At 70.0% G+C, this 55,783-nt stretch carries 50 protein-coding genes and 1 riboswitch (1 of these 51 running past the window's edge); of the genes, 26 read left to right on the plus strand and 24 right to left on the minus strand.

Translation table 11 applies throughout. The features are described 5' to 3' along the window. The 6 genes in view from ACN20X_RS27340 to ACN20X_RS27365 are tightly spaced (at most 33 nt apart) and all read right to left on the minus strand, a layout consistent with a single transcriptional unit that may run on beyond the window. A protein-coding gene (locus tag ACN20X_RS27340) for an acetyl/propionyl/methylcrotonyl-CoA carboxylase subunit alpha (protein WP_013800623.1) crosses the window boundary here: on the minus strand, window positions 1-994 show its 5' portion. The gene continues 734 nt to the left of window position 1, outside the view; only the first 994 of its 1,728 coding nucleotides appear in the window; its start codon is at window positions 992-994; its stop codon lies off the left edge, out of view. Window positions 995-1,004: 10 nt separating this feature from the next. Next, window positions 1,005-2,612, minus strand: coding sequence for a 5-oxoprolinase subunit B/C family protein (locus ACN20X_RS27345; protein WP_392450159.1), 1,608 nt, complete (start codon window positions 2,610-2,612; stop codon window positions 1,005-1,007). 9 nt (window positions 2,613-2,621) lie between these two features. Then, window positions 2,622-3,380 carry a LamB/YcsF family protein gene (locus tag ACN20X_RS27350; protein ID WP_016454390.1) on the minus strand — a complete coding sequence of 253 codons (759 nt, stop codon included), beginning with the start codon at window positions 3,378-3,380 and terminating at the stop codon, window positions 2,622-2,624. A 33-nt stretch (window positions 3,381-3,413) separates the two neighbouring features. After that, the gene (gene pcp, locus ACN20X_RS27355; RefSeq protein ID WP_016454391.1) at window positions 3,414-4,082 is read right to left on the minus strand and encodes a pyroglutamyl-peptidase I; all 669 of its coding nucleotides are present in this window, start codon (window positions 4,080-4,082) and stop codon (window positions 3,414-3,416) included. 16 nt (window positions 4,083-4,098) lie between these two features. Further along, entirely contained in the window at window positions 4,099-5,052 is a 954-nt protein-coding gene (locus tag ACN20X_RS27360) for a DUF979 domain-containing protein (protein ID WP_016454392.1), read from the minus strand. Between the two features lies 1 nt (window position 5,053). After that, entirely contained in the window at window positions 5,054-5,803 is a 750-nt protein-coding gene (locus tag ACN20X_RS27365) for a DUF969 domain-containing protein (RefSeq protein WP_016448769.1), read from the minus strand. Window positions 5,804-6,209: 406 nt separating this feature from the next. Here ACN20X_RS27365 and ACN20X_RS27370 point away from each other — a divergent pair, with 406 nt between their 5' ends. The 4 genes from ACN20X_RS27370 (at window position 6,210) to ACN20X_RS27385 (ending at window position 10,246) form a co-directional block, all read left to right on the plus strand. Beyond that, complete coding sequence (locus ACN20X_RS27370) at window positions 6,210-7,376, plus strand: ABC transporter substrate-binding protein (RefSeq protein ID WP_473210078.1); 1,167 nt, start codon at window positions 6,210-6,212, stop codon at window positions 7,374-7,376. A gap of 68 nt (window positions 7,377-7,444) precedes the next feature. After that, window positions 7,445-8,446: a tripartite tricarboxylate transporter substrate binding protein gene (locus ACN20X_RS27375; RefSeq protein ID WP_473210079.1), complete on the plus strand. Its 1,002-nt coding sequence runs from the start codon at window positions 7,445-7,447 to the stop codon at window positions 8,444-8,446. Then, a complete protein-coding gene (locus tag ACN20X_RS27380; protein ID WP_016448772.1) occupies window positions 8,446-9,501 on the plus strand; it encodes a threonine aldolase family protein in 1,056 nt (351 codons plus the stop codon). The genes ACN20X_RS27375 and ACN20X_RS27380 overlap by 1 nt, the downstream gene beginning before the upstream one ends. Before the next feature lie 70 nt (window positions 9,502-9,571). After that, window positions 9,572-10,246 (plus strand): GntR family transcriptional regulator, encoded by a 675-nt coding sequence (locus ACN20X_RS27385; protein ID WP_016448773.1) that lies wholly within the window; start codon window positions 9,572-9,574, stop codon window positions 10,244-10,246. Window positions 10,247-10,436: 190 nt separating this feature from the next. Here the strand turns inward: ACN20X_RS27385 and ACN20X_RS27390 are convergent, their stop codons facing one another. From ACN20X_RS27390 to ACN20X_RS27400, 3 genes are all read right to left on the minus strand, one after another. Next, window positions 10,437-10,871: a DoxX family protein gene (locus ACN20X_RS27390; RefSeq protein WP_061289501.1), complete on the minus strand. Its 435-nt coding sequence runs from the start codon at window positions 10,869-10,871 to the stop codon at window positions 10,437-10,439. Window positions 10,872-10,878: 7 nt separating this feature from the next. Continuing rightward, window positions 10,879-11,250 (minus strand): DUF4148 domain-containing protein, encoded by a 372-nt coding sequence (locus ACN20X_RS27395; protein WP_279494241.1) that lies wholly within the window; start codon window positions 11,248-11,250, stop codon window positions 10,879-10,881. Between the two features lie 137 nt (window positions 11,251-11,387). After that, complete coding sequence (locus tag ACN20X_RS27400; protein ID WP_473210080.1) at window positions 11,388-13,040, minus strand: adenylate/guanylate cyclase domain-containing protein; 1,653 nt, start codon at window positions 13,038-13,040, stop codon at window positions 11,388-11,390. 116 nt (window positions 13,041-13,156) lie between these two features. On the opposite strand from ACN20X_RS27400, the gene ACN20X_RS27405 reads away from it, so the two are divergent. Continuing rightward, window positions 13,157-13,864, plus strand: a complete 708-nt coding sequence (locus tag ACN20X_RS27405) for a Crp/Fnr family transcriptional regulator (protein WP_016454398.1) — start codon at window positions 13,157-13,159, stop codon at window positions 13,862-13,864. Here ACN20X_RS27405 and ACN20X_RS27410 read toward each other — a convergent pair. After that, the gene (locus ACN20X_RS27410; RefSeq protein WP_016454399.1) at window positions 13,861-15,480 is read right to left on the minus strand and encodes an ABC-F family ATP-binding cassette domain-containing protein; all 1,620 of its coding nucleotides are present in this window, start codon (window positions 15,478-15,480) and stop codon (window positions 13,861-13,863) included. The two genes, ACN20X_RS27405 and ACN20X_RS27410, sit on opposite strands and share 4 nt — an antisense overlap. Before the next feature lie 375 nt (window positions 15,481-15,855). Then, the gene (locus tag ACN20X_RS27415) at window positions 15,856-18,996 is read right to left on the minus strand and encodes a multidrug efflux RND transporter permease subunit (RefSeq protein WP_473210081.1); all 3,141 of its coding nucleotides are present in this window, start codon (window positions 18,994-18,996) and stop codon (window positions 15,856-15,858) included. Between the two features lie 380 nt (window positions 18,997-19,376). Here ACN20X_RS27415 and ACN20X_RS27420 point away from each other — a divergent pair, with 380 nt between their 5' ends. Beyond that, entirely contained in the window at window positions 19,377-20,111 is a 735-nt protein-coding gene (locus ACN20X_RS27420) for a response regulator (protein WP_016448779.1), read from the plus strand. After that, window positions 20,108-21,181, plus strand: coding sequence for an ATP-binding protein (locus tag ACN20X_RS27425; protein ID WP_016448780.1), 1,074 nt, complete (start codon window positions 20,108-20,110; stop codon window positions 21,179-21,181). The genes ACN20X_RS27420 and ACN20X_RS27425 overlap by 4 nt, the downstream gene beginning before the upstream one ends. A gap of 18 nt (window positions 21,182-21,199) precedes the next feature. Here ACN20X_RS27425 and ACN20X_RS27430 read toward each other — a convergent pair whose 3' ends face one another. The 11 genes from ACN20X_RS27430 to ACN20X_RS27480 form a co-directional block, all read right to left on the minus strand. Next, the gene (locus tag ACN20X_RS27430) at window positions 21,200-21,661 is read right to left on the minus strand and encodes a vWA domain-containing protein (RefSeq protein WP_084027467.1); all 462 of its coding nucleotides are present in this window, start codon (window positions 21,659-21,661) and stop codon (window positions 21,200-21,202) included. A 209-nt stretch (window positions 21,662-21,870) separates the two neighbouring features. After that, a complete protein-coding gene (locus tag ACN20X_RS27435) occupies window positions 21,871-23,022 on the minus strand; it encodes a magnesium chelatase ATPase subunit I (RefSeq protein WP_473210082.1) in 1,152 nt (383 codons plus the stop codon). Beyond that, window positions 23,019-26,861 carry a cobaltochelatase subunit CobN gene (gene cobN / locus ACN20X_RS27440; protein WP_473210083.1) on the minus strand — a complete coding sequence of 1,281 codons (3,843 nt, stop codon included), beginning with the start codon at window positions 26,859-26,861 and terminating at the stop codon, window positions 23,019-23,021. The genes ACN20X_RS27435 and cobN overlap by 4 nt, the downstream gene beginning before the upstream one ends. A 29-nt stretch (window positions 26,862-26,890) precedes the next feature. Then, window positions 26,891-27,940 carry a cobalamin biosynthesis protein CobW gene (cobW, locus tag ACN20X_RS27445; protein WP_043791804.1) on the minus strand — a complete coding sequence of 350 codons (1,050 nt, stop codon included), beginning with the start codon at window positions 27,938-27,940 and terminating at the stop codon, window positions 26,891-26,893. Window positions 27,941-27,967: 27 nt separating this feature from the next. Beyond that, on the minus strand, window positions 27,968-28,990 hold the full coding sequence (locus tag ACN20X_RS27450) for an LLM class flavin-dependent oxidoreductase (RefSeq protein WP_473210084.1): 1,023 nt from the start codon (window positions 28,988-28,990) through the stop codon (window positions 27,968-27,970). Between the two features lie 4 nt (window positions 28,991-28,994). After that, window positions 28,995-29,759 (minus strand): ABC transporter ATP-binding protein, encoded by a 765-nt coding sequence (locus ACN20X_RS27455; RefSeq protein ID WP_473210085.1) that lies wholly within the window; start codon window positions 29,757-29,759, stop codon window positions 28,995-28,997. Then, on the minus strand, window positions 29,756-30,778 hold the full coding sequence (locus ACN20X_RS27460) for a FecCD family ABC transporter permease (protein WP_473210086.1): 1,023 nt from the start codon (window positions 30,776-30,778) through the stop codon (window positions 29,756-29,758). Before ACN20X_RS27460 ends, ACN20X_RS27455 begins: the two co-directional genes overlap by 4 nt. Beyond that, window positions 30,775-31,716: an ABC transporter substrate-binding protein gene (locus ACN20X_RS27465; protein ID WP_016454407.1), complete on the minus strand. Its 942-nt coding sequence runs from the start codon at window positions 31,714-31,716 to the stop codon at window positions 30,775-30,777. Before ACN20X_RS27465 ends, ACN20X_RS27460 begins: the two co-directional genes overlap by 4 nt. Window positions 31,717-31,726: 10 nt before the next feature. Next, on the minus strand, window positions 31,727-33,958 hold the full coding sequence (locus tag ACN20X_RS27470; RefSeq protein WP_016454408.1) for a TonB-dependent receptor: 2,232 nt from the start codon (window positions 33,956-33,958) through the stop codon (window positions 31,727-31,729). 129 nt (window positions 33,959-34,087) lie between these two features. Continuing rightward, a riboswitch (cobalamin riboswitch) is annotated at window positions 34,088-34,372 on the minus strand. Between the two features lie 54 nt (window positions 34,373-34,426). Then, the gene (locus tag ACN20X_RS27475; RefSeq protein WP_016454409.1) at window positions 34,427-35,317 is read right to left on the minus strand and encodes a CHAD domain-containing protein; all 891 of its coding nucleotides are present in this window, start codon (window positions 35,315-35,317) and stop codon (window positions 34,427-34,429) included. 57 nt (window positions 35,318-35,374) lie between these two features. Further along, entirely contained in the window at window positions 35,375-35,866 is a 492-nt protein-coding gene (locus tag ACN20X_RS27480; protein WP_016454410.1) for a YbaK/prolyl-tRNA synthetase associated domain-containing protein, read from the minus strand. A gap of 81 nt (window positions 35,867-35,947) precedes the next feature. Here ACN20X_RS27480 and ACN20X_RS27485 point away from each other — a divergent pair, with 81 nt between their 5' ends. Further along, window positions 35,948-36,589 (plus strand): helix-turn-helix transcriptional regulator, encoded by a 642-nt coding sequence (locus ACN20X_RS27485; RefSeq protein ID WP_016454411.1) that lies wholly within the window; start codon window positions 35,948-35,950, stop codon window positions 36,587-36,589. A 44-nt stretch (window positions 36,590-36,633) separates the two neighbouring features. Continuing rightward, window positions 36,634-37,596 carry a threo-3-hydroxy-L-aspartate ammonia-lyase gene (locus tag ACN20X_RS27490; protein ID WP_016454412.1) on the plus strand — a complete coding sequence of 321 codons (963 nt, stop codon included), beginning with the start codon at window positions 36,634-36,636 and terminating at the stop codon, window positions 37,594-37,596. A gap of 25 nt (window positions 37,597-37,621) precedes the next feature. Here ACN20X_RS27490 and ACN20X_RS27495 read toward each other — a convergent pair whose 3' ends face one another. Continuing rightward, window positions 37,622-38,356, minus strand: coding sequence for an NUDIX hydrolase (locus ACN20X_RS27495; protein WP_016454413.1), 735 nt, complete (start codon window positions 38,354-38,356; stop codon window positions 37,622-37,624). An 87-nt stretch (window positions 38,357-38,443) separates the two neighbouring features. Between ACN20X_RS27495 and ACN20X_RS27500 the strand changes: the two genes are divergently transcribed. From ACN20X_RS27500 to ACN20X_RS27530, 7 genes are all read left to right on the plus strand, one after another. Then, window positions 38,444-39,517, plus strand: coding sequence for an SPFH domain-containing protein (locus ACN20X_RS27500; protein ID WP_012207555.1), 1,074 nt, complete (start codon window positions 38,444-38,446; stop codon window positions 39,515-39,517). Then, complete coding sequence (locus tag ACN20X_RS27505; protein ID WP_473210087.1) at window positions 39,504-40,436, plus strand: diacylglycerol kinase catalytic domain-containing protein; 933 nt, start codon at window positions 39,504-39,506, stop codon at window positions 40,434-40,436. Before ACN20X_RS27500 ends, ACN20X_RS27505 begins: the two co-directional genes overlap by 14 nt. Window positions 40,437-40,492: 56 nt before the next feature. Beyond that, the gene (locus tag ACN20X_RS27510; protein ID WP_017406966.1) at window positions 40,493-41,077 is read left to right on the plus strand and encodes an RNA 2'-phosphotransferase; all 585 of its coding nucleotides are present in this window, start codon (window positions 40,493-40,495) and stop codon (window positions 41,075-41,077) included. Then, window positions 41,055-41,666 (plus strand): HAD family hydrolase, encoded by a 612-nt coding sequence (locus tag ACN20X_RS27515; RefSeq protein ID WP_473210088.1) that lies wholly within the window; start codon window positions 41,055-41,057, stop codon window positions 41,664-41,666. Before ACN20X_RS27510 ends, ACN20X_RS27515 begins: the two co-directional genes overlap by 23 nt. A gap of 28 nt (window positions 41,667-41,694) precedes the next feature. Beyond that, window positions 41,695-42,267, plus strand: a complete 573-nt coding sequence (locus tag ACN20X_RS27520) for an NADAR domain-containing protein (protein WP_017406968.1) — start codon at window positions 41,695-41,697, stop codon at window positions 42,265-42,267. Window positions 42,268-42,273: 6 nt separating this feature from the next. Next, entirely contained in the window at window positions 42,274-43,242 is a 969-nt protein-coding gene (locus tag ACN20X_RS27525; protein WP_017406969.1) for an ADP-ribosylglycohydrolase family protein, read from the plus strand. A gap of 338 nt (window positions 43,243-43,580) precedes the next feature. Further along, complete coding sequence (locus ACN20X_RS27530) at window positions 43,581-44,669, plus strand: fimbrial protein (RefSeq protein WP_269751853.1); 1,089 nt, start codon at window positions 43,581-43,583, stop codon at window positions 44,667-44,669. 15 nt (window positions 44,670-44,684) lie between these two features. Here the strand turns inward: ACN20X_RS27530 and ACN20X_RS27535 are convergent, their stop codons facing one another. Further along, window positions 44,685-45,098 (minus strand): lysozyme inhibitor LprI family protein, encoded by a 414-nt coding sequence (locus tag ACN20X_RS27535; protein WP_016454419.1) that lies wholly within the window; start codon window positions 45,096-45,098, stop codon window positions 44,685-44,687. 224 nt (window positions 45,099-45,322) lie between these two features. Here ACN20X_RS27535 and ACN20X_RS27540 point away from each other — a divergent pair, with 224 nt between their 5' ends. From ACN20X_RS27540 to metC, 10 genes are all read left to right on the plus strand, one after another. Continuing rightward, window positions 45,323-46,183 (plus strand): transporter substrate-binding domain-containing protein, encoded by an 861-nt coding sequence (locus tag ACN20X_RS27540; RefSeq protein ID WP_016454420.1) that lies wholly within the window; start codon window positions 45,323-45,325, stop codon window positions 46,181-46,183. A 101-nt stretch (window positions 46,184-46,284) separates the two neighbouring features. After that, the gene (locus tag ACN20X_RS27545; protein ID WP_016448803.1) at window positions 46,285-47,208 is read left to right on the plus strand and encodes a transporter substrate-binding domain-containing protein; all 924 of its coding nucleotides are present in this window, start codon (window positions 46,285-46,287) and stop codon (window positions 47,206-47,208) included. After that, window positions 47,205-48,023, plus strand: coding sequence for a transporter substrate-binding domain-containing protein (locus ACN20X_RS27550; protein WP_016448804.1), 819 nt, complete (start codon window positions 47,205-47,207; stop codon window positions 48,021-48,023). Before ACN20X_RS27545 ends, ACN20X_RS27550 begins: the two co-directional genes overlap by 4 nt. Then, complete coding sequence (locus ACN20X_RS27555) at window positions 48,020-49,567, plus strand: FAD-binding oxidoreductase (protein WP_473210089.1); 1,548 nt, start codon at window positions 48,020-48,022, stop codon at window positions 49,565-49,567. Before ACN20X_RS27550 ends, ACN20X_RS27555 begins: the two co-directional genes overlap by 4 nt. Before the next feature lie 27 nt (window positions 49,568-49,594). Then, window positions 49,595-50,836: an aminotransferase class I/II-fold pyridoxal phosphate-dependent enzyme gene (locus ACN20X_RS27560; protein WP_473210090.1), complete on the plus strand. Its 1,242-nt coding sequence runs from the start codon at window positions 49,595-49,597 to the stop codon at window positions 50,834-50,836. Further along, window positions 50,833-51,582, plus strand: a complete 750-nt coding sequence (locus ACN20X_RS27565) for an amino acid ABC transporter permease (RefSeq protein WP_013800583.1) — start codon at window positions 50,833-50,835, stop codon at window positions 51,580-51,582. Before ACN20X_RS27560 ends, ACN20X_RS27565 begins: the two co-directional genes overlap by 4 nt. Next, complete coding sequence (locus tag ACN20X_RS27570) at window positions 51,572-52,393, plus strand: amino acid ABC transporter permease (RefSeq protein WP_016454423.1); 822 nt, start codon at window positions 51,572-51,574, stop codon at window positions 52,391-52,393. Before ACN20X_RS27565 ends, ACN20X_RS27570 begins: the two co-directional genes overlap by 11 nt. Continuing rightward, complete coding sequence (locus tag ACN20X_RS27575) at window positions 52,380-53,258, plus strand: amino acid ABC transporter ATP-binding protein (RefSeq protein ID WP_353179213.1); 879 nt, start codon at window positions 52,380-52,382, stop codon at window positions 53,256-53,258. The genes ACN20X_RS27570 and ACN20X_RS27575 overlap by 14 nt, the downstream gene beginning before the upstream one ends. A 25-nt stretch (window positions 53,259-53,283) precedes the next feature. Next, the gene (locus tag ACN20X_RS27580; RefSeq protein WP_473210091.1) at window positions 53,284-53,955 is read left to right on the plus strand and encodes a cysteine dioxygenase family protein; all 672 of its coding nucleotides are present in this window, start codon (window positions 53,284-53,286) and stop codon (window positions 53,953-53,955) included. Next, the gene (gene metC, locus ACN20X_RS27585; protein WP_473210092.1) at window positions 53,952-55,175 is read left to right on the plus strand and encodes a cystathionine beta-lyase; all 1,224 of its coding nucleotides are present in this window, start codon (window positions 53,952-53,954) and stop codon (window positions 55,173-55,175) included. The genes ACN20X_RS27580 and metC overlap by 4 nt, the downstream gene beginning before the upstream one ends. The last annotated feature ends 608 nt before the right edge of the window (window positions 55,176-55,783 follow it).

Here is a 55,783-nt window from a genome sequence, read left to right on the forward strand (position 1 = left end):
AGTGACCCAGCGGCGCCGGGGTTTCGGTGATGGACAGGGGCAGGCCGTCGGCCACGCGCAGCTGCTCGATCACCAGGTCCACGCCCGTGGTCTGCTCGGTCACGGGGTGCTCGACCTGCAGGCGCGTGTTGACTTCGAGGAAGGAGATGGCGCCCGTCTGGCTCAACAGGAATTCCACCGTGCCCGCGCTGACGTAGCCGGCCGCCGCGCAGATGTCGCGTGCGGAGCTGTGGATGCGGGCGCGCTGCTCGTCGCTGAGGAAGGGCGCCGGGGCCTCTTCCACCAGCTTCTGGTTGCGCCGCTGCAGCGAGCAGTCGCGCGTGCCCAGCACGACCACGTTGCCGTGGGTGTCGGCCAGCACCTGGGCCTCGATGTGGCGGGGGCGGTCCAGGAATTGCTCGACAAAGCATTCGCCGCGGCCGAAGGCGGTGACGGCCTCGCGCACGGCCGAGTGAAAGAGCTCCTCGACCTCGTCCATGCGCCACGCGATCTTCATGCCGCGCCCGCCGCCGCCGAAGGCGGCCTTGATGATGATGGGCAGGCCGTGCTGCTGGGCAAAGGCCAGCACTTCGCCGGCATCCTTGACGGGGTCGGGCGTGCCGGCCACCAGGGGAGCGCCGACCTGCAGGGCGATCTTGCGCGCCTCGACCTTGTCGCCCAGCTTGGCGATGGTCTCGGGCGTGGGGCCGATCCAGCGCAGGCCCGCATCCAGCACGGCGCGCGCGAAGGCTTCGCTTTCGGACAGGAAGCCGTAGCCGGGGTGCACGGCGTCGGCGCCGCTCTTGTGCGCGATGGCGATGAGCTTGGCGATGTTCAGGTAGGTGTCGGCCGGGCGCTCGCCGTCCAGGCCATAGGCCTCGTCGGCCATGCGCACGTGCAGGGCGTCGATGTCGGCATCGGCGTAGACGGCCACGGATTTCACGCCGTAGTCGGCGCAGGCGCGGGCGATGCGGACGGCGATCTCGCCACGGTTGGCAATCAGGACTTTTTTCATCGCAATACCTTCAATTGTTCTGCAGGCGCTGGGCGCCTTGCGCGCCGGGGGAATATTCCTCGAAGGCGCGGATGGGGTTGAAGCGGATCCAGGCGCCCACGGGAATCTGGCCGGCCAGATCGAGGTGGTGCGGCGCCACGCAGCCGATGACAGGGTAGCCGCCCGTCAGCGGATGGTCGGCCAGGAACAGCACGGGCTGGCCGCTGGGAGGCACCTGGATGGCGCCCAGCGGCGTGCCTTCGCTGGGCAGCTCGCCGGCCACGGCGCGCGCCAGGGGCCGCTCGCCCGCCACGCGCAGGCCCACGCGGTTCGATTGCGGCGTGACCTGCCAGCGCTGCGCGGCCAGCAGGGCCACGGCCTCGGGCGTGAACCAGTCGGTGCGCGGGCCCAGCTCCACGTCCAGCACCACGTCCTGCCCGGCGATGGGCAGGGACTCGGGCGGCAGCTCGGGTGCGGACACGGCCGTGCGGTCCGCAGCCCGCACGGGCAGGATCTGGCCCACGGCCAGGGCGGTTGGGCCGACATTCGCCAGGGTGTCGGTGCAGGCGCTGCCCAGCACGGGCGTGACGGCAAAGCCGCCGCGCACGGCCACATAGCAGCGCGCGCCGGCCACGGGCTGGGCAATGGTCAGCAGGTCGCCATCGGCCAGGGCCACGGCCTGGTAGCGCGGCACGCTCCAGCGCTGGCCGGACCCGGTGGTCACGGTCAGGGGCGCATCGGCGCCCGTGATGGCGACCACGGTCTCGCCCTGGCTTTGCAGCGACAGGCCACCGCCCACGGTCTCCAGCACGGCCAGGTCGCTGGCATTGCCGACCAGGCGGTTGGCGGCCTTGAAGGCTGCCTGGTCCATGGCGCCCGAGGCCGAGACGCCCTGCCCGGCCTGGCCCAGGCGGCCCCGGTCCTGGAACAGCGTCATCAGCCCGGTGGCCTTGACGCGCAGCGCGTTGCCCTCTGGCAGTTCGGCCTGCACGACAGCGGGTGCAGGTTCGGCATCCGCCTGCTCCATGCCTGCGGCATCGACAAAGCGCACGCGGTAGCCGGGCTGCAGCAGCGCAGGCAGCTCGCGCGCAAGGTCCCACATGCGCGCCGAGGTGCGGCCTATCAGTTGCCAGCCGCCCGGGCTGGCCTGGGGATAGACGGCGCTGAACGTGCCGCCCAGCGCCACGGAGCCGGCCGGCACGCGCGTGCGCGGCGTGGTGCGGCGCGGCACGTTGAAGATCGGATCGCCCCCGCTGAGGTAGGCAAAGCCGGGCGCGAAGCCCGTGAAGGCCACGGCGTACTCGCTGCCCGTGTGGCGGCGCACGACTTCCTCGGGCGTGATGCCCAGCAGCTGCGCCACATCGGCCAGGTCCTCGCCGTCGTAGTGCACGGGGATTTCGACCAGCACATCGCTGCGCTCGGCGCGCTGACTCAGGTCACGCGCGGCGATGCGGTTCACCAGCTCGGCCACGCCCACCTGGGCGGGGGTGAACTGCACAAGCACGGTGCGCGCGGCCGGCACCAGCTCCTGCACGCCGGCGATGGGCTCGCGCTGCAGCGAGCCCAGCAGGGCCAGGGTTTCATCCAGGTCGACCAGCTCCACCAGCAGGGCCTGGCGGTTGACAGGTAGAAAGCGCATGGCCACTCCTCAACCTGCGAAGGAGGAAATGCGCACGCCCTCCTGCTCGAAACGCTCGCGCAGATGGCGTGCGATGGCCACGGCTCCCGGGCTGTCGCCATGCACGCAGATGGAGTCGGCGGCAATGCGCACGGGGCTGCCGTCCACGGCCTCGACCACCCCTTCGCGCACCAGCATGAGCATGCGCGCGGCGATCTGGTCCACGTCGTGCAGCACGGCGCCCGGATCGCGGCGCGAGACCAGGGTGCCCTCGGGCGTGTAGCCCCGGTCGGCAAAGGCCTCGGCCACCACGGTCAGGCCTGCGTCGCGCGCCCAGTCGATCAGGGGCGAGCCGGCCAGCGCCACCAGCACCAGGCTGGGGTCGATGGCGCGCATGGCCGTGATCACGTCGGTGGCCTGGCGCCTGTCGTGGGCGATGGTGTTGTAGAGCGCGCCGTGCGGCTTGACGTAGCGCACCTCGGTGCCAGCCACGCGGGCCAGGCCCTGCAGCGCGCCGATCTGGTAGATGACGCCGGCCACCAGGTCGGCGCTGGCCACGTCCATGTTGCGCCGGCCGAAGCCGACCAGGTCGGGATAGGACACATGGGCGCCGACGATGGCGCCGCGCGCGCGGGCGGCCTTGAGCGTCTCCAGGATGCCTGCCGGGTCGCCGGCATGGAATCCGCAGGCCACGTTGGCGCTGCTGACGATATCGAGCATGGCGGCATCGTCGCCCATGCGCCATCCACCCAGGCTCTCGCCAAGATCACTGTTCAGGTCAATTTTCATCGTTCTCTCCTCACCGGACTCGGTGCACGGGGTTCAGTGCAGCTGGCCGGCGTTTTCCTTCAGATCCTGGGACACGGTCAGGGCCGTGCGGATGGTCTCGCGCACGGCAGCCACCTGGTCGGCCAGCGACATGCTGGGCATGCCCGGCTTGCGCGCTGCCTGCTCAGGCAGGGCCGGCACATGGATGAAGCCGCCCCGCGCACCCGGCGCAGCCTTGCCCTGGGCCAGCCAGTGCATGAGCGCGAAAAACACGTGGTTGCAGACAAAGGTGCCCGCCGTGTTGGACACGGAAGACGGAATGCCCCGCGCACGCAGGTTGTGCACCACGGCCTTGATGGGCAGCGTGGAAAAGTACGCGGCGGGCGCGCCCGGGATCACCACCTGGTCCACGGGCTGGCGCGCCGCATGGTCGGGAATGCGGGCGTCGTCGATATTGATGGCCACGCGCTCGGGCGTGAACTCGCTGCGGCCGCCGGCCAGGCCCAGGCTGATGACCAGCACCGGCTGCAGCTGCGCAAGCGCCTCCTGCAGCTGGCGCAGCGATTCGCCGAACACGCAGCGCAGCTGCAGGCCGTGGACGGTGGCGCCCTCCACGATCTCTCCATGCAGGGCACGCGCCACTTCCCACGAGGGATTGACAGGGTCCTGCTCGAACGGCTCGAAGCCGGTCACCAGGATGCGCGGGGAAGTGGAATCGGTCATGGCAACAGTCCGTCCTTTAACGGAACATCAGGAAATACATGAGGAAGACGTTGGCCGTCAGCAGGGCCAGGGCCGTGGGCACCTGGGCGCGGATCACGGCATTCTTGTCGATCTCCAGCAGCGCGGCGGGCACCAGGTTGAAGTTGGCCGCCATGGGCGTCAGCAGGGTGCCGCAGTAGCCCGAGAGCATGCCGATGGCCGCCATCACGGCCGGGTCGCCATGGTAGACGCCCACCAGAATGGGCACGCCCACGCCGCCCGTCATCACCGGGAAGGCCGCGAAGCCATTGCCCATCACCACCGTGAACAGCGCCATGCCGAGCACGTAGACGGCCACGGCCACGAAGCGGATGTCCATGTTGATATAGGTGGTGGTCACATAGGCCACGGCCTTGCCCACGCCGGCGTCCGAGAACACCAGGCCCAGCATGCCCAGCATCTGGGGCAGCACCAGGGCCCAGCCCAGCGCATCGGTCAGGCGGCGCGATTCGCGCATGCCCTGGGCCGGCGTCTCGCGGGTCAGCCAGCAGGCCAGGCCCAGCGCCAGCACGCAGCCCACGCCCAGGCTCACCAGCGTGGTGGCCTTGGGGTCCAGCAGGGGCGTTCCGCCGAAGACCAGGTGCGAGGCGCTCAGCGTGCCCACCATGGTGATCAGCGGAATCGCCAGGGCCGGCACGAACAGCTTGTTGCCCAGGCGCTTGGCGCTGGCCAGGTATTCGGCATCGCTGCGCGGCGCGTGGCGGCCGCTGCCCACGCCACCGAAGCCGGCGATCAGCGCCATGGCCACGGCGATCACGCCCACCACCATGGGGGGCAGCTCATGGCCCACCAGGAACACGGCCGCATACAGCGCCCAGAACAGGCCGCTGGACCAGCGCTTGGGATTGCTGGCATCGCGCAGCGTCATCACGGCCGTGACGGCCAGGACGAAGCCGACCAGGTAGTACAGGTGTTGGATGGTCAGCGTCATTTCAGGCTCCCTTGGCTTGGGTGGCGTTGGCATTGGCCGCGTCGGCTGCGACGCCCGCCTTGTACTGGGCCAGCTCGCGCTCGAGCATGCGGTCCAGGCGACCCAGGCGCCAGGCGTGGATCACGAAGGCGCAGATGGCCGTGGGAATGCCCCACAGCGCGACGTGGATGGGCTCGACCTCGATGCCGGCTTCCTTCAGGAAGGTGGTCATCAGCACGATGGCGCCGAAGGCCACGAAGATGTCCTCGCCGAAGAACAGGCCCACGTTGTCCGTGGCGGCTGAGTAGGCGCGCAGCTTGTCACGCACCTTGGCGGGCAGGATGCCGAAGCGCGACTGGGTCGCGCCTTCGGCCATGGGCGCCAGCAGCGGACGCACCATCTGCGGATGCCCGCCCAGGCTGGTCAGGCCCACGGCGGCCGTCAGCTGGCGCGCCGCCAGGTAGACGATGAGCAGGCGGCCAGCGGTGGCCGACTTGATGGAGCTGATCCAGTTCTGCGCATGCTGGCGCAGGCCATGGCGCTCCAGCAGGCCGATCACGGCCAGCGGCAGCAGGATGATCAGCGGCAGGTTGCGCGTCTTGATGAAGCCCGTGCCGATGGTGGCCAGCACCTTGTCGACGGGAAAGCCCGCCGCCAGTGCCGTGCCGATGGCCGTGACGATCACGACCAGCATGGGATTGAAGCGCAGCACGAAGCCCGCAACGATGATGGCCACCCCGATAAGCGGCCAGAGATTGACGTCAGTCAGCATGTTGATTCCCCCTTCACACCCCCGGTGCGCGACGGCCGTCGAGCCACCCCGCATGCCCAACCCGGTGGCAAGGAGTGCGCTGCCGACCTGGTTTTGTTCAACAAAACTAGTAATTTGTCTTACAGAAACGAATTGTGATTAAGACAATCAACGCATACTGATAGTACAAACCCGCATACACCTGCCTACGCAATGTGCACTGACAGGGTTCTTGCCAAAGTCAGTAAAACTATCGATGATTGAATACCGATAGAAGACATGAATGCAACAATGCCCCTGCGCCGGTATCGCCTGCGGCAAGGCCGCCTCCTACAATGGGCCGCGCTCCCAGCGCGGGGCGCATGCGCGGCAGGCGTCGTGAATGGCCCTTCCTGCTCCCAACCCACCTTGCCCGAGCCCTGAATCCATGCGACGCCGTCAGATTGTTTCCCTGGGTCCCAGCGCTGCGGCCATCGCAGCGGTCCCGGCCCTGGCGCCGGCCTTCGTGCGCAATGCCTTTGCCGACGAGGCCGGCCTGTCCGCCAAAGCCATCACCATCGGCTCCACGGTGTCACTGAGCGGCCCGCTGGCCGCATACGGCACCGACATCAAGCTGGGCACGGAAGCGGCCATGGCGCAGATCAATGCCCGCGGCGGAATTCACGGCCGCACGCTGCAGCTGCAGATCGTGGACGATGGCTATGTGCCCCAGCGCTCGGCCGACAACGTGCGGCAGATGCTGTCCAAGGGCACGGCCTTCGCCCTGCTGTCGTGCAACGGCACGCCCAACAATGCGGCCATCATTCCGCTGATCGAAGAGGCTGGCGTTCCCTACGTGGCGCCGATCACGGGCGCCTCGTCGCTGCGCAAGGGCGCGCGCAACGTCTTCCATGTCCGGGCCAGCTACACCAATGAGGTCCACCGACTGATACAGCGGCTTGCAGGCATGGGCCTCAAGGGCATCGGCATCGTCTACCTGGACAACGCCTACGGCCGGGAAATACTGGAAGACGCCACACGCGCACTGGAAGCCGGGAAGATGGCCCCCTCCGTACAGGCGGCCATTGCCACCGATGGCAAGAACCTGGCCGAAGTGTTGAACAAAGTGCATGCGGCCCGTCCGTCCGCCGTGTTGCTGGCCACGGCCGGCACGGTGTCGGTCGCGCTGGTGCGCGGCCTGCGCAAAAGCGTGCCCGGCGTGCTGCTCACGGGCCTGAGCGTGACCTTGCCCAACGACAGCCTCAAGCCGCTGGGCGACGATGCCCGGGGCCTTGCCATGACCATGGTCGTCCCCGCGCCCCATCAGGCCCGGCTGCAACTGGTGCGCGACTACCAATCGGCCCTGCGCGCCCACGGCCAGCAGGAGTTCTCCATGGGCTCGCTGGAAGCCTATGTGAATGCACGCGTGCTGGCCGAGGGCCTGGAACGCGCCGGCCGCGACCCCACCCAGGCCAGGCTGCGCTCGGCGCTGGCCGGCATGCGCAACTGGGACATGGGCGGCTTTGTGATCGACTACAGCGGCCAGCCGCCGCATGTGGGCTCCAGCTTCATCGACCTGGGCGTGCTGGGCAACGCGGGGCGCTTCATCGGTTGATGCCGGTGGCGGCTTGCGGGCCGGGCCGCGATGGTTTCTTTCTCTCGCCGCACCAAGGAGTTCTCGCCATGCCTGCCGAACGCCACCGCCTTGTGCCCTGCGCTTCCCAACGCGGCGTGCCACGCCGTCTGCTCATCCTGGCCGCCGCTGCCCTGCCCGGCCTTGCGCCGGCGCAGAAATGGCCGGCGCAGCCCGTGCGCATCATCGTTCCCTACACGGCCGGTGGCGGCTCGGACAACATCGCCCGCGCGCTGGGCACGGAACTGTCGCGTGAACTGGGCCAGCCCGTGGTCGTGGACAACAGGCCCGGGGCCTCGGCCATGCTGGGCGCAGAAATGGTGGCGCGGGCCGCGCCTGACGGCTACACGCTGCTGATGGCCGACATGCCGCACACCATCACGCCCAGCCTGTACAAGACGCCCTACGACGCGCTCAAGGACTTCACGCCCGTGGCCCTGATCGGATCATCGCCGCTGGTGCTGGCCGTCAACCCGAATTTCAAGGCGCAGAGCGTGAAGCAATTCGTGGCCCTGGCCAAGGCGCAGCCGGGCCGGCTCAACCTTGCATCGGGCGGCACGGGCACGGCCACGCATCTGGCGGGTGAGCTGTTCAAGCAGCAGACCGGCACCTTCATCACCCACATCCCCTACAAGGGCTCTGGGCAGGCCATTGCCGATGTGGTTGCCGGGCATACCGAGAGCATGTTCGCCTCGGCACCCACCGTGATCCCGCATATCCGAAGCGGTGCGCTGCGCGCCCTGGCCACCACCAGCGCCCAACGCTCGCCGGCCCTCCCCCAGGTTCCCACGCTGGGCGAAAGCGGCGTGCGCGGCCTGACCGTGCTGCACTGGTTCGGCCTGCTGGGGCCTGCCGGTTTGCCCTCCGGCATCCAGACCACGCTGCACGATGCCGTGGCCCGCGCCATGGCCACGCCCGCGCTGCAGGCCAAGCTGCAGTCCCTGGGGCTGGAGCTGACGCCCCGCACTGCGGCAGAGTTCGGCGCCCAGATAGAGACCGACGCGGCGCGTTGGGCGCGCGTCGTCAAGGAACGCAACATCAAGGCCGACTGATGTCCAGCCTGCACCCTCTTCCCGACGCCATCGACCTGCGCAGCGATACCGTCACGCGCCCCACGCCGCAGATGCTCGAAGCCATGGCCCGCGCCCCGCTGGGCGATGACGGCCTGGACGGCGACCCGACCGTGCGCGCGCTCGAGGAGACCGCAGCCCAGCGCTTCGGCAAGGCTGCGGGCCTGTTCGTGGTCAGCGGCACCATGGGCAATCTGGTGGCCGTGCTCGCCCATGGCCGCATGCCCGGCGAGGTGCTGGCCGAGGCCGGCAGCCATCTGCTGAACGCCGAGCGCGCCGCCGCGGGCCTGACCGGCATGCACTACCACAGCCTGGCCGGCGACGGCGGCCTGATCGCCCTGCCCGCGCTGGAGGCGGCGCTGGACACCGCCATCTCCGCACGCTGCCCCAGCGCGGTGGTGGCCGTGGAGAACACGCACAATGCGCGGGGCGGCACCGTCGCCGGGCCCCAGGCGCTGGCCGCCGTGCATGCGCTGGCCTGCCGCCATGGCGTGCCCGTGCACACCGATGGCGCGCGCCTGTTCAATGCCGCCGTGGCCCTGGGCCTGTCCTGCCGCGAGATGGCTGCGCACACGGACTCGGTCACCGTCTGCCTGTCCAAGGGGCTGTCCGCGCCCGTGGGCTCGGTGCTCATGGGGCCGGCCGACTTCATCGCGCGGGCGCGCACCATACGGCGCATGCTCGGCGGCACCCTGCGCCAGGCCGGCGTGATTGCGGCGGCAGGGCTGGTGGCACTGGAGCACATGGTCGAGCGCCTGGCCGACGACCATGCGCGCGCCTGCCGCCTGCACCAGGGCCTGCGCGCCATCGACCCGGCTTGGTGCGCGGCCGAACTGCCGCAGACCAACATCGTCCAGGTTCGCGTTGACACCAGCGCGGCCGAAGCGCGCCTGTGGCAAGCACGCCTGGCCCAGGCCGGCGTGCTGGTGCGCACGGGCAGCGCCGGCCTGCTGCGCCTGGTCACGCACCGCCATATCGACGATGCCGCCGTGGACAGCACGCTGCAGGCCTTCGCCCGGCTGCAACACCCCACCTGAGCACTGCACGAAACCGGCGACCGGCCCGGCGCTGGCTACACTGCGCTCTGGCCCTTGCATCCCGACCACCATGACCCGCAGCACCGACATCCTCAACCTGACCGACCGCGTGACCGAGCAGCTGCGCAGCAAGCTCATCGATGGTGCCTGGGAGCCCGGGCAGAAGCTGTCGGAAGCCTCGCTCAGCGAAAGCCTGCAGATCTCGCGCAACACGCTGCGCGAGGCCTTCCGGCTGCTGACCAAGGAGGGGCTGCTGGTGCACGAGCCCAACAAGGGCGTGTCGGTGGCGGCGCCCAGCATCGCCTCCATCATCGACATCTACCGCGTGCGCCGCATGGTGGAGTGCCAGGCCCTGGCCCAGGCCTATCCCATGCACCCGGCGCGCAGCCTGATGCGCGAAGCCGTGGAAGCGGCACAGCGCCACCGCGAGGCCCAGGACTGGTCCGGCGTGGGCACGGCCAACATGAGTTTCCACAAGGCCGTGGTGCAGCTGGCCGACAGCGAGCGCCTGGACACCATGTTCGAGCATCTGCTGGCCGAGCTGCGCCTGGCCTTCGGCCTGCTGCGCGACCCGCACTTCCTGCATGCGCCCTATGTGGACATGAATGCGCGCATCCTGCAGCAGTTCGAGGACGGCAAGCCGGCCGAGGCCGCTGCCGCGCTCAATGAATACCTGGTGCATTCGGAGCGGCTGATCCTGGCCGCCTATGCCCGACGCCTGGCTGAGAAGGGCATCAAGGTGTGAAACAAAGACACCCCCTGAGCGGCTGACGCCGCTTCCCCCTCTCTACTCGCTTCGCGAGGGAGGGGGACGACACCCTCGGGGCGGGGCGGCGCGGCCGGCGTAGGCCCTTCCTCGGTGTCCCTGGCTTTTCGGGCGCGCCGGTTTCATGGGCTATGGGTAACGCACAGCGCCAGGAATCACTGGCTCGTGCTCAACGCGAGGCCTTGCGCCGCGCGTCCAGGCTCCAGCGCGCCACGGGCGCCAGCATCAGTTGCACGAATCCCCCGGCGATCGCCAGGTTCTTCAGGAACTGCACCAGCTGGCCCTTGTCGCCGAACTGGTTGTGGAACATCAGCGCCGACATGACGCTGAACACGGCCATCACGGCCGCGGCCTCGCGGGTGCGCCAGCCCAGCAGCAGGGCCGTGGCCACGCCCAGCTCCACCACCAGCGCCATGGCATACGACAGCATGGGCAGCGGCAGGCCCGCCTTGGCGATATAGGCCATGGTGCCCTCCGGCCCCATCAGCTTGCCGATGCCGCTGTAGATGAACAGCAGGCTCAGCAGCACCCGGGCCAGCAGCGGCGCGAAGTCGGCCCAGGGCGATGCGGCGGCATGGGCAGTGGAATGCGTGGCGGCGCGCATCGTCGGCTCAACCCGGGACACGACCGGAACCCTGGCCTTCGGCCGCTTTCACCGAGCCGCCCAGGCGCTGCACTTCGGCCAGGTACTCGGGGCCGCTGCGCAGGCGCTGGTACTGGGCCAGGCGCTGCTGGTAGTCGGCATCCCAGTGGTTCACGTCGGACTCGCGGTAGACGTTGAGGCCGGCGCGGTTCCACAGGGCCAGGTCGGCCTGCACTTCGGCGCGCGACAGCGCGGGGCCGGAGCTGACGGGCTCGGCGCCGAACCAGGTTTCTGCAGATACCGTGGCAGCCGGTGCGGCCGAGGCCATGCCCGGCCACAACGCGGAGGAAAGTGCGGCAGAAAGGGCGGTGATGGCGAAGAGGGTCTTTGCGTGCTTCATGGCGAATCCTTTGTCAAATCCTGCAGCGCGTGATTGCGTTCTGCATGGCTGCAGTCTCGTCTTCGCCCGCCTGCGCGTCAGTGCCTAAACGCACAGCTTTGCGCAAACTCTCCAGCTCCCACGCTCACCATCCACGCTCAGGGCCACTGCAGGCCGGGCCGCGCCACATGCAGGGCCTGCAAGGGCTCGGAGCGCCCGCGCACCTGCACCTGCCGGGCTTCGCCCAGGCCATCGGCCACGCCCGCGCGGCGCGCCACCTCCAGCGACAGCACCAGCCGCGCCTGGGCGCTCTTGGTGTACTCCTGCAGGCGGCTGGCCGTGTTGACCACCTCGCCCACGGCCGTGAAGGTGGTGGTGTGCTCGAAGCCCACGCGCCCCACGGCGGCGCGCCCCGCGTGCAGCCCCATGCCGAAATCCACCGGCTGGCCGAACTGCGCCTCGAAGCTCGCGCTCCACTCCTGCATGCGCCGGTCGATGAGGGCACTGGCCTGCACGGCCTGGCGGCAGGCCGTATCCAGGTCGGTGTCCAGGCCGAAGATGGCCATCACGCTGTCGCCGATGAACTGGTTGGCCATGCCGCCGCTGTCGTGCACGGCCTGGCCCACGCGCTCGAAATACTGGTCCAGCACCCAGGACAGGTCCACGGGCCATTGCCGCTCGGCCAGGCCGGACCAACGGCGAAGGTCCACGAACAGGATGGCCACCTCGCGCACTTCGCGGACCTCGCGCTCCTGGCCCGCGCGCCCGGCCTGGGCGGCTGCCGGCGAGCGGAACAGCGGCGCCACCTGCACATCGCCCGTGGGCCGCAGCTGGCAGGCCAGCCGCACGTCCTGCGGCGCGCCCACGCGCTCCAGCGTGAGGCGCTCGTCCCGCCCCGGCGCAGGCAGGTGGGCCGCCGGGCCGGACACGCGCACGCGGCAGGTGGAGCAGCGCGCCCTGCCGCCGCACAGCGACAAATGGGCAATGCCATGCTCGCGGCTGGCTTCGAGCACGCTCATGCCCTGGGGCACCTGCACCGTGCGGCCCGGATAGTGCAGCAGCACCTGGCGGGCGCCGCGCAGGCGCATGCGCCGCCACAGCCAGGGGCCGGCCAGCAAGGCAGCCAGGCCGGCCAGCCAGCCCTGGCGCAGCCCCGATGTCAGATCGCGCAGCAGCTGCACCGCCTGCGGCGAAGGCCCGGCCGGCGCGGGCACACCGGCCGCCGCGATCTCGCGCGCCATGGAGACGATGCCCAGCGCCGCCAGCACGGGCAGCAGCACGGCGGCCGTGAGCAGCAGCGGCTGCCAGCGCCGCCACCAGCCGCGTGCACGCAGGGCCATGTGCATGCCCATGCAGCCATGGGTCCAGGCGGCCGCCATCAGCAGCAGCTGGATGGCCATGCTGGACGGATTCCAGGAAGAACGCACGATGCGCGCATACGAGGGGTCCACGCCCCAGGCCTCCTGCGCCAGCCGCGTGGCCGGCACGTGCAGGGCCAGCAGCAGCGGCAGGCCCAGGCCCAGCAGCAGCCGCACGGCCTCCAGCGCCGGCATGCGCAGGCTGCGCCGCCGCGCCAGCGCCTGCAGCGCCAGCGCCATGTGCGCGGCCAGCGCGCCGTAGAGCAGCAGGCTGCCGGGCAGGGATCGCCACACGCCGTGGACCACCTCGCGCACGGCCTCGGCCGTGGCCAGCGAGACCAGGCCCAGGGCATGGTTGGACAGGTGCAGCGCCGCATAGGTCCACAGCACCAGGCCGGTGGACCAGTGGAGACTGCGCAGGGACGGCAGGGACGGAGGAAGGACACGGGCCATGGAAACGGATGATGCGCCCGACGGCAGGACAAGACAGGAACAATGGCGGCTTGAAGGAACTTGGGACAGCGCAGCCCGATCCAGAATCTTTGTACATTCCGCCCGCTATTGGTTCCATGGCCCACCCTACCCCGCCTTCCAGCTTCGCCCTGCGCGGCATCACCCTGTTCGAGGGCCTGGGCACCGCCAGCCTGGACCGCATCGCGGCCGACTGCGAATGGCGCCCGCTGCAGGCCCGCCAGCCCGTGTTCAGCCGCTGCTCCACGGGCAGCGACGTGTTCTTCCTGGTCAGCGGGCGCGTGCGCATCATCACCTATTCGCCGGGCGGGCGCGAGGTCAGCTTCCGCGACTACGGGCCCGGCGAGCACTTCGGCGACCTGGCGGCCATTGACGGCCAGGCCCGCTCCACCGATGTGGTCACCCTGGAATCCTCGCTGCTGGCCAGCCTCTCGCGCCAGGACTTCCTGGCCCTGCTGGCGCGCGAGCCCGCTGTTGCCCTGCGCATGATGGAAGGCCTGGCCGGCCTGGTGCGGCGGCTGACCGACCGCGTCATGGAGCTGAGCACCCTGGGCGTGCCCACGCGCCTGCACAGGGAGCTGCTGCGCCTGGCCCGGGAGGCGGGCGTCTCGCCCGAGCACACGGCCCTCATCAGCCCCGTGCCTTCGCACTCGGTGCTGGCCAGCAAGATCAGCACCAACCGCGAGCAGGTCACGCGCGAGCTGGGCGCCCTCACCCGGCGCGGCCTGCTGCGCAAGGAGGGGCGCCAGGCGCTGCTGGTGACCGACGTGAACGCACTGCAGGCGCTGATAGCGCAGGAAAGCTAGGCGGGCTCCATTCGCCAGCCCTGCGGCGACCACACCAGGCGGTCGGTCAGCCCGATGGCCTGCAGAAAATCCTCGTCATGCGAGACCACGACCAGCGTGCCGGCATAGCCGCGCAGCATGCCCTCCAGCGCCTGCAGGGAAGGCAGGTCCAGGTGGTTGCAGGGCTCGTCCAGCAGGAGCAGGGGCGCGGGCGGCTCGGCATGCAGCGCGCAGGCCAGGGCAGCCTTGAGCTGCTCGCCGCCGCTGAGCCGGCCCGCGGGCTGCTCCACCTGCCGGGCCGCCAGCCCGAGCCAGGCCAGGCGCGTGCGCAGCACATCCACGGGAGTGCCGGGGCAGGCGTCCTGCAACTGCTCCATCACCGTGCGCCCGGGCTGCAACAGGGACAGGCGCTGGTCCAGGTAGGCACAGGCCTGCATGCGGCGCACCTCGCCCGCCTGGGGCGCAAGGCGGCCTGACAGCACATCGAGCAGGCGCGTCTTGCCGCAGCCGTTGGGACCGGCCACGGCCAGGCGCTGGCCGCCGTACAGAGACAGGTTCAGGCGCGGCCCCGGGGAAAACGGCAGCAGCACATCGTCCAGCAGCGCCACCACGTCGCAGGCAGCGCCTACCGGTGGCGGCGCCTGCATGCGGATGCCGGCCTGCAGGTCGATCTGGCGCGCCGCCTCGCGCACGCGCTGGTCCAGCGCCTCGCGCGTGTCTGCATGCTGGCGGCGCAGGCGGCCGGCCGACGCCTGGCTGCGCTCCTTTTGCCGGTCCAGCAGAATGCGCGCCTGGTTGGCCTCCTGGCCCTGGCGGCGGCCGCGCGCCTCGCGGCGCTGCTGGCGCTCCTGCTGCTCGCGCAGCTGCTGCGTTTCGCGGCGCCGCTCCAGCTTGCGCTGCTCCAGCAGTTGCACCGCCGAGGCCATCTCGCGTGCCTTGGCTTCGGCATAGAAGGCGTAGCCGCCGCCGTAGCTGCGAAGCCCCTGCGGCGACAGCTCCACGATGCGTTCCATGCCCTGCAGCAGACTGCGGTCATGGCTGACCACGACCAGGCCACCGGGCCAGCGCTGCAGCTGCGCGGCCAGGGCCTGGCGGCTTTCGCGGTCCAGGTGGTTGCTGGGCTCGTCCAGCACCAGGTGGTCGGCGCCCGACAGCAGCGCGCCCGCCAGGGCCGTGCGCATGGCCTCGCCGCCGCTGAGGGCGTGGCCCGGCGTATCGGCACGCAGATGGCCCAGGCCCGCCAGCTCCAGCTGGGCCTGCAGGCGCTGGCGCAGGTCCCAGCGGTCGGCCAGCAGCTCGAAGTCGCGGGGCTCGCAACTGCCGCCCTCGATGCGCGCCAGCGCCTCCAGCGCGGGCTGCAGCCCGGCCAGCGCCGCCACCGAAGGCTGGTCGTGCCAGTCCGTGCGCTGGGCCAGGTACAGCACCTGCCCCAAGCGCAGGCAGCGGCCCTGCGAGGGCGCATCCAGCCCGGCCAGGATGCGCGCCAGCCGCGACTTGCCCACGCCGTTGCGCCCCACCAGGCCGGTGCGGCGGTGGTCCAGGGTTTCGGAAAGATCGGAGAAAAGGGGGCTGCCATCGGGCAGCACGCAGGAAACGCCGTCGAGCGTGATCGTGGTATTCGTCATATCGCGGTTCATGGATGCCAACGCAGTTCCTTGCCGCTTTGCATGCATTGCGCGTGCGGTGGGCAGGGTCGGGAAAAGCGGGCCGCTGGGACAGCGGCAGCATCAATGGCGCATGAGACGAATACCTCCTGCAATGGCGAACGAAGCCGCCATTATAGAAATCATGGGACGGACGTGCTGGCCGTGCCGGAGGGGGCGCCATCGGCGCCGTCGGGGCCAAGGGGGCCGGCATGCGCACCTGCGTTTGCACGCGGCGGCTCGGGTCCGGTGGGCCCGGCCTGCCGCGCGGGGGCTGCAGGCGCCGATGGCGCGCAAGGGTTCAAAGACTGTGCCGGCGGGCGGCCCTGAAAGCACAGGGCGTTGAGCGCGATCCAGAGGGGCATGTGTTTATGTTCCGGGGTCCGCAGCGGGCGGCGGCCGGCGCGCGCTGCCGCGCGGCCCGGCGATGCGCCGCTGCCATTCAAGGACGAAGACGAAGAAGACGGGCACGAAGAACACGGCCAGCACCGTGCCGCTGACCATGCCGCCGAACACGCCCGTGCCGATGGCGTGCTGGGTCTCGGCGCTGGCGCCCGAGGCCAGCATCAGCGGCACCACGCCCAGCGCAAAGGCCAGCGAGGTCATGAGGATGGGCCGCAGCCGAAGGCGCGCGGCCTTGATGGCGGCCTCGCGCAGGTCCTGGCCTTCCTCGCGCAGTTGCTTGGCGAACTCCACGATCAGGATGGCGTTCTTGGCCGACAGGCCGATGATGGTGATCAGGCCCACCTTGAAGAACACATCGTTGGGCATGCCGCGCAGCAGCACGGCCGCCACCGCGCCCAGCAGGCCCAGGGGCACGACCAGCATCACCGACAGCGGGATGGACCAGCTCTCGTACAGCGCGGCCAGCACCAGGAAGACCACCAGCATGGACAGGGCCATGAGCAGGGGCGCCTGCGCGGCCGACTGGCGCTCCTGCAGCGACTGGCCGGTCCAGGCCACGGCAAAGCCGGGCGGCAGCTGGGCCGCCAGCCGCTCCATCTCGGCCATGGCCGCGCCGCTGGACGTGCCGGGCGCAGGCGTGCCCGAGATGCGCGACGCCAGGAAGCCCTGGTAGCGCACCAGCTGCAGCGGCGTCTCGGACCACACGGGCGTGGCGAACTCGGCCAGCGGCACCATGCCGCCCGCAGTGTTGCGCACGTTCAGCCGGAGCACATCATCGATCTGCATGCGCGCGGGCGCGTCGGCCTGCACGATGACCTGCTGCATGCGCCCGGCGTTGGGGAAGTCGTTGACGTACAGCGAGCCCATGGCCGTGGACAGCGTCTCGCTGATGGCGGCAAAGCCCACGCCCAGGGCCTGGGCCTTCTGGCGGTCGATCTCCAGCCGCACGCTGGTGCCCGAAGGCAGGCTGTCCTGGTAGGCCGAGCCCAGCACGCTGCTGCTGCCGGCCAGCGCCAGCAACTGGTCGGTGGCCGACTTGAGCGCGGCATGGCCCTGGCCCGTGCGGTCCTGCAGGTACATGGTGAAGCCCGAGGAAGTGCCCAGCTCATCGATGGCCGGGGGCTGCAGCACCATGATGGCGCCCTCGGGCGCGTGTTCCATGGCCTTTTGCGCGAGCGAGACTTCCTCGCCGGCCGTGGCGCCGTTGCGCTGGTCCCAGTCCTTGAGCGTGGTGAAGGCCATGGCCGCGTTCGGGCCCGAGCCCGCGAAGCTGAAGCCCAGCACCGAGATGCTGGAGGCGATGCCGGGGCGCTGCGCCACATGCTCCTCATAGCGCTTGACCACGTCCAGCGTGCGCTCGGCCGTGGCATCGGCCGGCAGCTGGATGGAGGTCATGAAGTAGCCCTGGTCTTCCTCGGGCAGGAAGGCCGAGGGCAGCTGGCGCAGCGCAAACACCAGGATGGCCACGATGGCCGCGAACAGCAGCATCATGCGGCCCGTGCGCCGGACCAGGCCCGTGACATGGGCCTCGTAGCGGTTCGTCAGCCGCTCGAAGCCGCGGTTGAACCAGCCGAAGAAGCCTTTCTTCTCATGGTGGCCTGCCGCCACCGGCTTGAGCAAGGTGGCGCACAGCGCCGGCGTCAGGCTCAGGGCCAGGAAGGCCGAGAACAGGATGGACACGGCCATGGACAGCGTGAACTGCTGGTAGATCACGCCCACCGAGCCGCTGGCGAACGCCATGGGAATGAACACCGCCGTCAGCACCAGGGTGATGCCGATGATGGCGCCCGTGATCTCCTTCATGGCCTTGAGCGTGGCATCGCGCGGCGACAGGCCCTCCTCGGCCATCAGGCGCTCCACGTTCTCGACCACGACGATGGCGTCGTCCACGATGATGCCGATGGCCAGCACCATGCCGAACATGGTCAGCACGTTGATGGAAAAGCCCGCCACCAGCATCACGGCGAAGGTGCCCAGCAGCGCCACGGGCGCCACGATGGCCGGGATCAGCGTGTAGCGCAGGTTCTGCAGGAACAGGTACATCACCAGGAAGACCAGCACCATGGCCTCGACCAGGGTCTGCACCACCTTCTCGATGGAGATCTTGACGAAGGGCGCGGTGTTGAACGAGATGGTGTGCTGCATGCCCTGCGGCAGGATGGAGGCCAGCTCGGCCATGCGCTTTTGCACGGCAGCGGCCGTGCGCACGGCATTGGCACCGGGCGACAGCTGCACGGCGGCACTGGTGGCGGGCTTGCCGTCCTCGCGGTTGGAGAAAGCATAGGACTGCGCGCCCAGCTCCACGCGCGCCACGTCGCCCAGCACCAGGCGGGAGCCGTCGGCATGGGCGCGCAGCACGATAGCCGCGAACTGCGCGGGCGAGGTCAGCTGGCCCTGCACCGTCAGCGGCGTGGTCACGCGCTGGCCCGGCGCGGTCGGCGCATCGCCCACGCGGCCCGGGGCGATCTGCATGTTCTGCTGCTGTATGGCCTGGGTGAGGTCGCCCATGGACAGCCCGTAGGAAATCAGCTTGGCCGGATCGACCCAGACGCGCATGGCCTGCTCGGTACCGAACAGCTGCACGCGGCCCACGCCCTCGATGCGGCGCAGCTCCTCCACGATGTTGCGCGCCATGTAGTCATTGAGTGCCAGCTCGTCGAACTCGCCGCCCGGCGAGATCAGGCCCACCAGCAGCAGAAAGCTCGACGTGGCCGACTCCACCTGCAGCCCGTTCTGGCGCACGGCCTGCGGCAGGCGCGGCTCCACGGCCTTGATGCGGTTTTGCACATCCACCTGGGCCAGCTCCGGGTTGGTGCCGGGCTTGAAGGTGGCCTTGATCTCGGCCGAGCCCGAGGTGTCCACCGAGGACTCGAAGTACAGCAGGTGGCGGACGCTGGACAGCTCGCGCTCGATCAGCGAGACCACGGAGTCATTGAGCGTCTTGGGCGTGGCGCCCGGATAGGTGGCATACAGGCTCACCGTGGGCGGCGCCACCGTGGGATAGCGCGATATCGGCAATTGCGGGATGGCGAGCACGCCCAGCAGCACGATGAACAGCGCGATGACCCAGGCAAAGACGGGCCGGTGAATGAAGAACTGTGGCATGGACGCGAGGTCTGGTTTTCAATGCGCGCCAGGGCGCGCTGCGGAAAAAATACGGCGCCTGGCGCCGAATCATCTGAGGGGCCATCCGGATGCAAATCCAGATTGCCAGGAGGCATGGGGATGAAGGAAACTCCTGCCGGTGCGGCTTCGGCCTGCGGCGTGTTGCCGCAAGGGCCATTCACTCAGGGAGCCGCTGCAAAAGCTGACCGCTCCACCCGCTCATACGGCACTGCCGCTGTGACTTCATATTCATCGCTTTGTTTCGCATGCCGGCCAATGGCGGCGGCACAGGGAAACAGCTTGCGTTCTTTCGATGGCATTTCGGCCCGGGAAATGTGGAAGAACGATGGAGATGAACACAGCCGCCGCCGCGACCCAAAATGGCTTCTATCATTGCCCAGCCCTTGCCTTTCCAGCCATCGACATCGCTCATCCTCGTTGCCGAGGACGAGCCCGAGATCGCAGACATCCTGTGCGCCTACCTGGCCCGCAGCGACCTGCGCACCGTCCATGCCGCCGATGGCCAGCAGGCCCTTGAACTGCACCACCACTTGAAACCCGATCTCGTTCTTCTCGACGTGCAGATGCCACGCCTCGACGGCTGGCAGGTGCTGTCCGAAATCCGCCGGCGCGGCGACACGCCCGTCATCATGCTCACCGCCCTCAACCAGGACGTGGACAAGCTCATCGGCCTGCGCATTGGCGCGGACGACTACGTGGGCAAGCCCTTCAATGCGGCCGAGGTCGTGGCGCGCGTGCAGGCCGTGCTGCGCCGCTGCGGCCAGGGCCGGCTCCGCGATACCAAGCTGCTGCAGGCCGGCCCCTTTCGCGTGGACCTGGACAGCCGCGAGGTCAGCGTGCAGGTGCAGGGCGCCACGCATGTGCCCGAACTCACCGTGACCGAATTCAACCTGCTGGCCAGCCTGGTGCGTTCGCCCCGGCGCGTGTTCAGCCGCGCCGAGCTGCTGCTCAGTTGCCTGCCCGAAGGCCACACGCTGGAACGCACCGTGGACAGCCACATCAGCAAGCTGCGCAAGAAGCTCGAAGGCCTGGGCTTGCAGGGCATGCCCGACAGCGTGCGCAGCGTGGGCTACCGGCTGGGGATGGATCCATGAGCGCAGTGCCGGGCCTGCGCCGGCAGGTGGTGCTGACCATGTCGGCCGTCACGCTGGCCGTGGTCGTGCTGTGCGTGCTGGGTTCGTACGCCTTCTATGCACTGCTGCTGACCTTTCACCCGGCCAGCGTCTCCGACGGCTGGATGCCCTCCAGCGTGGAGCTGGCCTGGGTGCTGCTGACCCTGGTCATCGCCCTGCTGATCGCCATCTTCGTGGCCACGCGGCTGTCGCGGCGCATCCTGCCCTCGCTGGACTCGGTGGCCATCAGCCTGCGCCAGCTGGCCCAGGGCGACCTCTCGGCGCGCGCGCACACCGACGACAGCGCGCTGCACGAGGCCGCCCAGCTGGTGCACGACTTCAACAGCCTGGCCCAGCGCCTGGAAGGCATGGCGCAGGAGCGCGCCTTCTGGAGCGCGGCCATCGCCCATGAACTGCGCACGCCCGTGACCATCCTCAGCGGACGGCTGCAAGGCCTGTCCGATGGCGTCTTCCTGCCCAGCAAGGACATGCTGGCCAGCCTGATGACCCAGGTCGAGGGGCTGACCCGCCTGATCGACGACCTGCGCCTGCTGGGCCTGCAGGACAACGGCCACCTGCATCTGGAGCTGCGCCAGACCTGCCTGGCCGGCGAGGTGCGATCGGTGACCCTGGCCGTGGGGCCGGCGCTGGAGCAGGCGGGCCTGCAACTGGCGCTGGAGCTGGACGAGCAGCCCGTGGTCTGCGACCCCGTGCGCATACGCCAGGCCCTGCTGGCCCTGCTGGAGAACGCCATGCTGTATGCGCAGCCCGGCCCCCTGCTGGTGGCCGCGCGCGTGCGCCAGGGCCTGTGCACCGTGCGCGTGGAAGACAGCGGCCCCGGCGTGGCGGCGGACCTTGCGCCGCGCATCTTCGACGCCTTCCAGCGCGGCGAAGGCGCCCGCAGCCGCAAAAACGCCGGCGTGGGGGCCAGCAAGGGCAGCGGACTGGGCCTGGCCGTGGTCCAGGCCATTGCCCAGGCCCATGGCGGGCGGGCGCAATGCCTGCCGGGCGAGCGCGGCGGCGCGCTGTTCGAGCTGAGCTGGCCGGCCTGACCTCGTCAGAGCCGCAGATCAGCCTGCGAAATCATCGGCCCGCACATGGCGTGCGTCCCAGGCGGCGGCCAGCGCAGCCGCCCGGCCCAGGCGCACGCGGCCTGATTCGAAGTCCACGATGCCTGCCTCCTGCGCCGCCGCAGGCCGCGCGGGCCGCTCGCGCGTGCGGCCGTCGGTGAGCAGCCACAGCCAGCCCTGGCAGGAGGCCTCTGCGCCGCAATGGCGCTGCAGCAACTGGCCCGCCTGCTCCACGGCCGCCTGCAGCGGCGTGCCGCCGCCCCCGCCGATGGGCGCGATCCAGTCGTCATTCCAGGCCGCAGCCTTGCGCGGCGGCAGGCGCAATTCCACGCGCGTGCCCGCAAAGCAGATCAGCGCCACCTGCTCGCGGCGGCGGTAGGCCTCTTCCATCAGCGACAGCAGCACGCCCTTGGCCCGCGCCAGTGCGCCGCTGGCGGCCATGGAGGCCGAGCAATCGAGCACAAAGCAATGCAGCCGCGTGGCCTGCGGCGGCTCGCGGCGGCGCTGCAGATGTTCGGGCGCCAGCGCCTGGGCGCCGCGCGCGGCCAGCGTGCGCGGCCAGTCCCAGCTGCCGGTAGGCGGCCCGCCTTGCGCCTGGGCCAGCCGGGGCTGGCCGGCCGCCTGCTGGCCCGCCCTCGCATCCCTTGCCTGTGGCGCGGGGCCGCGAGGGCTCAGGCTTTTTTTGCGGCGGGCGCTCCGGGCTTTGCGGCCTCGCGGGCCAGCAACGAAGGCACGGCGACACGCAGCAGGCCCACGGGCTCGGGCGGCATGGCGCCCCAGTCGGACTCGGAGGGTTGGCTGCCGCTTTCGCCGTTGGCCGTGGCCTGGGCAGGCGGCCGGCTTTGTGCCGGCGACTGCGAAGGCGGATTCGATGGCGCCTGCTGTGGGGATGGCTGCTGCGGCTGTGGCTGCTGCGGCTGCGGCGAGCCCGGCTTGCGGCGGTGCACCAGCACCAGCTCGGCCACGGCCTGCACATGGTCGGGCGTGACCTCGGCATCGCCCAGCCAGGCGGCCCAGGCGCGTGCGGCACGCAGCAGCACCAGGTCGGCGCGCAGGCCGTCCACCTGGGCGGCAATGCACAGCGCGCCTGCGGCCTGCAGCACCGCGTCGGACCAGGGCAGCGCGCCGGCCGGCTGCAGGCGCTCGCGTGCCGTGCGCAGCTGCGCGGCCAGCGCGGCCTGGGCGTCTGCATGGCGGGCGCGGAAGGCGGCCGGGTCGGCATCGAACAGCAGCCGCGCGCGCACGATGGCCTGGCGCTGGGCCGCATCCTGCACATTGGCCAGGCGCACGCACAGGCCCAGGCGGTCCAGCAGCTGCGGGCGCAGCTGGCCTTCCTCGGGGTTCATGGTGCCCACCAGCACGAAGCGCGCCGCATGGCGGTGGGAGATGCCGTCGCGCTCGACCACGTTGACGCCGCTGGCGGCGGCATCCAGCAGCACATCGACCAGGGCATCGGGCAGCAGGTTGATCTCGTCCACATAGAGCACGCCGCCATGGGCGCGCGCCAGCAGGCCGGGCGCGAATTTGAGCGCATGGCCGGCCATGGCCTGGCCCAGGTCCAGCGAGCCGGCCAGATGCTCCAACGAGGCGCCCAGCGGCAGCGTGACGAAGGGCGCGGCATCGATGAGCTCGGCCAGCGCGCGCGCGGCCGTGGACTTGGCCGTGCCGCGCGGCCCCTCGATCAGCACGCCGCCCAGTTGCGGGTCGATGGCGGCCAGCAGCAGCGCCTGGCACAGCAGGGGCTGGCCGGCAATGGCGGCAAAGGGAAACAGCGGCGGCAGCGCGGGCGGGGCGCCGCTGCCCAGGTCAGGGGATGCGGTCATGCGCGCAATCCTTCGAGATGGTTTTCATGTTCCAGCAGCAGGTCTTCCAACTGCTGGCGATAGTCGCCGGGCTGCTCCCACAGGCCGCGCTGCATGGCTTCGAGCAGGCGCTCCAGCATGTCGCGCAGGGCCTGCGGATTGTGCTGCACGAGAAAGTCGCGCGTGGCCGCATCCAGCACATAGGCGTCGGCCACCAGGGCGTACTGGTGATCGCCCACCTGCTGCGTGGTGGCGTCGAAGCCGAAGAGATAGTCCACCGTGGCCGCCATCTCGAAGGCGCCCTTGTAGCCATGGCGCTTGGCGCCGTCCATCCACTTGGGATTGGTGACGCGCGAGCGCACCACGCGCGCAATCTCCTCCTTGAGCGAGCGCACGCGCGGCTGGGCCGGGTTGGCGTGGTCGCCGTGGTAGAGCGCGGGCTGGCGGCCCGAGAGGTGGCGCACGGCCGAGGCCATGCCGCCCTGGAACTGGAAGTAGTCGCCCGAGTCGAGGATGTCGTGCTCGCGACTGTCCTGGTTGTGGGCCACCACGTCGAGCTCGCCCAGGCGGCGGCGCAGCGCATCGCCTGCGGGCACGCCCTCGGCGTCCTGGCCGTAGGCATGCTGGCTCCAGCCCAGGTAGGCCTGGGCCAGGTCGGCATCGCCCTGCCAGTCGCCGCTCTGGAACAGTCCGCCCAGGCCCGAGCCGTAGTGGCCGGGCGGCGCGCCGAACACGCGCCAGCCGGCCTGCTGGCGGGCCTGCGCGGCGTCCATGCCCTGCGCCTGCAGTTGCTCGGCCTCGGCCAGGATGCGCGCGCGTATGGGGTTGTCCTCGGCGTCCTCGTCCAGCGCGGCCACGGCCTGCACGGCCGCGTCGAACATCTGCACGGCGCCCGGGAAGGCATCGCGGAAGAAGCCCGAGATGCGCAGCGTCACATCCACGCGCGGCCGGCCCATGCCCACGCGCGGCACCACCTCGAAGTCCACCACGCGCTGGCTGCCGGGCGCCCATTTGGGGCGCACCCCGATCAGCGCAAAGGCCTGGGCGATGTCATCGCCGCCCGTGCGCATGGTGGCCGTGCCCCAGACCGACAGGCCCAGGGTGCGCGGGTACTCGCCATGCTCCTGCAGATAGCGCTCCAGCAGCCTGAGCGTGGCCTGCTGGCCCAGCTCCCAGGCCGCCTGGGTGGGAATGGCGCGCGTGTCCAGCGTGTAGAAATTGCGCCCCGTGGGCAGCACGTCGGGCCGCCCGCGCGAGGGCGATCCGCTGGGCCCGGGCGGCACGAAGCGGCCCTGCAGGCCGCGCAGCAGCTGGCGCAGTTCCTCGCCGCCACAGGCGTCCAGCGCGGGCGCCAGCACGGCATGCACCTGTTGCAGCGCGGCGCGTGTCTGCGGCCAGTCACCACCCGGGGCCTCGCCTTCCAGCAGTTGCTGCGCCAGCAGTTCCAGGCGCTCGCGCGTGTCGCCTTCATGGCGCCATGGCTCGTCGCTCACGGCCTGCAGGGCGGCGGGGCGCGCGCCGGCCCAGGGGCGTGCGGGCTCCATGCGCAGCGGGTCGAACCCGGGGCTGTCCAGCAGGTCGGCGGCCAGCGCCTGTATCAGGCCCTGGCCTTCGTCCGACGGGAAGCGCGCCAGCGCCAGCAGCGTGTCGCGGCGCTGGCGCCCTTGAGGCGATGCGCCGAAGACATGCAGGCCGTCGCGGATCTGGGTTTCCTTGAGCTCGCACAGGTAGGCGTCTATGCGTTCGAGCACGGCATCGTCGTCCTGCGCGGCACCGGGCGCCAGGTCCAGCTCCTGGTCCAGGTGCTGGCGGCGCACGATGTCCAGGATCTGGCGGCGCAGCAGCGCGCCGCGCCGCGCATCGACCAGCAGCGCGTCGTAGTACTCGTCCACCAGGCGCTCCAGGTCCTGCAGCGGGCCGTGGTTTTCGGCGCGCGTCAGCGGCGGCATCAGGTGGTCGATGATCACGGCCTGGCTGCGGCGCTTGGCCTGGGCGCCTTCGCCGGGATCGTTGACGATGAAGGGGTACAGGTGCGGCAGCGGGCCCAGGATGGCATCGGGCCAGCACGCGCCCGACAGCGCCAGGCTCTTGCCCGGCAGCCATTCGAGGTTGCCATGCTTGCCCACGTGGACCATCGCGTCCACGGCAAAGCGGTCGCGCAGCCAGAAGTAGAAGGCCAGGTAGCTATGGGGCGGCACCAGCTCGGCATCGTGGTAGCTCGCATAGTCCTGCGCGCCCAGCCTCAAGCCGCCCAATGCACGCGCCGGCTGTATGCCGACAAAGACATGGCCCAGGCGCAGGCCCGCGATCATGAAGCGGCCCTGGCGCAGCAGCGGGTCGGCCTCGGGCGCGCCCCAGCGCGCCGTGATGGCATCGGCCATGCCGTCCGGCAGCGCGGCCAGGCGCGCCAGGTACTCGTCCAGCGCATAGCTTTGCCAGGCCGGGCGCAGCGGCCACTGGGCCGGGTCGTTGGCAATGCCCTGCTGCAGGGTGTGCATCAGCGCCTCGCCATCGGCGGGCAGCTGCGCGGGGTCGCCCAGCTCATGGCCTTCGGCCGCCAGGTGCTGCAGGATGGCGATCACCGAGGCCGGCGTATCCAGCCCCACGCCGCTGCCGATGCGGCCTTCGCTGCCCGGATAGTTGGCCAGCACCAGGGCCAGGCGCTTGTCGCGCGCGGGCAGGCTGCGCAGGCGGCACCAGCGCCAGGCCAGGTCGGCCACGAAGTCCACGCGGTCGGGCTCGGGCTGGTAGGCCACCACGTCGGCCTGGGTGAAGGCGCAGCGGTGGGACAGGCCCTTGAAGCTGATGGCGCGCGTGATGATGCGGCCATCCATCTCGGGCAGCACCACCTGCATGGCGATGTCGCGCGGGCGCAGGCCCTGGCTGTCGGCCCACCAGTCCTCGCGGTTGCCGCCACTGGCGATCACCTGCAGCACGGGCGCATCGCCGGCCAGGGCCGTGCCCGATTCCAGCGCCGAGAACGCCGTGGTGTTGAGCACCAGCTGCACAGCATGGTCTTCGCAGAGCTGGCGCAGCGTGGCCAGGCACAGCGGGTCCTTGAGCGAGTCCAGCGCCACGGGCAGCGGGTTCATGCCGCGCTGCTGCAGCGACAGGGCCATGGCGTCGAAGGCCGCCGTATTGCCCGCCAGCAGGTGGGAGCGGTAGAACACCAGGGCCACCGTGGGCGCGCCCGGCGTCCAGGCGCGCTGCAGGTCGTCGATGCCGGCCACGTCATGGGCCTGGACCTGGGCCTGGGCCTGGGCCTGGACCTGGGCATGGCTCCTGGCAGCGAACAGCGCCGGGGGAACGTGGACAGCCGCCTGCGGCAGGGTGCGCGGCGGCAGCGGCGCATCGCCCCGGTCCAGCCCGTGGTAGACGGTGGCCTTGAGGAACTCGCGCGCATTGGCCGCGCCGCCCGAGCGCAGGTATTGCCACAGCTGGCGGCAGGCGGCGGCCGGCAGCGTGCTGCGCGCCAGCAGGTGCGGGTCTTCCTGCAGGTCACCCGAGAACATGGCCAGGCGCTGCCCCTTGCGGCGCGCCAGCGAGCCGATCTGCTCGATGCCGTAGGGCCAGGCCGATTCCGAGCCCAGGTGGTCCACGATGACCACGCGCGCATGGCGCAGCACCTCGTCCACATACAGGTCCAGCGAGGCCGGCTGGCGCAGGTACAGCAGATTGGCCAGCCGCACCGAGGGAAAGTCCGCCGACGCCCCGGCCAGCGCGGCCACGGCCGAGGACAGCAGGGCCAGCGTGGTGTCGGCCGAGCTCAGGATGACGATGTCGGCCGGCGTCTGGTCGAGGCGGGTGACGATGCTCTCATCCTCGACAAAGCCGCCGGGGCGCGTGGACAGCAGGTGCATGGAACAGGTTTCAGTACGGAATCGGAAGGTCAGGCGGCCACATTCTCCAGGCCCTTGCGCAGCGCTGCTTCGTCAAGGTCTTGCCCGATGAACACCAGGCGCGTGCCGCGCTGCTCGCCCTCGCGCCAGGCGCGGTCGAAATGGTGGTCGAAGCGGCGGCCCACGCCCTGCAGCAGCCAGCGCATGGGCTTGCCCGGGATCTCGGCAAAGCCCTTGACGCGCAGGATGCTGTGCTGCTCCACCAGCGTCTCCAGCGCGGCCAGCAGGCGGTCGCGGTCCACGGCGGGCAGGTCGATCACGTAGGAGTCGAAGTCGTCGTGGTCATGGTCCTCGTCGTGGTCGTGGTGGCTCACGCGCTGGTCGATGGTGGTCTCGGCAGCCTTGGCCAGGCCCAGCACCACGTCCAGCGGCAGGCGGCCCTGGGACGATTGCACGATCTTGACCTCGGGCGGCAGCTCCTCGCGCACCAGGGCGGTCACGCGCGCCAGGGCATCGGCATCGGCCAGGTCGGTCTTGTTGAGCACCACCAGGTCGGCCGCGCCCAGCTGGTCCTCGAACAGTTCGTGCAGCGGCGACTCGTGGTCCAGGTTGGGGTCGGCGCGGCGCAGCTCGTCCACGGCCTGGGGATTGGCGGCGAACTGGCCGCTGGCGGCCGCTGGCGTGTCCACCACGGTGACCACCGCGTCCACGGTGAACACGTTGGCGATCTCGGGCCACTGGAAGGCCTGGACCAGGGGCTTGGGCAGGGCCAGGCCCGAGGTCTCGATGATCACGGCGTCGATCTGGTCGCGGCGCTCGGCCAGCGCGCGCATCACGGGGAAGAACTCTTCCTGCACCGTGCAGCACATGCAGCCGTTGGCCAGCTCGTACAGCGCGCCTTCGCGCTCGTTGCCGTCGTCGTCGCAGCCGATGCCGCAGCCCTTGAGGATCTCGCCGTCGATGCCCAGCTCGCCGAACTCGTTGACGATCACAGCGATTCGCCGGCCGCCCGCGTTGTCCAGGATGTGGCGCAGCAGCGTGGTCTTGCCGCTGCCCAGGAAGCCGGTGACGATGGTGGCGGGAATCTTGGCGGTTTGCATGGAAGGTTCTCCAGAAAAAAGAGGAAGTCAGACGGTGGCGAAAGGCACGGCGCTGCGCAATGAAGGAAGAACCTCCTGCGCAAACAGCTCCATGCCGGCGAGGGCCTGGGCATCGCTCCACAGGCCGTTGGCGTTGAAGACGCAGCGCAGCTGGCCCATGCCCGTGCGCTCGCGCAAGGCGGTGATCTGCGCATGGCACTGTTCTGGCGTGCCATGGATGAATTGTTCGGCCAGCACGCGCGGCACATCGATGGGCAGCACCTGATCGGCCGGCACGCCGCGCTTGCCCGCAAAGTACACGCGCCGCTGGTACAGCTGCGGCCACAGCGTGGCCAGCTGGGCCTGCACGGCGGCCTCATCGGCACCGATGCAGACATAGCGCGCCAGCGATGAGCGCGCGCGCAGCGCGGCGGCATCGCGCCCGCGCTCCCGGGCAGCGGCCTCCAGGCGTTCCAGCTGCATGCCTTCGGGCGGCTCCAGGCTCAGCAGCAGGGGCAGATTCTGATCGACGGCAAAGCCCAGGGTCTCAGCCGTGGAGCCGGCCACATACAAGGGAGGGTGCGGGCGCTGCACGGTCGAAGGCAGGGCGGGCCGGTCCTCGAAGCGCCACGGCCCCTGCCCCGCCACGATGGGCCTGCCCGACAGCGCCTCCACCAGGATGCAGCAGGACTGCTCGAAGCGCTCGCGCGTGCTGTCCGCATCGATCTGCAGGGCGCGCAGCGCGGCCGGCTCCGTGCCCCGGCCCACGCCCACGTCGATGCGGCCGGCGCTTTGCAGGTCCAGCTGGGCAATCTCCTCGGCCAGCATCAGCGGATGGTGCAGCGGCAGCACCAGCACCGAGGTGCCCACGCGCAGCCACTCGGTGCGCGCCAGCACGGCGGCGGCCAGCAGCAGGGGCGAGGGATAGGGCCAGGCGGTATCGGGCACGCGGAATTCGTTGAACCACACGCCCTGGAAACCCAGGCGCTCGGCGCGCTCGAACAGCGCCAGGAATTCACGGTGGTCGCCGCGCGTGGCGTCGCGCGCCCAGCCGGCCAGATCGATGCGCATGGGGTCAGTTCTCCTGTTTCAGCCGCGCGCGCAGCAAGGTTTGCGGGGGTGCGTCGATGCGCTCGAAATCCACGCCGAACACGGCATCCAGCCCCGGCACATGCAGCAGCTCGGCAGGGGCCCCATCGAGCGCAATGCGCCCCTGGTCCAGCACGATGACGCGCCCGAAGTGCGCCAGCGCCAGGTCCAGGTCATGCATGACCACCAGCACCAGCCGCTCGCGCCCGCGCTGCGCCAGCGCCTGCACCAGGGCCAGGCGGTGGCGCACGTCCAGCGCGGCGCCGGGCTCGTCGGCCAGCAGCACGGGCGGGTCGGTGGCCAGCACGGTGGCCAGCAGGGCACGCGCCTGCTCGCCGCCCGACAGCGTGGACCAGCGCCTGCGCGCGAAATCCTGCAGCCCGGCGCCGGCAATGGCCGCCTCGACATCACCCCGGCCCGCCAGCCGCATGTGCATGAGCTCGGCCAGCGTCAGGTCCCAGTGCGGCGCAAAGCGCTGGGGCATGTAGCCCACGCGGCGTGCGCGCTCGGCCACGGGCAGGGTTGCAATGTCTTGCCCGTCCAGCAGCACGCTGCCGGATGCAGGCGCCTGCAGCCCCGCCAGCAGGGACAGCAGGCTGGACTTGCCCGCGCCATTGGGTCCGACCAGGGCCACGGCGCCGCAGGCGGGCAAATGCAGCGAGACGGCGTCCAGCACGCTGCGGCCACGGTGGCGCAGCGTGAGGGACCGGGCCTGCAGGCGCGGTGTGACGGAAGGGATGGCACCGTTCATTCGGACCTCAGCCTGCGCGCCAGCAGCACGATGAAGAAGGGCCCGCCGGCCACGGCCGTGACCAGGCCCAGCGGGATTTCGGCCGGCGGCAGCACGCTGCGCGCAATCGCATCGGCCAGCGTGACGATGATGGCGCCCGTGAGCGCCGACGCCGGCAGGGCCGCGCGGTGCAGCGGTCCCGCCATCCAGCGCGCGATGTGCGGCGCAGCCAGGCCCACGAAGGCCACCAGCCCGCCATAGGCCACGGCCACGGCCACCACCAGCGAGCCGGCCAGCACGGCCAGCGGCGTGAAGCGCGCCACGTCCAGGCCGAAGCCCTGGGCCGCATCGGCACCCAGGCCCAGCAGGTCCAGCCCGCGCGCCAGCGCCATGGCCCCGGCCAGGCAGGCCAGGGAGGCACCGGCCAGCAGGCCCAGGCCGCTCCAGGACGGCGTCTGTATGCCGCCCAGCACCCAGCTGAGCACCACCTGCAGGCTCACGGTCTCATCGGACAGCGCCAGCATCAGGAACGAGCGCAGCGCGCCCAGCACGGCCGCCAGCGCCACGCCGGCCAGCAGCATGCCGGCCGCATCGGTGGCACCAGCCACGCGCGAGACGGCCAGCACCAGCACGGTCGAACCCCAGGCGCCCGCAAAGGCCAGCACGGGCAGCGTCCAGGCCTGGGACAGGCCGAACAATAGATGCATGGGAACCAGCAGGGCGACAGTCGCCCCCAGCGCCGCGCCGCCCGAGGCGCCCAGCAGATAGGGCTCGGCCAGCGGATTGCGGAACACGCCCTGGAAGATGGCGCCCGACAGGCCCAGCAGCGCGCCCACCAGGGCGGCTGCCAGCACGCGCGGCACGCGCCACTGCAGCAGCAGCCGGCTGCGCAGGCTGTCTTCGCCGCCCAGCGCGGCCAGCAGGTCGGCCGGGCTGGCCCACTGGTGGCCCGCGCAGGCGGCGATCAGCAGGCTGGCCAGCAGCAGCAGGACCGCACCGGACCAGGGGCGCCATGCGGGTGTCCGTGAAAGGGAATTCATGCGGCCTCCCCGGTCCAGGCCGCAGGGTGCAGCCAGCGCGAGAGCTTTTCCACGCCGCCGAAGGTGCGCGGCCCGGGAATCAGGAACTCGGCACGCGCCACCGTGGTGGCCCGGCCGCCGCGTACGGCACGCAGGTCGCGCCAGCCGCGCTGGCCGATCAGGTCCTGCATGGCCTCCTGGGTGCCAGCGAACAGCAGCACGTCGGGGTCGGCGGCCAGCACGGCCTCGGGCGAGACCTGGGGCACGGTGCCCAGGCCGTCCAGCGCGAACGAAGCGCCCGCGCGCACCATGGCCTCGCCGGTATAGGTGCCAGGGCGTGCCGCCAGCAGCATGCCGTTGCCCAGCCGGCCCGTGACCATGAGCGCGCGCGGCCGGGGCTGGCCGGCCACCTGCCGGTCCACGCGCAGCAGCCGCGCCTCCTGCGCCAGGGCCAGCGCCTGGCCGCGCGCCTGCACGCCCGTGGCGCGGGCCACCAGGCGCAGGTTGTCCATCACCTCGGCCAGCGAGCGGCTGAGCAGCACCATCACCGGCACGCCGATGCGCTCCATGGGATCGACCAGCTGGTGCGCCGCCTGGCGCGCGGGCGTGACGATGACCAGGTCCGGCTGGCGCGCCACCACGGCGTCCACGGAGAATCCTAGCCGCCCGCCCACCTTGGGAATGCGCTCCACGCCCGGTGGAAAGCGCGTGAAATCCTCCACGCCCACCACGCGGTCCAGCAGGCCCAGCGCGGCCACCAGCTCGGTGTTGGAGGCAAAGATGGAGACGATGCGCTGCGGCGGCGCGGCAATCTCCACGCGCCGGCCCAGCGCATCCTGCAGCACCACCGGACCGCCTGCAGCGACGGTGTCGGCCCAGGCCGCGGGCAGGCCGCAGCCCAGGGCCGCTGCCGCGCCCTGGCGCAGCAACTGGCGGCGCGTGGTGCTGGATTGCCTCATGCCATGGTCCTCAAAACTCTGCCTGCAGGCCGACCATGAGTTCGCGGCCCGCCATCGACGTTCCGCAGCCGCCGTTCTGGTACGCCGGGTTGGCGATGCAGGGCGCACGGTCCAGCGCGATGAAGATGGGGTGGCGGTTCAGGTCGAACAGGTTGTTGACGGCTGCGAACAGCTTGACGCCCGGCGACACGCGGTAGTCGGCACGCAGGTTCCAGATGGTGAAGGCGCCCTTGCGGTGGATGAAGGTGCTGCGGGGCTCGCCCTGGGGGATGAGCAGCGCCTCTTCCGTGTCGTACCACATGGGACCGCGCAGCAGCGTGGACAGCTGCAGGCTCCAGTCGCCCTGCAGGCGCCCGCTGCCGCGCCCGTAGCGCACGCCGGCCGAGGCCTCGTAGCGGTACATGCGCTGCACCTTGTCGGTATTGGCCGACGCTGGCGATCCCTTGTCCCGCATGCTGAAGTGGTAGTAGCCGCCAGCCCAGGCCTTGAGCTGGTGGCCCGTCAGGTTCAGCGCCCGCGCCAGGTCCATGTCGGCCTGCATTTCCAGGCCGCGCGCCACGATGTCGGCCGCGTTGTTGGCGTAGTCCGAGGTATTGGTCGTCGCCCCGCGCGAGACGGTGATGATGCGGTCGCTGATGGTGTTCTGGAACAGGGCCGCATCCACGCGCCAGCCGGGCTGCTGCAGCGCAGCGCCGACCTCGATCTGGCGGCTGGTCTCGGGCTTGAGGTTGGGGTTGCCGAAGGTACGGCCACCGCCGACGGCCGTGAAGTCCGAGGCCAGCTCCGTGGCCGTGGGCGCGCGGAAACCCGTGGAGGCCGCAGCGCGCAGCGTGAGCCGGTCCGTGGCCTTCCAGGTGGCGCCGGCCGACCAGGTGTGGTTGTCGTAGTCGCGCGTGCTGGCCTGGGCCAGGGCCAGGTTGGGCGTATCGTCGAAGCGTGTCGTGCCCCAGGTCTTGCGCAGGCCGGCGCGCAGGGTCAGGCGATCATCGAACAGGGTCTGCGCGTCCTCGAAGTACAGCGCATGCACCTGCTCGGTCTGGTTGTTGTCGTAGGGCGCAACCTGGCCCGCCGGGCCGCCCGGCATGGCCACGCGCAGGCGGTCGGAGCGCAGCTTGCTGCGCTCCCAGTCGAAGCCCATCAGCAGGTCATTGGTCTGGCTGACACGCAGGCGCGGCTGAAAGCGCAGGCCCGTGGCGTCCAGCTGGCGGTGGTTGTAGTCGCGCGCCGTGCCGGGCACGGCGCTGTTGCCCGAGCGGATCACGGGCGAGGCCCAGTTGAATTCATCGGTATCGACCAGGCTGTAGAGGTGGGTCGTCCAGCTCAGGCGCTGGCCGGGCAGTGCGCCTTCGTAGGTCAGGTCCAGCGAGCGGTTGCTGCGGTTGTCGCGGCTGTAGATGTTGGCGCCCGATCCGCGAAAGCCCGCGTTGTAGATGCCGTCCGTGCGCAGCTGCAGCTCCACGCGGTGCAGCTCGTGCAGCTGCCAGCCCAGGGCGCCGCTGGCGCCGCGCCGCTTCCAGCCCGTGTTCTCCATGCGCGTGCCGCCGTCGCCCGACTCGTAGTCGCCGCGCCCGCCTGCGCTCACGCCGAAGTACCAGTCGAAGCGGTCATTGGCGCCGGCCGTCTGCGCATCGGTGCGCCACAGGTCCCACGAGCCGGCCTGGACCTGGGCGCGCGTGCCGGGCGCCGTAGCCCCCGTCTTCATGATGATGTTGACCACCCCGCCCATGGCCTGGCTGCCGTAGATCACCGAGGACGGGCCGCGCACGATCTCGATGCGCTCCACATCCGAGGGGCTGAGCTTGGACAGGTTGGCCGTGCCCGCGCGCCGGCCGTTGACCAGCACCAGCACCTGGCTGCGGAAGTCGCGCCCCTGGCCGTCGGTGGAGGCGCCGCGCAGGTTCATCGAGGTCTGGGCCGCCGTCCATTCGCTGAGAAAGCCCACGGCGTTCTCGGCCAGCAGGTCGGTGACCGAGCGCGCGCTGGAGCGCTCTATGGCCTCGCGGTCGATGGTCTGCGTGGTGCCCGCGATGCGGCTGCGCGCCTCGGGCCGCGCCGTGGCGGTCACGAAGACGGCGTCCAGCGCATCGTCGGCGGATGCACCGGCTTTGCCGGCCGCCGGTTCCTGTGCGGCGCCGGCCGCCGCGGCGCAGCAGGCCAGCACGGCCGCAGCGGTGGCCGGGCGCAGGAAGGGAGGAAGGGGAAAGGGGCCGAAACAATCGGCGGCCAAAGAAGCGAAGCGCATGCGTTGAATCCAACTGCCCCAGTCACCCGTGGGGCCTATCGTCTGAACCACGCCGCACGGCGCGCACGCCGGAGCCGGCCACGCCAGCGCAGGCTGGGGCCGGACCGGACAGGCGCACTCCCGCGGCGTCCGAAAGCAATGCAGAAGGCCGGTATCCGGGCTTGCGGAACGCTGCGGCGCGCATCGTGGGCGCGCTGCAGCAGGCATCCCCGCCTTCCCATGTCCGAGAAGGACACAGTGGCTTGCGGCGCGCAACCGGTGGGTGGCGCGCCAGCGTGGGGAGTTGTATTCCGCTGACCGTTGCGGGGGCAGCGCAGGCATTGCGAGCGGCCACCTCGATGGCATCGCGCACCTGCTTCCCGTTGAACCCCTGGCCGGCAAGCGGCATGGGGCACCTTCAGCAACAGCGCACCGCCACGGCCCAGGGGCTGCGGCGGTGCGCCAGCGGCGGATTATCGCTGATGCGGTCTAGGCCCAGAAGCCCGGCACGCGGGCCAGCGCACGCAGCGCGCGGCGGCTGCTGCGCGCGCTGGTGGCCAGGCGGGCCTGCAGGTAGCCGGCGGCAAACCAGGCGCGCGGATCCGTGCCGGCCTCGTCACGAAAAAGCGCGGCCGCCACGGCCATGTCGTTGTGCAGGCCCAGCGCGTCCTGGGCGGGCACCAGCGCCTCGGCAAAGCGCCGGCCCTTTTTGCCGGGCCACATTCCGGGCGCGAATTCCCGCGCAAAGTCCGCCAGGTAGCGCAGGCGCTTGAGCCGCTTGCGCACGCGGTGCTGCTGCGCCAGCGGCAGGCGGTCGAAGTGCCGGCCGTCGCGCAGCACCTGGCGGTGCAGGCGCGCCAGCCGCCGTGCCAGGTACTTGCGCGTGCCTGCGGCGGACAGGCTGACCAGGCCGGGCTGCCGCTTGCCTGCAGGCGCCTGCGTCAGCGCATGGATCTCGGCCAGCGTTTGCAGGAACTGCGGCTCGCGCACCGCAGCGGCCGCGTCCGCGTCGGCCTGCCCGGCATCCGGCACGGCCCAATCGCACAAGGGCGCATCGGCGTCCTGCAGCAGCGGCCGCACCACGTCGGCCAGGGTGCCGGCATCGCGCAGCGTGCCCAGGCGCGCAAAGGCCAGGGCCAGCGGGGCATCCCATTCGGCGCGCATGCCGGGCGCCAGCCCTGCGCATTCGCGCAGCAGGGTGCGCAGGCGCCGCAGGGCCACGCGCAGCTGGTGGATGCGTTCGGCCTCGCCGCTGCCGGCGTCCACGGCATCCACGGCATCCATATGCGACTGCACCTGGGCCAGTGCGGCAGCCAGCGCCGCACGCACAAAGCCGGCCGCATCGGGCCGGTCGGGGAACTGCCTGGCAGGGGTGGTCATGGTCAGGAGAGGATGTGCGGGCGTTGCTGCGATTGTGGGCACCGCCCGGCCCCCGGGTCAATCGGCGCCATCCCCGCTCAGGCTGTGCAGCGCGGGCCGGGCAATGCGCACATAGTCGGCCGAGTCCAGCACGATGGAGCGGTCCAGCCGGCCCGCATTGAAGGCGATCTCGGCAAAGCGCTCCACCAGTGCCGGGTCCACCACCAGGCGCACCTGCGGGTTGAAGGAGAACGGCGGCACCGATCCCATCACGCAGCCGGTGGCGGCCTGGGCCTCCTCTGGCGAGGCCAGCGTGGCCTTGCGCACACCCACGGCCTGGGCCAGGCGCTTGAAGTCCAGCTTGCGGTCGCCGGGCAGCACGGCCAGGAACAGCTGGGGATCGCCCGCACCGGACGCATCGCGGCTCTTGCAGAGCATGGCCTTGGCACCCTGGCCGGGTGCCGTGCCCCGGATTTCGGCGACGAGGTCGGAGCGGCCCTCGGCAGGGTGCTCGATCACGCGAAAGCGCGCGTCCTGGGATTGCAGCAGGTGAACAAGGGTGTCGAACATGGCAGGGAGCACAAGAAACGGACAAGAAGGCAGGTCGCCTGGGTTTTGACATTTTGTCCAATTCAAAACAAAATGTCCAATATGACACAACGCACTCCCGAGCAGCGCCAACTGCTGGAACAGGTGGCCAAGATCGCCGAAGGCCTGGGCCAGACCCTTGCCCCGTTCTGCGAGGTGGTGGTGCATGACCTGCTCGACCCGTCCCATGCGGTGCTGGCCATCCACAACAATCTCTCGGGCCGCGAGGTCGGCCAGGGCGCGACCGAGCTGGGCCTGGCCCGCATCCAGGACCCCGGCTACGAGCAGGTCATCGCCAACTACCCCAACCAGTTCGCCGATGGCCGCCAGGCCAAGAGCACGTCCATCGGCATCCGCGACTCCGAGGGCCGCTACATCGCCGCCCTGTGCATGAATGTGGACCTGACGATGTTCCAGGGCTTCCAGGGCATGCTCAACCGCTTTGCCGCCGTCAGCGGCGACACCCCCGCGCGCGAAATGCTGGACCCCACGGGCGCCGGCGCAGGCGCCGACACGGTGCGTGCCCGCATCGACCAGTTCGCGGCCCGCCTGGCGACCACGCCGCGCGCCCTCAAGCCCGAGGAGCGGCGCGCCCTGGTCCGTGAACTCAAGGGCGACGGCCTGCTGGACCTTCGCCGCTCCATGGAGACCATTGCCGCCCACCTGGGCGTGTCGCGCGCCACGGTCTACAGCTACGCCAAGTAGGTCCCGGCACCCCGCCGATCTGCAACTCCTTCTCTCCCGTACCGATGACAAGCCTTCCCACCTATGACGACGTGGCCGCAGCGGCCCAACGCATCCAGGGCCATGCCCACCGCACGCCCGTGCTCACCTCGCGCACGCTGGACGAGGCGCTGGGCGCCCGCGTCTTCCTGAAGTGCGAGAACCTGCAGCGCATGGGCGCCTTCAAGTTCCGCGGCGCGTTCAACGCCCTGTCTCGCTTCAGCGCCGCGCAGCGCAAGGCCGGCGTGGTGGCGTTTTCCTCGGGCAACCACGCCCAGGCCATTGCACTGGCTGCCAGGCTGCTGGAGATTCCCGCCACCATCGTCATGCCGCATGACGCGCCCGCCGCCAAGGTGGCGGCCACCAAGGGCTATGGCGGCCAGGTGGTGGTCTACGACCGCTATACCGAAGACCGCGAGCAGATCGGCCGCGACCTGGCCGAGCGCCACGGCCTGACCCTGATCCCGCCCTACGACCATGCAGACGTGCTGGCCGGCCAGGGCACGGCCGCCAAGGAACTGTTGGAGGAAACCGGCCCGCTGGACGCCCTCTTCGTGCCGCTGGGCGGCGGTGGCCTGCTGTCGGGCACCGCCCTGTCCACGCGTGCGCTCAGCCCCGAGTGCGCGCTCTACGGCGTGGAGCCCGAGGCCGGCAACGACGGCCAGCAGTCGCTGCGCGCAGGCCGCATCGTCCACATAGACACCCCCAAGACCATTGCCGACGGCGCCCAGACCCAGCACCTGGGCGGCATCACCTTCCCCATCATCCAGCGCGACGTGACCGACATCCTCACCGCCAGCGATGCCGAGCTGGTCGACGCCATGGGCTTCCTGGCCACGCGCATGAAGCTCGTGGTCGAGCCCACCGGCTGCCTGGGCCTGGCCGCCGCGCGCCAGAAAGGCGAGGAGCTGCGCGGCCGGCGCGTGGGCATCATCCTCAGCGGCGGCAATGTGGACATGCAGCGCTTTTGCAGCCTGCTGGGCGCCTGATCCTGGTCCTGATCGAAGGCCGCCCTCACCCGCGCGGGCTGAAGGTGCGCGGAAACACCACGGGCGCGCTGCGGTCGGCCAGGCGGTAGCCCATGGCCGGGCGGCGTGACGTGCCCTCCACCTGGCCGGCCTCCACCAGAAAGCCGGCTGCCATCATGCGCGTGCGAAAACCGCTCTTGTCCACAGGGCGGCCCAGCACCACTTCGTAGGCCTGCTGCAGCTGCGGCAGCGTGAAAGGCTCGGGCAGCAGAAAGGCCGGCAGCGAGGTGTACTCCACCTTGCCCCGCAGCCGCTCCACCGCTGCGCGCAGGATCTCGCCGTGGTCGAAGGCCAGCGCAGGCGCGCGCAGCAGTTCATCGACGGCAAACCACGACACATCGGCCGCATTCGCGCCCTTGGCCAGGATCAGGTCGTGCCCCGGGATCAGCGCGAAATACACATGCGTGGCCGACCAGCCACGCGGGTCGCGCGCCGCGCCGCCCCAGCTTCCCAGCTGCTCCAGGTAGGGGCTGTCCACACCCGTCTTGTCCAGCAGCTTGCGCCGCGCGCAGGCCAGCAGGTCCGCGTCCTGGCGCACATCCACAAAGCCGCCGGGCAGCGCCCACAGCCCCGGAAACGGCTCGCTGCCCACCGTGGGGCGCTGCACCAGCAGCACCTGCAGGGCATCGTCGGCCACCGTGAAGATGACCACGTCCACCGTGGTGAACGGGCGCGGGAAGTCCAGCGCGCCCTGCGGGGATGGGGAATTTTTTTCAGCCATGGGATGGATTGTGCTTGACGCGCCGGATTTTAAGTTGCACTATGCAACCCATACAAGTTGCACAGAGCAACTTAAAGGAGAAGCACCATGTTCGGCATCCGTTTCATCAAGTCCCAACCCACGGTCCACCTCATGCAGTTCCGCGCCGGCAAGGTGGTGCGCGAGGGTGCGGGCCAGTCCTTCTTCTACTACGCGCCCACCACCACCCTGGTCGCGGTGCCCGTGGGCAGCCAGGACTGCCACTTCATGCTGGAGCTGGTGACGGCCGACTTCCAGAGCGTCACCGTGCAGGGCCAGGTCACCTACCGCATCAGCACACCGCGCCAGACCGCCACGCTGATGGACTTCTCCCTGGCGCGCGACGGCCAGAAATACCTGTCCGAAGACCCGCAGCGCCTGGGCGACCGCGTGACCATGCAGGCCGAGGTCATCATCCAGCAGGCCGTGCAGGCGCTGGAGCTCAAGCAGGCGCTGCGCTCCTCGGCACTCATTGCGCGCACGGCCCAGCAGGAGCTGGCCGCCCAGCCCGAGATCGAGGCGCTGGGGCTGGAGATCCTGGGCGTCTCGGTCATGGCCGTCAAACCCACGCCCGACATCGCCCGCGCCCTGGAGGCCGAGGCGCGCGAGTCCAACCTCAAGGCCGCGGACGACGCCGTCTATGCCCGCCGCATGGCTGCCGTGGAAAACGAGCGCGCCATCCGCCAGAACGAGCTCGATACCGACGTGGCCGTGGAAAAGAAAAAGCGCCAGATCCGCGAGGCCCAGCTGGAAGCCAAGGCCGCCCAGATGCGCAAGGAAAACGAGCTGCGCGCCGAACAGATGTCTGCCGACGTGGCGCTGGAGACCAGCCGCCGCGACTTCGTCGAAGGCCAGGCCGCCAACAGCCGCACCCTGGCCGAGGCCGAGGCCTACCGCGTGGGCGCCGTCATGCAGGCCCTGGAAAAGGCCGACCCGCGCATCGTGCAATCGCTGGCCGCCGTGGGCATGCAGCCGGGCCAGCTCATCGCCCAGGCCTTTGGCGGCATTGCCGAGAAGGCCGAGCGCATCGGCCAGCTCAACGTCTCGCCCGAGCTGCTGCAGTCGCTCATGGGCGCCGGTGCAGGCCATGCAGCCGCCGTGGCCGATCCCGAACCCGCAAGGAGCCGCCGTGAACGCCAATGAACGCAAGACCGTGCTGGTAGTGCGGCGCACGCGGCTCGATGAGCTGGTGGCCAAGTACCACACGCTGTCCCAGGCGCGCTTCTACATCGAGCACCTGGGTGCCGACTTCGGCGACTACCTGCGCGAAAGCGCCGCCTACGCCGCCGCCCTGCAGGCCGTGGTGCAGGCGCTGGAGGCGCGCGGCCGCTACCAGATCGTGGACCGCGCCCTGGTGCCCAACTTCGTCTTCGGCGCCGACGACATCGTGGTGGCGCTGGGCCAGGACGGCATGGTGGCCAACACCATGAAATACCTGGACGGCCAGCCGCTCATCGGCGTCAACCCCGAGCCCGCGCGCTGGGACGGCCTGCTGCTGCCCTTCGCCCCCGCCGACCTGGCCGCCCTGCTGGGCGACGTGGCCGCCAACCGCCGCCCCACGCGCGCCGTCACCCTGGCCGAAGCACGCCTGAGCGACGGCCAGGTGCTGCGCGCCGCCAACGACCTGTTCATCGGCCCGCGCAGCCACACCTCCGCCCTGTACGACATCGCGCTGGGCGACCGGCAGGAATCCCAGTCGTCCTCCGGCCTCATCGTCGCCACGGGGCTGGGCTCGTCGGCCTGGATCAAGAGCATCGTCACGGGATCGATGGGCATTGCCCGCGCCGTGCGCGGCGCGTCCACCGACTTCGACTACCAGCCCTTCACCTGGGATGCGCCACGCCTGGACTTCGCCGTGCGCGAGCCCTTTCCCAGCCGCTCTTCCACGGCCGAGCTGGTCTACGGCCAGGTCACCGCCGGCCAGCCGCTGACCCTGCGCTCGCGCATGCCCGACCATGGCGTCATCTTCTCGGACGGCATGGAGGCCGACTACCTGCAGTTCACGGCGGGCATGCAGGCCACCATCGGCCTGTCGGAGCGGCAGGGCTGTCTGGTGGTGTGAAGCCCGAAGCACGGACAATCATCAACACAACAAGAAAATCCATGGAAATGGACCGTATGAACAACAAGAACACACTGACATCGACCAGCAAATTCATGAGCCTGGTCCTGCGCCACAACCCCGGCCGCGCCGGACTCGCACTGGACGCCCAGGGCTGGGTCTCCATAGACGCATTGCTGCGCGGCGCCCAGGCGGCCGGCCGCAACATCTCGCCCGCACTGCTGATGGAGGTGGTGCGCAGTTGCCCCAAGCAGCGCTTTGCCATCAGCGCCGATGGCCTGCGCATCCGCGCCAGCCAGGGGCATTCCGTGCAGATCGACCTGGGCCTGCAGGCCAGCATGCCGCCGCAGCGCCTCTACCATGGCACGGCCACGCGCTTTCTGGACTCCATCCTGGGCACCGGCCTGGACCGGCGCAACCGCCACCACGTGCACCTGACCGACAACCTGGCCACGGCCCGCTCCGTGGGCCAGCGCTATGGCCGGTTGGTGCTGCTGGAGATCGATGCGGCGCGCATGCATGCCGATGCCTGCCTGTTCTACCGCTCGGACAACGGCGTCTGGCTCACGGACAGCGTGGCACCGCACTACCTGCGCGTGCTGGCCGAAGAGGAACACGATGAAACCCATCATTGCCCTTGACGCCGATGGCGTGCTGCTGGACTACAACCGCGCCTATGCCGGTGCCTGGGAGCGCGCGTTCGGCCAGCGCCCCGCCGAGGCCGACCCCCATGCCTACTGGGCCATGGACCGCTGGGCCGTGCAGGCGCTGGACGGCGAGCGCCTGCAACAGTTCAGGGCCTGCATGGACGATGCGTTCTGGCGCAGCATTCCCGCGCTGGGCAATGCCTTGCAGGCCTGCCACGACCTGCAAGGCGCCGGCTACGAACTGGTCTGCGTGACGGCCCTGGCGGCACGCTTCGAACAGGCCCGCCTGGGCAACCTGCGCGACCTCGGCTTTCCCATCGACCGCGTGATCGCCACGGGCCGGTCCGCCGGCCTGCGCAGCCCCAAGGCAGACGCCCTGCAGCGGCTCGGCCCGGTCGCTTTCGTGGACGACTATCTGCCCTACCTCCGGGACATTGGCCCGGGCATTCACGCGGCCCTGGTGTGCCGTGGCCCGAACGGCACGCCCAACACCGGGCCGGACCTGGTCCACGCCCACTCGCAGCACGCAGACCTGATGGCCTTCAGCCAGTGGTGGCTGCAGCAAGCTCCATCGCATTCCTGAAACGGCACATACGGCAACGAGACAGCCCATGACCACCACAGACCACATCGCCTCCCTGCAAGACCTCCAGCGCGCCATGGCCCAGGGCCTCACCCCGCGCTTCCTGACGTTCTGGGGCCACCAGCCTGCAGCCGATGGCTCCATCGGCAAGACCTGCATGAGCCAGTGGTTCGAGGCGGGCTTCGAGGTCGATGGCCAGCACTACCCCACGGCCGAGCATTTCATGATGGCGGGCAAGGCACGGCTGTTTGGCGACGAGGCGGCGCACGCGGCCATCGTGCGCTGCCGCACGCCGGGCGAGGCCAAGAAGCTGGGGCGTGGCATCCAGGGCTTCGATGAAGCGGCCTGGGTGGCCGCGCGCGTGGGCATCGTGGTGCGCGCCAACCAGGCCAAGTTCTCCCAGAACCCGGCCCTGGCCAGCTATCTGCTGAACACGGGCGACCGCGTGCTGGTGGAGGCCAGCCCCGTGGACGCCATCTGGGGCATCGGCCTGGCTGCCGACGATGTGCGCGCCACCGACCCCGCGCGCTGGCAGGGCCTGAACCTGCTGGGCTTTGCCCTCATGCAGGTGCGTGCGCGGCTGCGCAGCATTGCTCCCTGACCAACCATGATCAAGAGCACAGGCATGGCCATGGACACGCTGGACCGATACCGTGGTGCCCTGCTGGGCCTGGCCTGTGGCGATGCCGTGGGAACGACGCTGGAATTCCAGCCGCGCGGCAGCTTTGCGCCGCTGACCGACATGGTGGGCGGCGGCCCCTTCTCGCTGCCCGCAGGCAAGTGGACCGACGACACCTCCATGGCCCTGTGCCTGGCCGAAAGCCTGCTCCAGCGCGGCGGCTGCGACCCGCACGACCAGATGACGCGCTATGCCAACTGGTACGAATGGGGGTACTGGAGTTCCACCGGCAACTGCTTTGATATCGGCATGGCCACCAGGGCGGCCATCCAGCGCTTCCTGGCCACCGGCGATCCGCTGGCCGGATCGCCCGACCCGGACCAGGCCGGCAACGGCTCCCTGATGCGGCTGGCGCCCGTGCCCATGTTCTTCGGCCCCGACGAGGACCTGGTGCAGCGCATGGCTGAACTCAGCTCACGCACCACCCACGCGGCACCTGAATGCCTGCAGGCCTGCCGCCTGTTCGCCGTGGCGCTGTGCCGGGCGCTGCAGGGACTGCCCCGGTCGCAGGTTCTGGACCTGGGCGGCGTTCTGCAAGACGGCGCCAGCCCGCGCCTGCGGGAGATTGCCCGTGGCGACTATCGCGACAAGCCGGCCGCACAGATTCGCGGCAGCGGCTACGTGGTGGACAGCCTGGAGGCGGCCCTGTGGTGCTTTGCGAGGCATGACAGCTTTGCAGGCGCAGTGCTGCAGGCCGCCAACCTGGGCGATGACGCCGACACCACGGCAGCCATCACGGGCCAGTTGGCCGGAGCCTTCCACGGCGCCAGCGGCATTGCGGGCCGCTGGCTGGAACGCCTGCACCTGGCCCCTGAGATCACAGCCCTGGCCGATGCGCTCTGGCAAGCCGCCAGAGGTGCCAGGGACGCTTCTCCGACCGCACCTCTCAGCACCTGAGCGGCCTGGCGCGCTCACGACAGTCGCCGGGGCCGCGAGCGGACTGAACCAGGCTTGTCTGCGCGACAACCCACACGCCCGAGCTGCGTGACACTCGGGCCTTGCTCTTTACGAATGGCGTGCATGGGCGGCTTTTGACTGAGCCACGCTCCATTTTCAGAACAATCTGATTGCATCAACTCATACCTTCGGCGTAGAGTGTGAAATACCTAAGAGGCCACACATCGAATGATTCGATGCTTTCATTTCCACCCCCTCCTTAGTCACTCAAAAGTTCGATAAAACTATTGCGTGATATTTTCGAGAATCATACTTCAGCAATGGACCGAATCAGTATCATGCATTTTTCTTTCATTCCCTCATTTCCTTCGCAAGTACGCCGCCTTGCATTGATCGCCCTTCCATTTCTCATCGCCTTTTCAGCGGCAACGATGAACACCAATGCCTTTGCCGGTGGCGTATTCTCCCCCACCAGCTCCAGCATTTCACTGCCCGAGGAAATAACAGTACCCGGAAATTACGCCAACGGATCGACGCTATGGAAGTCTGCGGTAACCGTATTTAATCTGCGAGCAGTGCTGAACACGGCATTCGAGTACGATGTTGAAAAAGCCGTTGTAGCCGCCAATGTCCAATCCGGAAGCAAGACGCCCGGATACAATAATGTCTACAGCACCAATATCCCCGGCATTGGAATCCGCTGGTGGGCCACATGGCGCGGCCCCGGCGCTCCCAGTGGCAGAACCGTGCCCATTACCACCGAATCAGAAAATAATTCGGGCGCGCTGGGTTATTTCTGGAATGCTTCATCCCGCCAGGATGTCTGGATCGAGCTGGTGAAAACCGGCAACGTTTCCGCTGGCACGCTAACGGGCTCCGGGATGAACGTCGAGATGCGATTCCAGTGCCCCGGCTGCACCGCAGGATACGTCAACCTGTCCGGCCGCACCAGGGTGGTGGTCGGTCCCTCCTGCTCGGTGGCCGCCTCGGCCATCTCCGTACCCATGGGCGCTGTGCCCATCCTGCGATTCACGGGCCTCCAATCCACCTCCATCCCCCAGCACTTCGACATCACGCTGGAATGCAAGGGCGGCGCGCCCGCAAGCGTTCTGCACCCCCACGTCACGCTCACCGATGCCAACGACACCAGCAATCGGAGCACCGTCCTGACCTTGAGCCAGGCCACGTCAGGCGGCAAACCGGTTGCCACCGGAATAGGCATACAGATACTGAAGGATGGCACCGCACTCGCATACGGCCCCGACTCCAACGTGCCTGGCAACACCAACCAATGGAGTGCGGGAACCATCGTTCAGGGCGTTGCCCAGTTCAAGATCCCGCTGACTGCCAAATACGTGCAGACCGCTGCGGCAGTCACGACGGGGCAGGCCAACGGCAGGGCCACCTTCACGCTGAACTACCAGTGAGCAGCGTCGCCGCCCTCAGGGCTTCTTGTCCAGCTGCATTTCCCAGGACTTGAGCTGCTTGGCGCGGGCGCGGGCGAAGTCGCTCCAGCAGTTGGTGCGCGCATCGTCCTTGGCAAAGCTGGCCGAGTTGAATTCAGAGAGGAACTCGCAGGCACTGCGCGCGTACTGCACCCAGTTCCTCTGCGCCACTTCCAGCTCTTCCGAAGCCTGGGGCATGCGCGCCTTGAGCTTGAGCGACAGCGAGACGTAGGCGGCATTGACCAGGGCCACGTTCTGCTCCTGCAGGCAGGCACGCACCTCGGACATGTTGGTGGAGCTTTCCTCGCAATTGCCAGAACTCGTGGGATTGGCGGCCCGGGCCGCGGGGCTGCCACACAACAGGGCAGCGCAGGCGAGAGGGGCGAGTAGGGACGCTAGGGCTTGGTGCATGGAAGAGGGCTCGCTGGGAGGTGCCGGTGCGCGCAGCACCCCGGCCGTCGCGATTACACCATCGACCCGCCCTGCCTCGGGCCCACATTTCCCTGGTGATCACCCTGATGCAGCGACGCAAAGCGCATAAACATGCTCCCAAAGCTTTGTTGCCGTGGGTCAAGGGCGGCCAGAAGATGCAGGCGTACGCATCTTTCGTTCGTCCCGACCGCCCCGCTCCCGCCATGCACACAAGCCCCACCCTGCGCCGCCAGCCCCGCGCCACCCTTTCCGCATCCCTGACCTTCATCGCCGCCGCGCTGGCCCTGGCCTGCACCCAGGCCCGGGCCGATGCCACGCTGGACAAGATCAAGCAGCGCGGCAAGGTCACCATTGGCGTGCTGGTCAATGGCGGGCCCTTCGGCTCCATCGACCCGGCCACCCAGCAGCTGGTGGGCTGGAACCCCGAGCTGGCACGCGCCCTGGCCAAGGGCCTGGGCGTGGAGGCCGAGCTGGTCCAGGTGCAGACCGCCACGCGCGTGCAGTTTCTGCAGGCCGGCAAGGTGGATCTGCTGATCGCCTCCATGGAGCTGAACCCCGACCGTGCCGAGACCCTGGGCTACGCGCCCACGCCCTTCTACCGCGTGGGCGGCATTGCCGCCGTGCGCAAGGGCAGCGGCATCGCCAGGTGGGAAGACCTGCGCGGCAAGCCCGTGTGCGTGTCCCAGGGCAGCAGCTTTGCCAAGCCGCTGGCCAGCGAGTACGGCGCCCAGGTGCATGGCTACAAGAGCTCGTCGGACTCGCTGCTGGCGCTCAAGGGCGGCAACTGCGTGGCCGCCGTGCATGACAGCACGCTGATCTACCCGCTGCTGCGCAGCAACCCCGAATGGGCGCAGTACTCGGCCCCCATCGCCGGCGAGGTGCTGCCCGCGCCTTCCGTGGTCTGGACCCGCAAGGGCGAGGCCGACACCATCGCCGCCGTGGACAAGGTGGTGCAGGACTGGCACCGCACGGGCTGGCTGATCGCCGCCGAAAAGCGCGTGGGCATCGAGCCGGCCAACCCGCTGCTGCCCGAGCTGCAGGCCAGGTTCAAGTCCGCCAGCTGACCGCAGACCGCCACGGCGGTCCACCCCTACTTTTTTCCGACCACCCAGGCCCAGGCCCCGCAAGACGGGGCCGGGCCTTCCGTTCCCTGATGGATTCACGCATGCCCCGCCTTCTTCCTCCCCTTGCCGCCGCCCTGGCCCTGCTGCTGGGCGCCGGTGCCGCCCACGCCGATGCCACGCTGGACAAGATCAAGCAACGCGGCAAGCTGTCCGTGGGCATCGACGGCGCCAGCCCGCCGTTCGGCGTGCTGGACCCCGCCACCGGCAAGACCGGCGGCTACCAGACCGAGCTGGCCGCCGACATCGCGCGCCGCCTGGGCGTGCCGCTGGAGACGGTTCCCGTGACGGCCTCCACGCGCGTGCAGTTCCTGCAAAGCGGCAAGGTGGACCTGTTGATCGCCAACATTCAGTGGACGCAGGAGCGCAGCGAGATCCTCTCGTTCGCGCCCACGCCCTATGACCTGATCGGCGGCGGCGCCCTGGTGGCCAAGGCCAGCGGCATCAAGCGCTGGGAAGACCTGCGCGGCAAGGTGGCCTGCGTGTCGCAGGGCAGCAACTTCGCCAAGCCCCTGGCCGAGAGCTATGGCGCCGTGGTCAAGGGCCTGCGCGGCATTCCCGAGTCGCTGCTGGCGCTCAAGGGCGGCACCTGCGCGGCTTCGGTCCATATCCAGCCCGCCCTTTATGAAAAGCTCACCGGCCCGAATGCGGCCGAGTGGAAGGACTTCGAGCTGGGCACGCAGGACCAGTTGATTCCCTCGCCCACCGTGGTGTGGACGCGCCGCGGCGAGGCCGACACCCAGGCCTTCGTGGACAAGGCCATACAGGACTGGCACCGCACGGGCTTTCTGCTCAAGGTGGCCCGCGCCAGCGGCGTGCCCGACACCTGGATCGCCGAGCGCCACGAACGCGCGCTGAAGGGCCAGTTCGACCGCGCGCCCTACGACTTCGCGGTGTATGCGGCAGCGCAGGCACAAGTGCAGGCGACGCAGGCAACCCAGCCCGCCGCCAAGGGAGCCAAGCCATGAAGCCGACCCGCACCGCACTGGCGGCCCTGCTCGCCCTCACGGCCCTGGCAGCCCATGCCGACGCCACGCTGGACCGCATCAAGCAGCGCGGCAAGATCGTGGTGGGGGTGATGCTTTCGGGGCCGCCGTTCGGCACCATAGACCCCGTCACGCAAAGGCACGTGGGCTACAACGTGCAGCTGTCCGAAGGCGTGGCCAAGGGCCTGGGCGTGGGGGTGGAGACCGTGCAGGTCCAGCCGTCCAACCGCGTGCAGTTCCTGCAGCAGGGCAAGGTGGACATCCTGATCGCCAACATGCAGTGGACGCAGGAGCGCAGCGAGATCCTGTCCTTCGTGCCCACGCCGTTCGAGGAAGTCGGCGGCGCCGCCATCGCCAAGAAGGGCAGCGGCGTGCGCCAGTGGGACGACCTGCGCGGCAAGCCCGTGTGCGTGTCGCAGGGCAGCAATTTCACCAAGCCGCTGGCCGATCAATACGGCGCCCAGATCAAGGCCTTCCGGGGCCAGCCCGAGTCGCTGCTGGCCCTCAAGGGCGGCAACTGCGCGGCCGCCGTGCATGTCAGCCCCACGCTGCGCGAACTCGTGGCCAGCAATGCGGACTGGAAGGACTACGAGATCGTCTCGCCCGCCGACATCATTCCCTCGCCCTCGGTGATCTGGCTGCGCAAGGGCGAGTCCGACACGCAGGCGGCCATCGACCGCATCGTGCAGGACTGGCACCGCACGGGCTGGCTGATCGAGGTGGAGCAGCGCAACGGCATGACGCCCACGCCGCTGCTGCACCAGCTGCACGACAAGTTCAGGAAGGCGCCCGCATGAGCACCCACACCCACACCAGCACCCACACCAGCACCAGCGGCTACATCACCGGCCCCGCCGACCTGGTCACCGCGCTGCGCCACGCCCTGGGCGACGCCCATGTGCTCACGGGTGCCGATGCGGCCGGCTACCTGACCGACCAGCATGGCCGCCTCACGGGCCAGGCCCTGGCCGTGGCACGGCCCGCCGACACGGCCCAGGTGGCGCAGCTGGTGCGCCTGTGCCGCGCCCACCGAACGCCCATCGTGGCCCAGGGCGGCAACACCGGGCTGATGGGCGGCGCCACGCCCGACGCCTCGGGCCACGCCGTGCTGCTGTCGCTGGCGCGCCTGAACCGCGTGCGCGCCATAGACACCGACAACGACACCCTGACCGTGGAAGCCGGCGCCGTGCTGGCCCATGTGCAGCAGGCAGCGCGCGATGCGGACCGGCTGTTTCCCCTCAGCCTGGGCTCCGAGGGCAGCTGCACCATTGGCGGCAACCTGTCCACCAACGCGGGCGGCACCCAGGTGCTGCGCTACGGCAACGCGCGCGAGCTGGTGCTGGGCCTGGAAGTGGTGACGGCCGAGGGCGACATCTGGAACGGCCTGCGCGGGCTGCGCAAGGACAACACCGGCTATGCGCTGCGCGACCTGTACGTGGGCAGCGAAGGCACGCTGGGCATCATCACGGCGGCCACGCTGCGCCTGCATCCGCTGCCCCGCGCCCAGCACACGGCCCTGCTGGCCTTTGGCTGCATACGCGATGCGGTGGCCTTCCTCAACCAGGCGCGGGCGGGCTTCGGCGCCAGCCTGACGGCGTTCGAGCTGATGTCGGACACGGCCCTGGGCCTGATAGCCCGCCATGTGCCCGAGCAGCCGATACCGCTGGCGCTCAAGGCGCCCTGGTTTGCGCTGATCGAGCTGTCCGACAGCGAGGGCGAGGACCATGCGCGCCAGCGCTTCGAGTGCGTGGTGGGCCAGGCCTTCGAGGACGGCCTGGTCACCGATGCCGCCATTGCCGAGAGCCTCCAGCAAAGCCAGGCCCTGTGGCGGCTGCGCGACCAGGCCCTGGGCGAGGCCCAGCGGCGCGACGGCCGCAACATCAAGCACGACGTGTCGGTGCCCATCTCGCGCATCCCCGACTTTCTTGCGGCCACGGCCGCGCTGCTGCAGGCGCGCTTTGGCGCCGTGCGGCCCGTGGCCTTCGGGCACCTGGGCGACGGCAACCTGCACTACAACGTCTCGCACGCGCCGGACAGCACGCCCGCGCATCTGTTTGCCCAGGAAGACGCCATCCACGAGGTGGTGCACGACAGCGTGCACGCCCACGGCGGCTCCATCAGCGCCGAGCACGGCGTGGGCCAGACCAAGCGCGACCTGCTGCCCCGCTACAAGAGCGCCGTGGAGCTGCAGCTCATGCGGCGTCTCAAGCAGGCCTTCGACCCGCTGGGCCTGCTCAATCCCGGCAAGGTGCTGCAAGCCCTGCCGGACGATTTGCCGCACGACTTGCCGCAGGTTTCTCCAACGCCAGCCGCCGCATTCCAGGAAGGCCCCACGCCATGACCACGCCCTTTTCCTCTTTCGCAGCGCGTGCAGCGCGTCAGGCTCTCGCCCAATGCCGCGGCCAGCGCGCGGGCCACGGCCCTGGCCCGCCAGGGCCGCGACATCATTGCGCTGACCACGGGCGAGCCCGATTTCGACACGCCCGAGCCCATCAAGCAGGCCGCCATCGCGGCCCTGGCCCGTGGCGAAACCAAGTACACGCCCACGCCCGGCACGGCCGCGCTGCGCCAGGCCATCAGCGCCAAGTACCGGCGCGAGAACGGGCTGGACTTCGACGCCGGGCAGATCATCGTCAGCAACGGCGGCAAGCAGGTGATCTACAACGCGCTGGCGGCCACGCTGGACGCGGGCGACGAGGTCATCGTGCCCGCGCCGTACTGGCCTTCGTTTCCCGACATCGTGCGCGTGAACGACGGCACGCCGGTCATCGTGGACTGCGGCATTGAGCAGGGCTTCAAGCTCACGCCGGCCGCGCTGCAGGCCGCCATCACGCCGCGCACGCGCTGGCTGGTGCTGAACACGCCGGGCAACCCCTCGGGCGCCGTCTACAGCCGCGAGGAACTGGCCGCCCTGGCCCAGGTGCTGCGCCAGCACCCGCAGGTTCTGGTGCTGCTGGACGAGCTGTACGAGCACATCTGGTTCACGCCCCAGGCCCCCGCGCACTGGCTGGCCGTGGCCCCCGACCTGCGCGAGCGCACGCTGCTGGTCAACGGCGTCTCCAAGACCTATGCCATGACCGGCTGGCGCATCGGCTGGGGCGCAGGCCCGGCCGCGCTGGTGCAGGCCATGGTGGTGATCCAGTCGCAGGCCTCGTCAGGCCCCAATTCCGTGGCACAGGCCGCAGCCGCGGCGGCGCTGCAGTCGCCCGACCAGAGCTTTGTGCAGCAGGCCCGCAACGCCTATGCGCGGCGCGCGCAACGGGTCACCCAGGCGCTGGACCAGGTGCCGGGCCTGGCCCTGCTGCCGCCGGGCGGATCGTTCTTTGCCTTTGTGCACTGCGGCGCGCTGATAGGCCACCTGCGCCCGGACGGCCAGCCCATCGCCAGCGACACCGACCTGACCGAATGGCTGCTGGAGTCCGAAGGCGTGGCTGCCGTGGATGGCGGGGCCTACGGCCTGTCGCCGTACTTCCGCATCTCCACGGCCGCCAGCGACGAGGTGCTGGTCGAGGCCACGGCCCGCATTGCACGCGCCGTGGCCGCGCTGAAAGACCCCGCTGCACAAGCGCAAGCGCATGCACAGCCGGCCGCCCTGGAGGCCGTGCCATGAACGACAGCCTGCTTGCCCAGGGCGTGCAAGCGCTCAAGGGCCTGGGCCTGAACTACGCCTTCGTGCTGGACGTGGCCGAGCGCCAGGCCTTTGTGCGCGGCATGTTCGTGACCGTGCAGCTGGCCCTGCTGACCATTGCCGGCAGCCTGGCGGCCGGCGTGGCGCTGGCGGCGGCCCTGACCTCGGGCCGCGCCTGGCTGGCACGGCCTGCGCGCGCCTTTGTGGAGGTCACGCGCAACACGCCCACGCTGGTGCAGCTGTACTGCGCCTTCCTGGTGCTCAACATGCTGATCACCCAGCAGCTGCGCGACTGGGGCGCGGGCAACAACCCGCTCACGCCCTTTGTCTGGGTGGTGATCGTGGTCTCGCTGCACAAGGGCGTGTTCCATGCCGAGGCGCTGCGCGCCGGCATCGAGGCAGTGCCCGCCACCACGCTGGAGGCGGCGCGCTCGCTGGGCTTTTCGCAGCGCCAGCTGCTGGTGCGCGTGCAGCTGCCGCTGGCCGTGCGCTTTGCCCTGCCCTCGCTGACCAACAACCTGGTGGACCTGGTGAAGATGACGGCCGTGGCCTCGGCCATTGCCGTGGGCGACGTGACCTACGAGTCCATCATGATCTGGTCGCAGCGCGACAACGTGCTGGAGCTGCTGCTGCTCATCCTGCTGTGGTTCGGCCTGCTGACCTGGCTGGTCAGCCTGGCGGGCCGCTGGCTGGAACAACACCTGAGGATGCCCGGCTATGGCCAATGAAGCCACCCTGAACACCGGCGCCGCGCCCCGCCCGCTGCCCGCCGCCCTGCTGCGCGCGGCGCGCAGCCCCTGGCTGATCGCGGGCGCCGCACTGCTGGCCCTGTGCGCCTGCTGGGCCGCCACGGACAGCGCCCCGCCCGCCTTCGTGCACCTGTGGAAATGGCTGCCCGCGCTGCTGCGCGGCCTCCTGGTCAACATCGAGATCAGCGTGCTGGCCGTGGCCATCGGCACCGTGGCCGGCCTGGTGCTGGGCGCCCTGTCGCTGTCGCCCACGCCGGCCGTGCGCATGGGCGTGCGCTGGTATGTGCAGCTGTTTCGCAATGCGCCCATCCTGGTGCTCATCTACTTCACCACCTATGTGTTCCCGTTCGAGCTGAAGCTGGTGGGCTGGACCTTTCCGTTCCCCGACTGGGTCAAGGTGGTGCTGGGCCTGGCCCTGCCCACCAGCGCCAACGTGGCCGAGATCTTCCGGGGCGCCATCCAGTCCATTCCCAGCGCGCAGTGGGAGGCGGCCCAGTCGCTGGCCTTTCGCCGCAGCGAGATCTTCCGCCTCATCGTGCTGCCGCAATGCGTGCGCCGCATGCTGCCGCCGTGGATGAACCTCTACGCCAGCATCACCATGAGCACCTCGCTGGCCTCGCTGGTGGGCGTGCACGACGTGGTGGACACCGCCCAGATCGCCAGCAACACCGTGGCACGCACGGACTTCACCATCCTTGTGTACTTCACGCTGCTCGCGCTTTTCTTTGCCTATTGCTATCCCATCGCCCGGGCAACCCGGGCATTGGAGCGACGCCATGAACGCCACTGACTCCTTTCTCTCCCAACTCGCCACGGCCGATGCCCCCGCGGGCACGGCGCCCGCACTGGTCCACCTGCAGGATGTACACCTGTCCTTTGGCGACAACCAGGTGCTCCAAGGCATCGACGTGCAGGTGCGGCGCGGCGAGGCGGTGACCATCATCGGGCCCTCGGGCTCGGGCAAGTCCACCATCCTGCGCTGCATCACCGGCCTGCTGCGGCCCCAGCGCGGCGCCATCTCGGTGGCGGGCACGCGCGTGGACCAGCTGCGCACCGAGGCCGAGCTGATCGCCCTGCGCAAGCGCGTAGGCTTCGTCTTCCAGCAGTACAACCTGTTCCCCCATCTGTCTGTGCTGGAGAACCTGGTCATCGCCCCCACGCGCGTGGTCGGCCGCGACCGCGCCACGGCCGAGCGCGAGGCCCGCGCCCTGCTGCAGAAGGTGCGCCTGGACCACAAGGAATCCGCCTACCCCGGCGAGCTGTCCGGCGGCCAGCAGCAGCGCGTGGCCATTGCGCGCGCCCTGGCCATGCGGCCCGAGCTGATCCTGTTCGACGAAGTGACCTCGGCCCTGGACCCCGAGACCGTGGGCGAGGTGCTGACCGTGATCCGCGACCTGGTCAGGGACGGCATGACCTGCGTGCTGGTCACGCACGAAATGCGCTTTGCCGAAGAGGTCAGCGACCAGGTCTATTTCACCGAGGCCGGCCGCATCGTCGAGCACGGCCCGGCCGCCCAGATCTTCGGCAGCCCGCGCAGCGAGCGCACGCGCGAATTCCTGCAGCGCGCCCTGGGCGATGGCGCCCGGCCCAGGGCTGCGCCAGCCGCCCCGGCCACAACGCCGCTGCCCTTCAACAGCCTGCGCTTTGCCCTTTGACCCCCACCTCCAGGAGCACATCCCCATGACCGCAGAAACAACGACTGAAACCCCGGCCGGCACAGGCGCTGATACAGGCACCCATACAGACGCCGCCGCCCGGCGCCGCCAGGCCGTGGACGCCGCCCTGGCCGACGTGCGCCAGCTGCTGCAGGCCGGCGCGCCCGACCGCAGCACCCTGTCGGCCATCACCACACGCCTGGAGCAGCTGGCCGCGCACAAGGCCTTGTTCAGCCGCGCGGACTTTCCCCCGCCCGCGCAGACCGAAGGCGTGGGCGCCTCCACGCGCTACCGCCTCAACCCGGCCGATGGCGATGCGGGCCTGGCCCTGTACCTGAACTCCATCAACCCCGGCAAGACCACGGCGCCGCACAACCACACGACCTGGGCCGTGATCGTTGCCGTCGAAGGCCAGGAGCTCAACCGACTCTACGAACGCACGGACGACCGCAGCAACCCCGCACGCGCCAGCATCCACCTGGCGCGCGAATTCACCGTGCAGCCGGGCGCCTCCATCGCCTTCCTGCCCGATGACATCCACAGCATTGCCGTGGTGGGCGAGCAGCCCACGCTGCACTTCCATCTCTACGGCCAACCGCTGGAAACCCTGAGCGGCCGCGTGGCCATCGACCCCGACACCGGCGAAGTCAAGAACTACAACGCCGCCTACTTCCGTCCCAGCGAGGCCGTGGCATGAGCACCCCCCAAGACAAGCAACGGCCCCTGGGCCCGTCGACCCGCCTGCTGCACGCAGGCACGCCGCCGCTGCAGGGCGGCTCCGGCCCCGTCAACGTGCCCGTGGTGCGCACCAGCACCGTGCGCTTTGCCGACAGCGCCGCCTACGCCGACCTGCACCACCGCCGCGAGGCCGGCGAGCGCGTGGCCTCCTACGGCCGCCACGGCCTGGACACGCACCGCGCACTGGAAGACGCCGTGGTCGCGCTGGAGGGCGGGCACCGCGCCTTTCTCACGCCCTCGGGCCTGTCCGCCATCACCCTGGTGCTCATCGCCCTGCTCTCGCCCGGCGACCATGCCCTGGTGGCCGACAGCGTCTACTCGCCCGTGCGCCGCGTGGACGCCACCTTGCTGCAGCGCCTGGGCATCACGCTGGAGTACTTCTCGCCCTCGCGCGACGATCTGGCCGGCAAGATCCGCCCCAACACCCGCCTGGTCTACCTGGAATCGCCCAGCTCCCTGCTCTACGAGGTGCTGGACCTGCCCGCCCTGGCCGCCGTGGCGCGCCAGCACGGCATTGCCGTGGCCACCGACAACACCTGGAGCGGCGGCTGGTTCTACCAGCCCCTGGAGCACGGCGCCAACCTCTCCATCCAGGCCGCGACCAAGTACATCGCCGGCCACTCCGACGTGATGCAGGGCATCGTCATCACCGACGGCCCCGCGCTGTCAAAGAAGATATCCACCGCCTACGAGGCCCTGGGCCTGACCATAGGCGCCGACGACGCCTACCTGGCACTGCGCGGCCTGCGCACCCTGCCCGTGCGCCTGGCCCAGCACCAGCGCCACGCCACCGAAATCGCGCAGTGGCTGGAGCATCAGCCCCAGGTCGGCCGCGTCTTCTACCCGGCCCTGCCGTCCGATCCCGGCCATGCGCTGTGGAAGCGTGACTTCAGCGGGGCCAGCGGGCTGGTGTCATTCGCGTTTGCCGAAGGGGTGGACGCCGATGCCGGCGCCGTGTTCGTTGACTCGTTGCGGCAGTTTGCGCAGGGGGCTTCCTGGGGCGGGTACGAGAGCCTGGCGCTGGTGGCGCAGCCTGAGAGGTTGCGGGAGCACAGTGTGTGGACGGGGACTGCGCCTGTGGTGAGGTTGCATGTGGGGCTGGAGGATCCTTTGGATTTGATTGCGGATCTGGAGAGGGGGTTTGGGGGGGTGGTGGAGCGGTTCAGGTTGGCTGCCTGAGATTTTTGGGCGCTGCTGCGTTTGCTGCGTTTGCTGCGCTTGCTGCGTTTGCTGCGTTTGCTGCGCTTGCTGGTTCTGGCCCTGCCGGGGGGTTTCTTTTCGAGGCCGGGTCTCGGCCCGGCGGCCGACCTACTTTCCTTTGTTTCGCCAAAGGAAAGTAGGCAAAGCAAAGGCGACCCGGATGTCCGCGACCCTCCGCTTCGCTGCGGGCAACCTGCGTCGTGGCGGTTGCGGGGTTCGCCGTGAAACTCTCTTCGCGCTGCGCGCTACGTTCAAACATCACGGCGAGTCAGATGACGAAGCAGTCCTGTCCTTCGGCAGGACTGCAACCCCGCAACCACCACGCCGCAGGCGCTGACATACGGGGAGTTGGTGCGGGCCTTCGCTTCGCTCGGCCCCGGTTTGAAGCCGAGCGGAGCGATGGCGCCGGCTGTTGGCTGTTGGCTGTTGGCTGTTGGCTGTTGGCTGTTGGCTGTTGGCTGTTGGCTGTTCCCCAGCCTCCCCCCTTCTGCCCACGCCTGCGTTGGGCGGGATGCGGGGTGGCAGCCCTGCCGAAGGACAGGGCTGCTTCGTCATCTGACTTGCCGCAGTTGTTTGAGCGGCGCGCG

It is taken from the genome of Delftia sp. PX-1 (assembly GCF_055797465.1).

What these genes read in the sequence shown, in the direction of transcription:
- ACN20X_RS27530 (WP_269751853.1), top strand. Translation starts at nt 43,581, where the DNA reads ATGCATTTTTCTTTCATTCCCTCATTTCCTTCGCAAGTACGCCGCCTT.
- ACN20X_RS27565 (WP_013800583.1), top strand. Translation starts at nt 50,833, where the DNA reads ATGAACGACAGCCTGCTTGCCCAGGGCGTGCAAGCGCTCAAGGGCCTG.
- ACN20X_RS27435 (WP_473210082.1), bottom strand. Translation starts at nt 23,022, where the DNA reads ATGACCGCATCCCCTGACCTGGGCAGCGGCGCCCCGCCCGCGCTGCCG.
- cobW (WP_043791804.1), bottom strand. Translation starts at nt 27,940, where the DNA reads ATGCAAACCGCCAAGATTCCCGCCACCATCGTCACCGGCTTCCTGGGC.
- ACN20X_RS27515 (WP_473210088.1), top strand. Translation starts at nt 41,055, where the DNA reads ATGAAACCCATCATTGCCCTTGACGCCGATGGCGTGCTGCTGGACTAC.
- ACN20X_RS27395 (WP_279494241.1), bottom strand. Translation starts at nt 11,250, where the DNA reads ATGAAGCACGCAAAGACCCTCTTCGCCATCACCGCCCTTTCTGCCGCA.
- ACN20X_RS27480 (WP_016454410.1), bottom strand. Translation starts at nt 35,866, where the DNA reads ATGTTCGACACCCTTGTTCACCTGCTGCAATCCCAGGACGCGCGCTTT.
- ACN20X_RS27390 (WP_061289501.1), bottom strand. Translation starts at nt 10,871, where the DNA reads ATGCGCGCCGCCACGCATTCCACTGCCCATGCCGCCGCATCGCCCTGG.
- ACN20X_RS27380 (WP_016448772.1), top strand. Translation starts at nt 8,446, where the DNA reads ATGTCCAGCCTGCACCCTCTTCCCGACGCCATCGACCTGCGCAGCGAT.
- ACN20X_RS27460 (WP_473210086.1), bottom strand. Translation starts at nt 30,778, where the DNA reads ATGAATTCCCTTTCACGGACACCCGCATGGCGCCCCTGGTCCGGTGCG.
- ACN20X_RS27455 (WP_473210085.1), bottom strand. Translation starts at nt 29,759, where the DNA reads ATGAACGGTGCCATCCCTTCCGTCACACCGCGCCTGCAGGCCCGGTCC.
- ACN20X_RS27350 (WP_016454390.1), bottom strand. Translation starts at nt 3,380, where the DNA reads ATGAAAATTGACCTGAACAGTGATCTTGGCGAGAGCCTGGGTGGATGG.
- ACN20X_RS27510 (WP_017406966.1), top strand. Translation starts at nt 40,493, where the DNA reads ATGAACAACAAGAACACACTGACATCGACCAGCAAATTCATGAGCCTG.
- ACN20X_RS27365 (WP_016448769.1), bottom strand. Translation starts at nt 5,803, where the DNA reads ATGCTGACTGACGTCAATCTCTGGCCGCTTATCGGGGTGGCCATCATC.
- ACN20X_RS27405 (WP_016454398.1), top strand. Translation starts at nt 13,157, where the DNA reads ATGGCCCACCCTACCCCGCCTTCCAGCTTCGCCCTGCGCGGCATCACC.
- ACN20X_RS27450 (WP_473210084.1), bottom strand. Translation starts at nt 28,990, where the DNA reads ATGCGCATCGATCTGGCCGGCTGGGCGCGCGACGCCACGCGCGGCGAC.
- ACN20X_RS27575 (WP_353179213.1), top strand. Translation starts at nt 52,380, where the DNA reads ATGAACGCCACTGACTCCTTTCTCTCCCAACTCGCCACGGCCGATGCC.
- ACN20X_RS27490 (WP_016454412.1), top strand. Translation starts at nt 36,634, where the DNA reads ATGACAAGCCTTCCCACCTATGACGACGTGGCCGCAGCGGCCCAACGC.
- ACN20X_RS27475 (WP_016454409.1), bottom strand. Translation starts at nt 35,317, where the DNA reads ATGACCACCCCTGCCAGGCAGTTCCCCGACCGGCCCGATGCGGCCGGC.
- ACN20X_RS27400 (WP_473210080.1), bottom strand. Translation starts at nt 13,040, where the DNA reads ATGGCCCGTGTCCTTCCTCCGTCCCTGCCGTCCCTGCGCAGTCTCCAC.
- ACN20X_RS27580 (WP_473210091.1), top strand. Translation starts at nt 53,284, where the DNA reads ATGACCGCAGAAACAACGACTGAAACCCCGGCCGGCACAGGCGCTGAT.
- pcp (WP_016454391.1), bottom strand. Translation starts at nt 4,082, where the DNA reads ATGACCGATTCCACTTCCCCGCGCATCCTGGTGACCGGCTTCGAGCCG.
- ACN20X_RS27425 (WP_016448780.1), top strand. Translation starts at nt 20,108, where the DNA reads ATGAGCGCAGTGCCGGGCCTGCGCCGGCAGGTGGTGCTGACCATGTCG.
- ACN20X_RS27370 (WP_473210078.1), top strand. Translation starts at nt 6,210, where the DNA reads ATGCGACGCCGTCAGATTGTTTCCCTGGGTCCCAGCGCTGCGGCCATC.
- metC (WP_473210092.1), top strand. Translation starts at nt 53,952, where the DNA reads ATGAGCACCCCCCAAGACAAGCAACGGCCCCTGGGCCCGTCGACCCGC.
- ACN20X_RS27485 (WP_016454411.1), top strand. Translation starts at nt 35,948, where the DNA reads ATGACACAACGCACTCCCGAGCAGCGCCAACTGCTGGAACAGGTGGCC.
- ACN20X_RS27525 (WP_017406969.1), top strand. Translation starts at nt 42,274, where the DNA reads ATGATCAAGAGCACAGGCATGGCCATGGACACGCTGGACCGATACCGT.
- ACN20X_RS27545 (WP_016448803.1), top strand. Translation starts at nt 46,285, where the DNA reads ATGCCCCGCCTTCTTCCTCCCCTTGCCGCCGCCCTGGCCCTGCTGCTG.
- ACN20X_RS27465 (WP_016454407.1), bottom strand. Translation starts at nt 31,716, where the DNA reads ATGAGGCAATCCAGCACCACGCGCCGCCAGTTGCTGCGCCAGGGCGCG.
- ACN20X_RS27540 (WP_016454420.1), top strand. Translation starts at nt 45,323, where the DNA reads ATGCACACAAGCCCCACCCTGCGCCGCCAGCCCCGCGCCACCCTTTCC.
- ACN20X_RS27535 (WP_016454419.1), bottom strand. Translation starts at nt 45,098, where the DNA reads ATGCACCAAGCCCTAGCGTCCCTACTCGCCCCTCTCGCCTGCGCTGCC.
- ACN20X_RS27470 (WP_016454408.1), bottom strand. Translation starts at nt 33,958, where the DNA reads ATGCGCTTCGCTTCTTTGGCCGCCGATTGTTTCGGCCCCTTTCCCCTT.
- ACN20X_RS27385 (WP_016448773.1), top strand. Translation starts at nt 9,572, where the DNA reads ATGACCCGCAGCACCGACATCCTCAACCTGACCGACCGCGTGACCGAG.
- ACN20X_RS27375 (WP_473210079.1), top strand. Translation starts at nt 7,445, where the DNA reads ATGCCTGCCGAACGCCACCGCCTTGTGCCCTGCGCTTCCCAACGCGGC.
- ACN20X_RS27570 (WP_016454423.1), top strand. Translation starts at nt 51,572, where the DNA reads ATGGCCAATGAAGCCACCCTGAACACCGGCGCCGCGCCCCGCCCGCTG.
- ACN20X_RS27495 (WP_016454413.1), bottom strand. Translation starts at nt 38,356, where the DNA reads ATGGCTGAAAAAAATTCCCCATCCCCGCAGGGCGCGCTGGACTTCCCG.
- ACN20X_RS27415 (WP_473210081.1), bottom strand. Translation starts at nt 18,996, where the DNA reads ATGCCACAGTTCTTCATTCACCGGCCCGTCTTTGCCTGGGTCATCGCG.
- ACN20X_RS27345 (WP_392450159.1), bottom strand. Translation starts at nt 2,612, where the DNA reads ATGCGCTTTCTACCTGTCAACCGCCAGGCCCTGCTGGTGGAGCTGGTC.
- ACN20X_RS27410 (WP_016454399.1), bottom strand. Translation starts at nt 15,480, where the DNA reads ATGAACCGCGATATGACGAATACCACGATCACGCTCGACGGCGTTTCC.
- ACN20X_RS27550 (WP_016448804.1), top strand. Translation starts at nt 47,205, where the DNA reads ATGAAGCCGACCCGCACCGCACTGGCGGCCCTGCTCGCCCTCACGGCC.
- cobN (WP_473210083.1), bottom strand. Translation starts at nt 26,861, where the DNA reads ATGCACCTGCTGTCCACGCGCCCCGGCGGCTTTGTCGAGGATGAGAGC.
- ACN20X_RS27420 (WP_016448779.1), top strand. Translation starts at nt 19,377, where the DNA reads ATGGCTTCTATCATTGCCCAGCCCTTGCCTTTCCAGCCATCGACATCG.
- ACN20X_RS27500 (WP_012207555.1), top strand. Translation starts at nt 38,444, where the DNA reads ATGTTCGGCATCCGTTTCATCAAGTCCCAACCCACGGTCCACCTCATG.
- ACN20X_RS27555 (WP_473210089.1), top strand. Translation starts at nt 48,020, where the DNA reads ATGAGCACCCACACCCACACCAGCACCCACACCAGCACCAGCGGCTAC.
- ACN20X_RS27360 (WP_016454392.1), bottom strand. Translation starts at nt 5,052, where the DNA reads ATGACGCTGACCATCCAACACCTGTACTACCTGGTCGGCTTCGTCCTG.
- ACN20X_RS27520 (WP_017406968.1), top strand. Translation starts at nt 41,695, where the DNA reads ATGACCACCACAGACCACATCGCCTCCCTGCAAGACCTCCAGCGCGCC.